Genomic DNA, 48062 nt, shown 5'->3' with positions numbered 1-48062 from the left:
TTTTAAACATAAGGACCCTTCTTTCTGTATAATTTGGTTGTGGTGACTTAATTTTATCAGAAGTGGTCCTTATTTTTTATGAAAAAATGTAAAGCGTGTGAAATTTTACTGACGGTAAAATTTCACACGCTTTTTAATTTAGAGGAGGGTTTTGTCCCAGCCTCATTTTTTCTTTTTGTCCCAGCCTCCTGAACTCCTACTAGTTTTACCCTTCTCCTATGTTAACATACAAGTCCAAACGGCTAGCGATCCACACTACTACAAACCCGCTGCCATCTTATTAGCCTCACTGGTGCTGACACACCTCTTCTAATAAGACTTCAAACGTTCCACTACTTCCATCCCTTATTTTGATTTCCTTAGGTTTCCACTATCCAGGAATAAGAACGACCGGTTTAACAGTCAATTCATCAATCGCCACTATAGTATTTCGACTATAGGGATGTACAGTGAGCTCCTAGCTTTATTTCGCACCATACACTAGCTTACCCTGCCTACATGGATTCGTCTGCCTAACCATAGAAATCTTTTAAAGAACCCCGCCCCGTGTCGCCGGGTACGACTTCACCTGACTTCATCCCTTTTGTGTCATTCAGCACAGCACTGGATGCAGGAGGATTAGGTACTTGTAGACTGACTGTTTTACAAGAACAGGACTTTTACCTATTAATTGGAAATAACATTTAGAAAGAAAACCCCATATTTATTGCTTAATGCAAAACATGGGGTTTTCAGTTCCACTCATTTCACTGAATAACTCAGCTTATAAAGTAACGTTTCGTTTATTTTTATTTAGCAGCAACTGTAAGGTCAATTGTTACAGTTTTTTCTTTACCATATTTAGCAACTTTAAATACTACATTACCTTTAGCATCAGCTGCATCAATGCGCATTCTTCTGAAAAATGAACTTTTCGTATCTTTTTACCATTTCCTTTAACTTCAGCAGTTCGCCGGTTCATATCAACATCTTGTATAGTTAATTGAATAACTTCTGATCTACGACATACTGAAGAGAATAGAAATAACACAAGCGCTCTGTCTCGGAGGCTCAAACATTCTGCGGATATTTTAATTCGAGCATACTCCTGTTCATTAAGGAATTTGGGCAACGACTGCGGAATTTTCGGTCTCCAACGCTTCTTCATAAGCATCGTACTTAAATATTCCTCAGCAAGGCAAAAGTTAAAAAAAGACGACAGAGTAGAAATTACCTGATCTAATGATCTCTCTTTTTTACCGTAGTGGACTTTCAGCACATAGATGTTGAGCATGCAAGCACACATATATAGGATATATTTAACCTATAGAAATAAAAAAACCCTGAAGGAATTTCTCGCTTCAGGGTTTCATTAAATCTTTTCAAATTAAGAAATAGAATTAATAAATATTAAACTATCTCAGAATAAAGAACTACTAAATTAATTTTTTTCAGCAGCGCCATCAACAACAACAGGTGCGTTACCTAATAATTCAGAAGCATCTGTTTTAACTACTACTTTACTTGTAGTTCCAGTTGTTGCACTTGTAAATACTAGACCAGCACCATCAACAGCAGTTAATGTAGCTGCACCATTTAGGTTAGTAGCATTTTCTACAAATGTTTTAACTGCAGCCCAGTTAGCAAATCCTGCTGTAGTGTAGTCTGCGTTAAATGTAACCGTTTTGTCTACACCGTCAATAGTTAATACTAAAGTTTTATTAGTAGTAGAAGCATCGCCAAGTAATGTATTGAATTCTGCGATAGTAGCAAAAGTTTTAGAACCAGTTACATTACCAGAAGTAGCAGCCACATAATCAGAATTTTGCGCAACTACGTTTACGAATTTAACAGCTTTACCAGCTGCATCTACTTCAGCAACTCCAACGTTTTTACCGTTAGCAACAGTGATTTGATCACCAGTTACAACAGTAGTCCAAGCAGTTAAGTCAGCTCCAACTAATGGTGCTGGCACAGCGTTAGCATCTGTAGATACGAAATATTTGTAAGTGTTACCTGGTACACTTGGAGTTGGTAATGTAAATACTGATTTACCGTTGTTAGCTGCACCTGTAACATCATTTAAAGTAACACCAGTAACAGATGTTGTACCAGGTTTTACTAATGCAGAATCACCAGTTGATTTTGTAAGTACATTTTTAGCAGCTGATTTATCAACTACATATTTAGCAGATTCTTTTACAGTTACTTTATAATATGTTTCTACTGTACGAGAATCTGTAAGTGTAATTACAAGTTGATTTCCGTTTACAGCAACATCGTAATGACCAATAGGATTTAATTCCTTATTGTCAGATACACGAGTAATAAGGAAATCAGCATCGATTAAATCTTGGTGTGTAACAGTATCTGCATCCAATTTGATTGCTTCTGAATAATTGATAATAATTTTGTTACCATCTACCCCGTAAACACCTTTATCAGTAATTTCTGGTTTAACAGAATCTAATAAGTTAGTAGTTGTAGAATTTACAGTAATTGAAGCAGTAGCAGTACCTGTTGGTGCAGTGTTTCCAGCATTTGTTTGAAGTTTAGTGAAATCAACAATTAAATTTAAATTAGCAGCAGAAGTTCCAAGAACATCATCTTTGAATTTAAGTGTTACAGTTGAAGTACCGTCAACTTGTACGTCTTTAATTTGCTCTACATTATTAACCTTGTAAGAGAATGCTTCAGCAGAAGCAGAGTTAACACCTGCATTAAACTTAACTTTAATTGTATTTTTATCAACTAATTCAGCTTTCATACCAGCATAATCTTTGTCGATATCAGCTAAAGATAAAGTAGTTGATGTAGCTAAATCAACTAGATTATTTGCAGCAGTTGTTGGGTTTGCAAATTCTTTTAATAAGTTACCTGCCGCATCCTTTACTCCAAGTACTTGTAATTGTGATACATGTGCTTTATTTGTACCGCCACCTGTAAAGTCAATAGTTTTTCCATCAAGTGTTTCAGCAAATGTAATAACTACAGAAGTACCATTTTGCATTACTGAAATATCAGCTAAGTTAGATGATAAAGTTTGTAATTTACCGTCAATTTTAACAAGGTAATTTGAATAATCAACTAAAGTATCAACATTCATCTTCTTGTTGAATGTAAGAACTACACGACGATCTTTTGTATTAACAACTTTTGAGTCGAATTCAGGAGCGTCTTTGTCGCCTTTTACAATTTTCTCACTGTAATCAAGCATTGTGTTTTGAAGCTTAGTAGCATCTTTAATGTTTTTGATTGTAAGTTTATTTTCACCTGTAGAAAGATCTGAATATAGGTTGATAATTACAGTTTTAGAATCGTTCGGGTCTAAATTTGCAGTTTGAACTGAAACAACTTTACCGTCTTTGTTTAATACAGTATAGTTTTTCACTTCTTGAACACTTTTTGAATCAAGTGCTTTAGAGAAAGTTACTTTAATAGTGCGTGCATCTGTTACAGTTGCTTTTCTCACTTCTGGACGAGTTTGATCAATCTCAGGAGTTACAGTAACTTTTGTATCTTTTGCAATTTGGTTATCAGAGAAGTCTTTAACGCCTTCTACATGAATGTCTACTTTTCCTGTTGGAAGAGTTTTATCTTCTTTAAAGAAGAATTTGTATTTGTTATCAGCAATTGCTTCAAACTCATGAGCTTCTTTCTTAGAGTCTCCAGACTTCCAATAAACGTTAGCAGCTTTGATTGTCTCAGCATCAACGTCTTCAGAGAATGTTAAAGTAACAGATTCTAAAGTTGCAGTTGCTTCAGTTACTGTTGGAGCTTCTTTATCTTCTACAACTGTGAAGTCGTGAGTTGAAGATAATGAAACGAATCCAGCATAGTCTTTAACACCAGAAACAGTTAATTTGTGTTCCCCAACTGTAAGTACAGAGCCGAATGGAGTTAAAATCACAGAACGGTCGTTTGCACCTAAAGTAACTTTACCGAAGTATGCTTTACCATCTAATGTGAAATTAGATTGTTTTAAGTCAGTTACTGGCTCACTGAATTCAAGCTTCAATGATTTTGTTCCTAAAGATTTAACTGTTGTAACTTCTGGTAATTTGTTATCAACTGCTGTGAATTCAACGTTTTTCACATCGATTACTTTATCGCCAGCTTTTACATTTGAAATGCTAATTGCGTCAGCTTTGTTGTTTGTAAGAGTTCCTACAACTGTAACTGTAGCAGTTTTCTTGTCATCAGATAATTTTACAGATTTAACTGCTTTACCTGATTTTAAAGAATAGTTAGCTGCATCTTCAGCTGTTTCTTTATCAACAGTACCGTCGAATTCAACTACTACTTCTTTAAGGTTAGTTGCAGATACAGATTTAACTGCAGTAGCTGTAGTTACAACATAAGTAACTTTAGCTTTGTATTCAACATCCTTAATTTTGAAAGTAACTTCTGTTTCTTTGTTAGGCTCTAAAGCTTTTTCTAAAGTAACAGTTTCTTTAGTACCGTCAGATAAAGTAACGTTTAAAGTTTTAGCGTCAACTACTTCGATTTTGTCAACTTTTGGAGTAGCATCTACGTTTTCAACAGTACGTGAGAATACAACTGCGAAGTCTTGGCGAGTAATTGGAGCATTTGGGTTTAAGTTTGTTTTACCATTTGCTTCAGAACCTTTGATAACGCCGTTTGCAACTGCGATTTCTAGGTAAGATTTAGCCCATGGTTTAACAGTAGAAGCGTCAGCGAATTCGCTTAGATCGCCTTCACCCTCTAATCCGAATGCATCTACTAAAATTTTAGCAGCTTCAGAACGAGTTAATTGTTTGTTTGGTGCGAATTCAGTTGCACTTACACCTTCAAAAATTCCGTTTTCTACAGTTGCTGCGATAGCATCGTAGTACCAAGCATCTGCTTTAACGTCTTTGAAGTCTACAGCGCCTTCTGCTTCTAATTCTAAAGCATTAGTGAAGATTGTAGCAGCTTCTGCACGTGAGATAGTTTTAAGTGGGTTGAAGTTGCCGTTAGCATCCCCTTGGATTACACCAGCGTCTACTAAAGATTGTACTGCTTCTTTAGCGTAGCCAGAGATTTTGTTGAAGTCGTTTAATTGTGCAGCAGATGCTACAGGTACGATTGCTGATGCAACTAATGCAGCTGTTGCTGATGCCGCGAAGAACTTACGGCCTTTGTTTTGCTTTGCCATTAATTTATTCCTCCCTAATATTCCTAAAAATTGATATTATTCCGATGAAAACTATAGTATCACCATAATTAGTTGCCTAAATTTATGTATTATAGCTTTCTCGAATAATTCAAAACTAAAGCAAATTTTCTTAGTAAAGTTACTAGAAAAAGAGTAGTAGAATACCATTCTAGTAAGCTTATTCACTTTCTACAATAATATAACATTATCTTTTCCGAAATTCAAGCACTGGGACATAAATTTAGATATAGAAGATTTTTTTACCATGGTACTTACTAGATGGCTACTTTCTTCCAACTAATTTTACCCTCAAATGTATTGGTAACATATAGTTCCATTTCCTATTATACCTGACTCTCCATAATAACCAAGCATTTTCTGGAATGGTTACTAAATTGTCAAAAATTAAAGATTCCCGTAATATTTTAGTTATATTTGTAAAGAAACAGAAACATAGGTAGAGCTTTTTAGCGAATTCCACCTCTTTCCTTCTCTTTTTAAGAGTTTCTTCATTATTAAATGCTAGCTAAATCTATCTGTCCCTATGTTGTAATAATAGATTACCTTTTTTTGTGTTACACTTTTGGTAGTTTGATAGAACAATTATCAGCTATTGAAGGGAGCTTGAAACATGAAACGAAAATTTCCTCTTTACGGGGCAGTGCTTGCAGGAATGCTCTATCTTGCGCCTACTACCGCTTCAGCAGAAGATATTTCAAAGCACTGGGCCTATCATGAAATGAATTATCTTATTACGAACGATTTAATGAAGGGTGACGAGTTTGGCAATTACCGTCCAAACGATGCTGTTACGCGAGCTGAATTCGCAGCATTTCTAGTCAGAACGCTTAACTTGCCAGCTGCTTCTAGTCAAGCAACCTTCTCAGATGTAAAGAAAGGCGACTGGTACTACGGAGTAATCGAGCAAGCGAGCTATCATGGTCTGATTAAAGGTGACGAGCAGGGCAAATTCAACCCGAACGCCCATATTAATCGTCAGGAAATGGCGGCTATGTTAAAAAGAGCTCTCAATTATCAAAACATCCTTACATCTTCCTCCCCTATTAACTTTAGTGACAATGCTCGTATCGCCAAATGGGCCTATGCTGATGTACAAGCTGTCGTATCATCAGGGCTACTTGTAGGGAAGCCAAGTAATCAATTTGCACCGCTTGCACAAACAACTCGTGCGGAAGCAGCGACCGTTCTCTATCGTTTAATTCATTTAGAAGCACCAGAAACTGGTGGAAAGGAATATATAACGACGAATTACTCATCTGACTATTCCTCAGTGGTTAATAAACAAACTGCCAATAATCCAAAGGTTGACGGTGCTGGCATTTTTACTGCTAGCGACGCACTAGTGTCATACTATGTACACCCAAAGAGCGTTATGCAGGAAAGCCCATCTTTTTATCAATTTTTAAAATTATCCACTGTGGTCAATAATCTGAATGCCAAGGAACTAAATGACAAGGTACTTGCTAATAAAGGAAGCTTAGCAGGTATGGCTGATGCCTTTATTAAGGCGGGTGTCGATAATAATGTAAATGCTATCTATCTGGTATCACATGCTTTACATGAAACAGCTAATGGTGCCTCTGCGCTTATGAATGGCATTGAGGTAGGCTTAGATACGGGTGGAAAGTCAGTGATGGTCACTCCTGAAAATCGAGACAGTTTAACCGCTATTAAGAAAACGTATAATGCTTATGGTATTGGTGCTATTGATGCAGATGCTAATAAATTTGGTGCTGAGCGTGCTTATACAAATGGTTGGTTTACCGTGCAGGATGCGATTATCGGTGGGGCTCAATTTGTCAAGGATCAGTATATTAGTAAAGGACAAGATACGTTATATAAAATGCGCTGGAACCCTGATAATCCAACCGTCCATCAATATGCTACACATGTAATGTGGGCAGTTATTCAGGCGAAAAAGATTTATGATATTTATGAATTAGTTGGTGCACATACGACAACGAATTTAGTGTTTGATGTTCCAGCTTATCAGGGTCAGCCTACCGCTCCATCTTTACCAAGCCCTACCAAGCAATATGCTTTAGATTCCTATATAGCTGGGGCAATCGGAAAGGCAACAACTAATCTCAATATGAGAACGTATCCAAATACTGCAGATGCTGCATCCATTATGACGAATTTACCTAAAGATACATCCTTCAAAGTACTTGGAGAAAATGGTGGTTGGTTCAAAATAAGTGTCAATGGACAAGAGGGCTGGGTGTTTGATGATTATGTTCAGCTAGAAAATGGTTTACAGATTGTTAACATGAACATCACGCTCAATGTCCGAAGTGAACCGTCTACGACAGCTGCTATACTAGGTACAGTTAAACCAAACGGCTTTATTATCGGTGCAGTAGATGATAAAGGCGAATTCATAAAAAATGGTGCCTGGTATCAGGTTATCTATAATGGTAAAACCGGCTGGGTGCACGGCGATTATATTGTAAAAAAATGATTTTCTACGATCATCTAAAAAGAGTGCGACATTGTTTCGCACTCTTTTTGTTGTCTTCATGACACGAATATAAAACACTATATAATAGAAGAAACTCAAAGCCCCAGTTATAAGCAACACCTTTTTCTTCTAAAAATTAGTGCATTTTTTAGTTTGATTTTCTTGTATTGTACAATGGGATTATCGTTTTTATAACGATGAATCCCCTTTTATGCAGCCTATATCAATAGGTGAACTATTATCGAAAATTTCCTGTCAATATTGCTTTTATGGTATGATAGATTGCAGTGAAAAAGGAATTACAGAAAGGTTTGAACACTATATGAGGCATGTAACGATTATGGGCGTACCCTTTTTACATATTAGTCAGCAGGGGTTTGTAGATCTCCTCGTTAATCGGATTGAACAGCAAGAAAAAACTTTCGTTGTGACAGCCAATCCTGAAGTTGTCATGCAGGCAAATGAAAATCCTACTGTGAAGGGATATTTAAATCAGGCAACCTACATTTGTGCGGATGGCATCGGTGTGGTTAAGGCAGCTCAAATCCTTGGAGATTCACTTCCAGAGCGTGTGACAGGCTATGATACCATGGTGAAACTGTTGGAGGTTGGTCAACAAAAGCGCTTTAAAATTTATTTATTGGGCGCACAAAAGGAAACAATTGAAAAGACCATTGCCAATATTCATAAGAATTATCCAAATGTTGAAGTTGTTGGCTATCATGATGGCTTCTTTGATTGGAATAACAATCATATTGCCGACGATATCGCAGCCTTACAACCTGATTTGGTGTTTGTTGCTTTAGGAGTACCGAGACAGGAAAAATGGATTACTGAAAATCTGGACAAGTTTTCAAAGGGCGTATTTATTGGTGTAGGTGGCTCCTTCGATGTCATCGCTGGCACCGTGAAGCGTGCACCAGTCATCTGGCAAAAGTTAAATCTTGAGTGGCTTTATCGATTACTTCGCCAGCCAAGTCGATTTATAAGAATGCTTGTTCTTCCACGTTTTGCTTTAAAGGTTTTCTCATTAAAGCTTAGAGGGCAGGGCACAGCAAAATGAGTCAATCAACATTTGTCAAAAGTACACTCGTCTTAACGATTGCGACATTACTTTCTAAGGTAATCGGAAGTATTTTCCGTATCCCCCTTCAAAATATTGCTGGTGACGAAGTACTGGGTATTTTCAGTCTTGTCTATCCTGTCTATATGGTAGCTTTGTATTTATCTGTTGCGGGTATCCCTATTGCTATTTCTAAATTGATTGCGGAGGCCAACTCAAGTAAGGATACTGCCAAAATAAAGAAAATTTATGTGACCGCAAGAATCCTTGCCCTATCCTTTGGCGTCATTAGTTTTACAATCATTTACGGTTTTTCAGCACAGATAGCGAATGCACTTGGTGGACCATCAACAGAAATTGCGTTAATTATTGTGGCACTGACATTACTTGTGGCTCCTTATATGGCCGTCTATCGTGGCTTTTTCCAAGGCTTTGGTGATATGCGACCTACTGCTATCTCTCAAGTAATTGAACAGTTAGTTCGAGTTGCATTAATTCTAATTGTTGCATATTTCCTAGTTGCGATGGATTATTCAAATGACATTGTAGCTGGTGGAATTATGGCCGGTTCTGTCCTTGGGGCACTCGGTTCACTTGTTTATTTACTCTATAAATATTTCCGTTCTTCGGTAAAAGTTACGAGCAAGGAAAAATATTCTAGCAGGGATTTCTCCACATATAGTAAGACTATTTTAAAGATCTCCATTCCAATTGCAATTGGTTCTGTTACAATGGCACTTTTTAACTTTGTGGATTCATTTACAGTCACATATGGCTTGAGAAATGCAGGCGCTGACGCAAGTGAAATTAGCTTCCTTTACGGAATATATGGTCGCGGGCTGACATTAGTTCAAATTACGACTGTATTTGCGTCTTCGATTATTTTACCGCTTGTGCCACTCATTACTACTAAGATTGCCGAACGTAAAATGGATGAAACACGCAGTATTATTGAGCGAACACATCGTATGACTCATCTAATATCATGGCCGGCTGCTATTGGACTGCTAGCCTTAACCTTGCCTTTAAATCTGGCTCTTTTCAAGGACTTAGAGGGAAGCTTAATGTTAGCCATGATTAACCTTAGCTCGGTCTTTACATCTCTGACTCTTCTCGGAACTGGTATTTTACAGGGAATGAATGCTGCTAAGACAGGAGCTCTTATTATTTTAAGTGGCGTTGTTCTGAAGGTGTTTGCGAACATCTTCTTCATTCAAGCATTTGGTCTAGATGGTGCTGCCTATGCAACTTTATTGGTGTACTTTGTGTTATTTATTGTGAATACTGTCTTTATATATCGTATGATTCGCTTTACTGTTCTTGGAAAAGATACGGTGAAAATGATTGTGTCTTCGATCGTAATGGGAGCAGCCGTTGGTTTACCAACGCTTTGGCTTGATTTTACACATGGGTCTCGTATGTGGGCAATGGGCTATCTGACTATTGCCATCATCGTTGGAGGAGCTATATACTTCCTTTTACTTTGGATAATGAAAGCTATTCATAAGCAAGATTTAAAGAAAATCCCTGTTATCGGAAAAAGATTTTCATAAATAAGAGAGGTAGGACACTTATGTCGAAACAGAAATGGCTTTGGGGAATTATTGTTCTTTTACTCGTCGTTTCCTCCACAGGTATTATGATGAGGTGGAATGCGGAGCAATCGAATGATTCTTATGAAATTGTGATTCCCTTTGATGAAATACAAACTGCAGATAAAAATAGTGATTTAACAATGGATGAAATCCTTTCCTCCTTAAAGGAAGCTGGACTGACAACTGTTAGTCTAGAGCCTTTAACGTTAAAGGAAATGGAAAAACAAAATTTAATTACTGTTTATAAAGAAAATGACCTAGCAGCACAATTATTATTTACACCTTATAAAGATGCTGTTGATCGTTCAAAGAGTGGTTACTATATTCGAGTACCTGAAAATGCTGACTACCAAAAACTCATCAAAAATAGCGTAGAGCCTGAGGAAGTTCAAATAGGAGAAGAGGCTTTTTATTTCCTCCCTACTTCTAACCATAACTTTGACTTGAAAACACCAATTGGCTACGATCAACCTGCTATGGATGTCATTAGTAAGCATGGATTAGGCTATGTCTTTAAAGTGGAAAATGCCGATAATGAAGTGGCTAACGATAAATTGGTGAATCAATTACTAGCTTTAAAAGATGGTTCATCAGGTCGCTTGCTTGGTCAAGGTGATGAGGCGATTGGCTTTGGACAAGAAGACGGCCATCAATTAGTAGAAAAATTAAGTGATGCTGGCTATTACTTCTATACAATTGAAAGTAATCCATTGAAGGGCGAAAGTAAAATCGCCCAAAAGACCGATTACAAGATGATTCGCTTGCATAGTATTAACATCAACAGACAAACGAAATTAAAGTTAAATGAAAGTATTGACCGTACAACAAGAGCTGTAAAGGAGCGTAATATCCGCTCTATCTTCTACCATATTAAAACAACTGGTAATGCCAAGGAAAATGTGGAGCAAACAATTGACTACTTAAATGGAGTACATGATGCAATGCCAGATCATTTCCAACCTGGCGAGCCAAAGCTGTTTGATAAGGTAGCTGTACCAGCCTGGGTCACAGCGGCTGTATTATTAGCAGGTATTTTATTTACCTTTATCGTTTCAGAATTAGTCAAATGGATGCCTCTACGCTTTGCGGCAGCTGGATTTATGACAGTACTAGCTATTGCCTACTTTATCCTGAAAAGTACGCTATTCTTACAGGCATTTGCATTAATTATTGCCGTCCTTGCACCTACCTATGCCGTAATTAAATCGGCTCAGGGTTCTACGAAAATGTCTAAAATTCTTGTGCAATACTTGAAGGCAGTAGCGATTAGCCTTACCGGGATTGTTATTGTCATTGGCCTATTAAATGGCAATGCCTTTATGACAGGCTTTGCTACGTTCAAGGGCGTGAAGTTAGTTTATCTGATTCCAATTATGGGCGTCCTCCTGTTTACATTAATTGAGATCAACCGACTAGCTGATCAAAATATTAAAAAATCTTTATCGAATACCGTAACATTGTTAAACAAAGAATTAAAATATTGGCATGTACTTCTACTAATTGTCGTGGCGGGTATCGGTTTATTCTACATTAGCCGAACTGGTAACTCTGGCTCAGTTAGCGATTTAGAATTAGCGTTTAGACAATGGCTAGAAAATACCTTATATGTACGACCAAGAACGAAGGAATTTTTAATTGGTTTCCCATTCTTTGTTTTAGCATTATACGTAATGGGCATTAATCGCAAATGGGGTAGTATCTTACTCGTACCAGGTGTGATCGGATTCTTATCAATCGTTAATACCTTTACACATTTACACATTCCTGTAGCTGTTTCAGTATTGCGTACACTATACAGTGTGTCTCTTGGTTTTGTTATAGGACTTGTCTTTATCCTAATTTTCAAAGTAGGTTATCGTTGGGTTTCTAAGGCAATCGCGAGGTGGTCATAATGCACATTGTTTTATCTGGCTATTATGGTTTCGATAATGTCGGAGATGATGCTATTCTGCTGTCCATTATTCAAGGCTTGAAGAAATGGCAACATGATATAGAAATCACTGTATTGTCGAATAACCCTTCTGCTACAGAGCAAACGTATGGTGTGAAAGCCGTGAATCGTTGGAAAATGAAAGAAATCCACCAATTGCTTAAAACAGCTGATGGACTCATTAGTGGCGGCGGCAGTTTAATGCAGGATCAAACAGGCATGAAAACTATTCCTTACTATGCAGGCGTTATTCAAATTGCAAAATGGCTGAAAAAGCCAGTATTTGTTTACGCCCAAGGTATGGGTCCTATCAACCACACTCTTAGTAAATTTATCGTGCGTAAAACCTTTAACAAGGTCGATCAAATTACCATTAGAGATAAAGCTTCTCAAACTCTTTTAACAGAGATTGGTGTACGCAAAGAGGCTGAAATCGTGCCGGATCCTGTGATGGGACTAAACGGTGGCGACTTTCATTGTGAATGGTTAGAACATGAATCTCTAACAGCCGAAAGCTATATTTCAGTTAGTGTTCGTGACTGGCCATCTACAATAGCGTATAAAGAAAAAATTGCACATAGCCTAGACCAATTAGTGCGTCAGGGTGAGCAAATTGTTTTCTTACCCATGCATGGTGAGCATGATTTAAAAACTTCTCAGGAAGTGGCAGCACTCATGCAGGAAAAAAGCTTAATTGCTCCTTCAGATTTATCCATTGAGGAAAAAATCGCGGTTATTGGACAATCTCAATTATTAATTGGGATGCGATTACATTCCCTAATCTTTTCTGCCATTTACGCTACACCTTTTATCGCCATTTCGTATGATCCAAAAATTGATGCATTTGCTGATATTGTTGATCAGCCAGTTATTGGGCATGTCGAGAAGGATGATTGGAACGGTGTCACATTGTTCGAACGAGCTATCGCCATTCTAGAATCGTATACGACTGTTCAAGAAAATATGCGTCAGGCTGTGCTGCCATTACAGCACGAAGCTACGGCAACGGCTAAATTAGCGATTGAGACTTTTTCTAAATAAACATTAAAAATGATGAATTTCAATATTAATTGAAATTCATCATTTTTTTCCGACTTCTAATAATTTTAAAACGGACTGTGCCTGCTGCATATGCATCGCCAAAACATATTGACTGGCCTGCATTAAAATCTGAGCTTTTACCATATTCATCATCTCTTTTGCAATATCAGCGTCTCGAATCCGTGACTCTGCTGCTTGTAAATTTTCTGCGGTGTTCACATTGGCATTATAGGCATGTTCCAAACGGTTTTGATAGGCACCAAGACGAGAACGTTCATTGGATACGCGTTTTAATGCTTCATCCATAGAAGAGATAGCCTTATCTGCCTCATCCCTCGTAGCAATCGAAGCATCTTTCAAACCTAGTGCTTCTGAACCGACGCCATTGATCAACAGCTCAATGCTCTGCCCTGCATTGGCACCTGCCTGTATTTTAATCCCATTTGTTTCATAATCACCATTCAGTAATGTTTTTGTATTAAATTCAGTATCGGTTGATATACGTTGAATTTCCTTCTTTAGCTCTTGGAACTCAAAATCCAGTTGTTTCCGATCCTCATCCGTTAATGTATCATTGGCTGCCTCCAATGCCAGCTCTCGCATACGCTGAATCATCGCATGTGTCTCATTCAATGCACCCTCTGCTGTCTGCACTAATGAAATGCCATCCTGTATATTCTTTGCCCCCATATTCAATCCGCGAATTTGAGCACGCATTTTTTCAGAAATGGCAAGACCCGCTGGATCATCTGCTGCACTATTAATTCGGTAACCTGTAGAAATTCGTAGCATTGCTTTACTCATAGCACCGTAATGTCGATTCATATTATTCAAAATCGACATCCCCGTAGCCGACCAATTACCTAGCATTTACTCACCACCTTCTGCCACTTATATCGGTCTATCCTCCATCTTTTTAATATTTAGTTCGGGAATAGTTTCCAATATATAAGGATTTATTAACTATTTGGAGAAAAATTATTCCTTCTCCTAAACTTTTGACCTATCCCGGATAATAAAAGCACCCCTTTTTCTAGTAAGAAAAGTGGGTGCTTAATGGGCATACCATCTATTCAATTTTGAAACCTCCAAGTTGATGGTTCTTTTGCTGTAATAGATTAAAAAAGAGTGATTTATTGTTCTCTAATAATGCTTGATCGATTAAGTTATCTAGATTTTTATTTTCAATCTCTGCAATAAGTTGATCAATTTCGCCTACAGTCACAGTAGAAACAAGCGGAAGTTGTTGCTTCGGTGTTGCGCTTTCGAGTATAGGTGCCAGATGATCATGGACGTTCGTAATAAGGAGTAGCTGATAAAGTGGTAATCGAATAAATCGATTGCCCTTTTGGAAAACAAATACCTCAGATAAATTTTCAATTTGCTGTGTCTTCATGTTGATAATCATCTCTTTACCTTCTATGGGAATGAAATGGAAAATCTCATTCTCTTTTAAAATAGAGAAATATTGATAAGCAAATACGAGACGTAATTTGTCTCCAGTAATTTTTGTATAAAACGGCTTCATGTATTGAACTTGCATCATCCTTCATCCCTCCCTATTATCTGATTATTCAGATTTTAACACAAATCAAAAGTCTTGTTAACTACCTTCGAATCAATTTCTTTCTTTCTGATCATTCAGCTTATCATTGCCGCATTTTAATCGTATAATGGAAGGACAGTCTTTTTTCCTTTACTACAATTAATCCATATTAAACATAGCCATATATGAAGAAAGGAGTGAGGTGATGGCATTGTCAATATCGCAATTGGCTAAAGAACATCAAGAATTCGTGTTAACTAAATTAAAAGAAGCTGAACATGATTTACATCCTTCCTCTACGGAAGATGAAGAACTAGTCCGTCGTGCTGTCTTTTCGGTTAGAAATAAGTCCATTATTTTTGACCGTTTTAATGGAGCCAGTTCTATATTATATGCAACTGTCCAGGATGTCAGACCCGCTTCTGTTGAAATTGATTTCGCCAAGGAAGAGCTACGCTGTAGCTGTCCTCAGCAAAAATGGTGTCGACATCAGGTAGGTACTTTACTTGCTCTCTACCAGTACTTTGATTCAGTTCAAAATTGGTCGAGTGCTTGGCGTGCTCAAAAATCTGTCCAGTTAAAATCATTAGCTGATGAACGTAGCCCACAAAGTTGGTCCATGATGGTTGAGGAAGTAATGAAACGATTATTGCCACCAGGTCGCGTTTTAGAAGGCTATGGCCTTTCCGCTATAAGGACTGATGCCTTGGAGCGTCTTCGTCGACATATGCCCTTTGAGCGTGAATGGCAACCTCTTTATAAACTGTATATGGAGTTAGCTATTTTCAATACGATTTGGCGGCATTTAAATGAAACACCTGGTCATTCATTGGATTCACCTTATATGAAATACTTTATTGATCAAAGCAGTCAATCGTTTGAGAGCATACTTACAGAGCTGACTAATCGGTCTCGACTTTTCGCGACTGATCCGTTTTATGATGCTCTCCAAGAGGAAGTACGGACGTTTTTATTAGAACGACATGGACTATTTCCAAATCGACTTCGCCTGTACATGCTACTTTGGGCGGTTCTTTTTTATGAAAAGCCTCGACGTGAGCAGGAATTAGATTATATAAATAATCTTGAAAACCCTTCAGCAGAAATATCCTTAGAATCATTAAGGTTATTATTTTATGTACTCTTACAAAAAGAGGACTTACTGCTTGAAAGCTTGACACATATTAAATTGCAACATATACAGGATCTATTTGAACTCGCTACATTTGCTCAACGTGCTGGCGAATTACATGCGATGGCTATTATTTTACGAGCAATACTGCCAATGACAGAAGCCTTTTTACAGGAAGTCGTACCAGTTGTACAACGCGCTCAGTATGTTCGTCAATTTCAGCTTTTATTTGATGAAATACAGCTTACCGAGGAAGAGGAAGCCATTCTATACAGCGCCTTTGGAGTCTACGGCCTTCAACCATTCTCTTCGTTCTTAATTAAAAAAGGACGTTATCGAGATTGGGCAGCTCTTCATCAATTAAATCCTTCTTCACTATCTTATTTAGAGATGTGTGGATTAAAGGATGTGTTACAAGTTGAACCCGCTACGGTTTTACCTCTATATCATGTATATGCCATGGCGGAAATTGCCCAAAAATCACGCATGAATTATAAACAGGCAGTGCGCATTTGGAAAAGTATGCGTAGTGCCGCAAAACGCGCTGGTAAAATGGCTTATTTTGAAACGTATATACAAACAATTCGTTCAGAATATAAGCGACTCCGTGCGTTACAGGAAGAAATCGAGAAAGGAAACTTAGTATGATGACAATAAATGCCAATGCTCCTTCCCCTTTTTCTAAAACTCAACAGCTTCGTATTGATGTAGCTCGGGAAGGATATTTTACGTTGCGGGGCTTTACTGCAAATGGTACAACAATCGACGTAGAAACATTCAAATCTTCATTGTTCTTTACGTATGAGGCAAATATCTACGGCTTACTAACCAATCAGGCTGATTTAACAATCGAGGTGTCCACTGCTGAGCTTCTTGATATTTTTTCATTAAGTTATCAACATCCCTTTATCAGCTGGGTTGGTGTAAATGAAGATAGTAAAGAATGGCTCGGTAAAGTATTGGCGTTACAAGATTATTGGCAGGAGCCCTCTCTTTGGTCACATGCTGTCATTGCAGAGGATTTTTCTTCACTATCCTTTCCTATAGAGGATATAGATTCTGCATTATTAGAAATGGCAGTGCAGCAAAAACTTTCACAAGTTGGCCTAATACTTTCTGATTTACCAAAGCTATTGCCCTTTTTCTTGCGAGGTGGCTGGCCATTAGATCAAACCCGCCAAGTTGGTGCGATCACAGTCTCTTTACGATTAAGTGAACCAGAAGAAGATTCAGATGTTTGGCTATTAGAAACGGTCCTTAGTACCCCTACTACAAAAAATTACTGGACACCTGCCATTCGTAAGCAGTCCTTACTTATCGAAGATGCTCTACCTACAAAATGGCGAATGTTTGCAACTGAAATTGAGCAGCAACAACAACAAATAGTCGATCTACTATCTAAAGATGCGATCAGTAGCGAAACCTTTATTCGTGTGACACTTGAGGACATGGAGGTACGATCTTTTTTACGTGAGGATCTTGCCAGATTACAGGCACTTGGCTTTGATGTGGTACTTCCTGCATGGCTGAAGGATTTAAAACAATCCAAATTCCGTGTCCGTGTCACAACTAGCAATGCATCCACAAAAAAAGTCGCTGGATTAGATGATATTTTAACGTTCAAGTGGCAATTTTCAATGAATGGACAGACCATTTCACCAGAGCAATTTAAAAAGTTAGTGGAAGAAAAGCGTGAATTTATTCGAATAGGAACAGAATGGTTCCGTGTCGATGCTAACTGGATGCAAGAAATGCGTGCTCTCATGCAGCAGGCAGAAAATGAGAGCTGGACTGTACGAGAATTATTATTCAGAGAATTGCCCGAAGATTTAACTGCGCCTCTTGAAGAAGAGGATGCTGACGATGCGCTTCGGGATGACCCTATCTTTGCATTGGAGATACAACAATCGTTAAAGGCTTATATGGAACAGCTCTTAGATAAAAAGGGTTTACCTGCTGTGCCAATTCCAGAATCATTACAAACAGAATTACGTCCTTATCAAATTGAAGGCTTTGAATGGCTAGTCTTTATGCGTCAGCAAGGTTTCGGTGCGTGCCTAGCCGATGATATGGGTCTTGGTAAAACGGTACAGATGATCTCCTATTTACTTCATATATATGAAGCAGTAGCTGATTATACAAAACCATCCATTATTATTTGCCCAACCTCAGTGCTTGGTAACTGGCAGAAGGAGCTTGCTCGATTCGCTCCTTCACTAATTGTCCATACTCATTACCAAGCTAACCGTGCAAAAGATGATGCTTTCAAAAAAATGATATCGATTGATCAGCCACATGTCATTTTATCAACCTATGGTACTGTGTCACAGGATACTGAATTTTTACAGGATATTGACTGGGCAACTGTTGTATTAGATGAAGCTCAAAATATTAAAAACATGCAGACCTTACAATCAAAAGCCATTCGTAAATTACTGGGCGATCATCACATTGCACTGACTGGCACGCCTGTAGAAAATCGTTTATCTGAGCTTTGGGCTATCTTTGATTTTATTCATAAAGGATATTTAGGTAGCTTTGGTCGCTTTAATGAAGAATTTATATTGCCCATTGAACGAGATGAATCTGAATCCCATAAACAAAAGCTACGCATGAAAATTCAACCGTTCTTATTACGTAGGACTAAACGTGATCCGCATTTGCAGCTGAACTTGCCAGATAAGCTAGAATCAAATGAGTATTGCCCATTAACAGCCGAGCAAGCTTCTCTTTATGAAGGCTATATTTTAGAGACGCTTGATCAGCTAGAAGAGTTAACAGGCTTTCAAAAAAAGGGACGCGTCTTAAAAATGCTCAGTAAATTAAAGCAACTATGTAATCATCCTGCCCTATATTTAAAGGAACCTTTCGAGGATGCCGAAACAATGCTTACACGTTCGGCAAAGCTAGAGCGCATTGTGCAAATGGCGGCTGAAATTGTGGACAATGGTGAGCAATGTCTGATTTTTACACAGTATATCGGAATGGGACAATTGCTACAGCATTGTTTAAGTGAATTATACAATGTAGATGCACCTTTTTTAACCGGTGCCATGCCTAAGCAGCAACGAGACCGCTTAGTAGAGGCGTTTCAGGCAGGAGATTTCCCAATATTTATTCTCTCCTTAAAAGCAGGTGGAACAGGACTTAATTTAACAGCTGCTAATCATGTCTTACATGCAGATCGCTGGTGGAATCCTGCTGTCGAAAATCAAGCAACCGACCGTGCTTATCGCATTGGTCAAACACAATTTGTGCAAGTCCATAAATTTGTAACACTTGGCACAATTGAAGAAAAGATAGATAAAATGCTAGCGCAAAAATCAGCACTATCAGAAGAACTTATTCAATCAAGCCAGTGGTTGACTGAATTAGAGGATCAAGAACTTCGTGACCTCATTTCATTAGATATATATTAATGACAAGCGCCAAGGGTAAAAGTTCTTGGCGCTTTTTCAGTGGAACCATGTTTACTTCTCTTCTCTTCCCTACTTACTTCATAAACATATTCAGTTGTGTGAAAAATTTCATTGCTGTGCGGTCTACAGCAACTTTTCAGTCAGTAAAAGTTAGTCCACATCATTCCTTTCTTTTACAACGGTGCAAGAAGATTAAGGAGAATGGCGGATCAGACAATAATTTTTTCCTGCGCCGTATGTAGCAGCATGCTATGGTAATACAAAGTCTTTTAAGTCTTCCTGTTCATTCGGAGGAGGTGGCGTCACAATAGAAGCTTCGTCACTATCCCTTTGTTTAAGCTGATAAAATCGAACATCTTCGACCACTACCTCTGTCATAAAAATTTTAGTGTTTTCTTCATTTACAAATGACCTTGTTTGAATACGGCCGTTTGCACCAATTAATGAGCCTTTCCCGCAATACTTGACAATATGTTCTGCAAGCCTTCCCCAAACTGTACAGAATATGAAATCTGTGTCTACTTCCCCATGACTGTTTTTGAAATTGCGATTAATGGCAAGTGAAAAATGAGTCTGCACACGATTTCCAGATAAGTAGCGTAATACCGGATCTTTCGTAAACCTTCCGACCAGTCCGACTTGATTCATTCATTCACCTCCTTTGTTTTGGATTGCTCTCATCTTACAAAACCATTCCAATATTAGCAAAATCAGAAAGTGATAATTTGCATCAATTTTTCAGCATAAAATAGGTAAATTACCTGTTTTATTTTTCTTTTATTTCTTATTTTTTCACCAGAATGCTTTAGGCTGTAATGGCAAATGCTATTTCATGAAATCAGCAATTTCGCATTTATTGAAATTAACCAGCAGATGCGTATGCCCAACAACCGTAGCTGTATGTGTTATACTAAAAGAATGACAGACTTAGGAGGAATATACATAATGAAAACATTTAAAATGCTTTCCTTTGACCTTGTCACAAAAGATGGTGTGCAACCATTCCCTTTAGTCGATGGCATTATTATTAATCAGGAAAATAGCCATCAGTCTTGGGTGCTCGAATTGTTTATGGAAAAACAATATCGTTCAACCTTTGATGAGCTCTTAGCGAAGGCTACTATTTTTAATGTACGTGCTGTTATTTCATTTCCCGATAATGAACCCGCTCCTTTCCAGGTAATCGTACATACTGTTCAAGAAATTGGTGACCATGTATCCGTACTTTTAAAAGGTACACTCAAGATAAAACGTTCTAAATATGCTGAACAATTGCTTTCTGAACTATTAGCTGAAGGCGTTTCTTTAGAACATTTACTGGAACGCTTTACAAAAGATATGAAACAGCGCCCAAAATTAAAGAATGACTGACGATGCAATTTATTGCATCGTATTTTTTTTATAAGAAATGTTTGCACAATTGTCGATGAGCGCTTGTAAGCACAAGTCTTTAGTGAACAAGATGACGTAAAATATTATATTTCTATAGTTACTTCGCTTCCCTGACTCATAAAAAAAGAGTGTTTTCCATGTAGGAAACACTCTTTTGATATTATCGGTTGTTCATACCGTCACGATACTTCTCAGTGTCGTTGGCTTTTTCATCCACCATGTTGTCATTACGCTCAACACCGTTTACACCATTCGCATTTGGTACGTTGTCATAGCCATTTGTGCTGTTAATATCAGCATTTGACCCAGGCGTTGTTGCTTCAGGTAATGTTGTATTTTCATTTACAGTACCTCGTTCAACACCATTTGCATTTCGATCGTATGCATCGTCTCGATTATTCGGATCCAATGCATCCTCGACACGATCCACACCATTACGAACGTCAGTCTCTGCATCTCTCACAGGATGATCTTCAACTGCATTATTTCCCCAGTTACATCCTCCAAGGAATACAGTAGCAAGAATAATGGTTAAAAATGACATTTTCCACATAACAAAAAACCTCCTTTCTTGGTACTATGTCATCAAATACATCATGTGTATTTGTGATCTAACATAGATTGCCCGAGAAAGGAGGGAACTATCCGATTTTTGTTCAAACTATTTTTGTTTTTCTTTTAATAACTGTTCAATATATGCTGCTTCTGCTTTACAGTCATAGCTATAGTCTGTGCCTAGCTCTTTTTGCAATGCATCGATTGTTTCAACTTGCTGTGCTGTTGGTTCTTCATTTAAAATTTTGGCAATGACCTCATCAATTTTTTGTGCCATCTCTTCATGAAACTCTGCACTCATCAATATATCGGCTGGAATTTTTTCGATCCATGCTGCATTCTCTTGGAAATAAGTCTGCCAGCTTGCAATGAAGTCTTCCATAGAAAAGCGCTCTTCATCCCAACCAATACTTGCTAAGTATGTTTCAAAAGATGTTGAAATAGAACGAGTAATGCTAATTTTAATACCTGAAGACAATTCCTTATACATCTTAATAATCCTCCTACGTTTGTAAAACCTAAAAATTACATCTATTTCAATTCACAATCGCTTAATCGCCATCGCAATTTAAGAACCTACTAGTCTCAATTTTTTTGACTTGACTTTATCTATTTTATATCTTGTGGTCTTTAAATGCAAATTATGCTTGCTTTGGCTGCTCAGGTCCAATTGCAAATAGAATATCGGCTTCACATACAAGTTCTCCATCTACAGTTGCTATTCCATGTCCTTTACCCATCGAACCACGAAGTTTTACAAACTCTACTTCTAATTTAAGTTGGTCACCAGGTACTACTTGACGTTTGAAACGACAGTTATCAACACCCGTTAAAAATGCCAAACGTCCTTTAAATTCATCTGCATTTAAAAGAGCTACTCCACCTACTTGTGCTAATGCCTCTACAATTAGCACACCTGGCATTACTGGATATCCTGGGAAGTGCCCATTAAAGAAATCCTCATTCATCGATACATTCTTTAAGCCTACTGCACGTTTTCCTTCTTCTAATTCAATAATGCGATCTACAAATAAAAATGGATAGCGGTGTGGTAAAATTGCTTGAATTTGCTCTGCTGTTAACATGTCATATCCCCCTCAAAATAAAGTATGTATACACAAAGTAAGGTAAAGAATAAAATTATTCTTTACCATGCATAATATCAAATATATGTTGCCATGTTTCTTTTTTAAAAATATCCATAGCATTTCCTTCTCCAATAACACTAAAGCCAACCATTGCGCCTAATGTTGCGGCAGCAACAACTAAGATGAGAACAATTACAATGCGTAACCAAATCGGAATCAGTCGGATTTGCACCCATCGAACCTCGCGTTGCTCTCCATTTGAGCGGCGTTCTTTCTTTTCTGGTTGCGTATCGGTTTCTTGTGTCGGCACAGAACGTCGACGTGAATCGTTTGTCATAAATTGTACTCCTCTTCATTCCTTGCTTTTTAGGATGACTTCCTATCGAATACCATTAATAAGACCGAGCATTTGGTCTGCTAATGTAACCGTTCTTGCATTGAATTGATAGGAACGCTGTGTTTGAATTAGTTCTGTCATTTCCTTCGAAAGGTTAACGTTGGACATTTCTAAAGTACCACCTTGCATGCCAATTTGCTGACGATTAGCACCTACTAGCTCTGTTAAAACCTCAGCTTGTGTAAAGCCAAGCTCAGCAAGGTCGTCTGGTAATCCAACATAAGAACCTGAAACATGTTCCATTAGTTGCGGTTTTTGGAATTCAGTAACCGCTAAATCCGTACGAATGATATCGCCATTTGGATAAGATGCTTCTAGTATACCACCATCTCGTACTGAAAATCCTTGCACATTATCTGGTAATGTAATAGCTTGTCCAGCAGCATTTGCCACCGGGTATCCCTCAGCCGTTACGAGCATAACTGTTCCATTATTTAGCGGCGATAAATAAAAGTCACCTTGTCGAGTATACACTGTTTCGGTACCATTTTCACCATTTGGCATTAAAATATTGAAATATTGTTTTGCAGTTGTAAAGGCTAAGTCCAAATCTCGATTAGTCGTTTGCAATGAACCTTGCTTTTGATTGGATTTAATTTGGCCAAGCATTGCGCCTGATCCATAGCGAATACCAACAGGTGTTTGGCGCTCAGCACGATCCTGTTTGTCATTATTAAACTGTTGATAGAGTAACTCATTGAAAGATGCTTCCTTCGCTTTAAAGCCTGTCGTATTACTATTGGCGATGTTATTACTTATCGTATCCAGTTTATTTTGTAATTGGCCCATTGTATTAGTTGCTGTAATCATTGTACGTAGCATTTATAAAAAGCCTCCTGTTCTGTTTCGTCCATTAAATTTTACCGATTTCATTAACAGCTTTTTCCATGCTGCGATCATAAGCTTGTAATACTTTTTGATTGGCTTCAAATGCTCGGTACGCTGTCATTAAATCTGTCATGGCACGACCAGAATCTACGTTTGACCCCTCTAAGAAGTTTTGACGTAGTGTAAAGGAAACACCATTCGCTCCATAGGCTGATGGCAGGTTTACGCCATTTTCTGTCCGAATAAGACCGTTATCTTGTTTCTGTAGCATATTCGGATTGGCAGCATATGATACGCCTACTCGCGCTACTTGCTGATTATTAACGTAAATGGCGCCACTCTCATCGAGGCGAAAATCATCATTAGGTAACTGGATTCGTTGACCAGCATCATTTAACACGTAAAGACCTTGCCCATTTACTAAATAGCCTTGGCCATCCAAAGTAAAATTACCATTACGTGTATAGGCTTCTCCACCATCTGGATGTGCGAGTCTGAAGAATATTGAGCCAGATACACCCTCTTCATTTTGTGGTAAGTTTCCATCAATCAATGCCATATCTGTTGTAAAATCCGTGCTATAGATTTGGCCCTGTATGTAATTTGGTAATGTTTCTTGTAAATATGTCCCCGTATTTAAAGCGCCTACTTGATTCATATATTCGGCACCAGCTTGTTTATTGGCAGGCGCATTTGTTTTTCCGATGCTAGACATCAGCATATCTGGAAATGAACGAATCGTTGATTGGTCTGCCTTAAATCCCGGTGTATTCGCATTAGCTAAATTGTTGGATAGTAATTCCGTTCTTCTTTGTTGCGTGATCATACCGGTTGCAACTGTATAAAAACCTTTAAACAAAGAGATCACCTCATTTTAATTTTATAAGGACGCTGGTACACGATCTATATTTTCGAGCATAATGCCTGTACCAATAGCTACACAATCCATTGGTCTTTCAGCAATGAAGACAGGTACCTTTAATTCTTCAATTAATAGTTGGTCCATACCATGTAAAAGTGCTCCGCCACCAGTAATAATAACGCCGCGGTCGATGATATCAGCCGATAGCTCCGGTGGTGTTTTTTCTAAAACATTTTTTGCAGATTGAACGATCATTGCTACAGATTCGTGTAATGCACGTTCGATTTCTTCAGAATGAATAGAAATTGTACGTGGTAAACCTGTTACCATGTCACGACCTCGGATATCCATTGTATCATTACGACTACCTTTGAAAACTGTTCCGATTGTCATTTTGATGGCTTCTGCTGTGCGTTCACCAATTAGCAATTTATATTCTTTTTTAATATATTGTAAAATATCGTTATCAAACACATCTCCTGCCACTTTAATGGATTCACTTGTGACAATATCACCCATTGAAAGAACAGCAATATCAGTTGTTCCACCGCCGATATCAACTACCATATTCCCGCTTGGTTGGAAGATATCCATGCCTGCACCAATCGCTGCTACTTTTGGCTCTTCCTCTAAATATACTTTTTTACCGCCTGATTTCTCTGCCGCTTCACGAATTGCCTTTTGCTCAACACTTGTAATATTCGTTGGACAACAAATTAAAATACGTGGCTTTGCTAAAAATCCTTTGACATTTAATTTATTGATGAAATGTCTTAACATCGCTTCAGTCACATCAAAATCTGCAATGACTCCATCTCTAAGTGGGCGAATTGCTGTAATATTACCTGGCGTTCTCCCTACCATTTGGCGAGCTTCTTCCCCTACCGCTAATACTTTATTTGTCTTTTTATCAATTGCCACTACAGATGGTTCATTTAGAACAATCCCCTTACCTTTAACGTGGATTAATACGTTCGCAGTACCTAAGTCAATGCCGATATCTTTCGAAAACATTTTATAATTTCTCCTTCCCGCCAGTTCCAACTACATAACGTTCATTTTATCTCTTTATCTAGAATATTTTATCATATTCTATTGGTAATTTCACCCTGAATTTAATGATAAAGACTGTTTTCTTTTCACGTTCTGGACGGCAATAATATAGTATTACTTTACCTTAAACAAACTTATTTTATGCCTGTTCACACAACAAAAAAGAACGAATCAATCTTGACTCGCTCTTTCTTTCCACTTGTTTTTCGTTGCTTCTCCTCCGCGAATATGACGTACGGCCTTATGGTAGGCGAGTATTTCTTTCACTTGGTCAGCTAATCCTTCATGAATTGTTGGTAATCGCTCTGTTAAATCTTTGTGCACCGTACTTTTTGAATAACCAGTCATTTTCGCGAGGACTCGCACAGTCTCACGCGTCTCAATCAGTAATTCACCGAGGCGTATGCAGCGCTTCCGAATGTGCTCATGCACGTTCTTCGTCCTTTCCACACAATTTCACAAAATGCTTTGGCAATCAGATGCACATTTGCGCATTTCTTCACCTTATGTGAGGACCAAGCTATTCAGAACACGTTTTGCATTTTCCTAATAAAATGCTGATTTTTTATGCGTTACTAGCTTTTAGAATTAAAAAGCTAGTAATTTTTTCGGATTAATATATTTTCCGTCTTCAACTACTTCGAAATGCATGTGGACGCCAGCCGCTTGATTCCACTCGTTATCAGTCGCTTTTCCTAAAGCTTGACCTTGAGTAACCTCATCGCCTTCTTTTACAGCGATATCTTTTACAGAGCTATAATGAGTTTGCGTACCATTTGGATGCTCAATGACAATTTTATTGCCTGTAAATGCGTCTAGTTTTACTTCTAGTACTTTACCACTCATAGCAGCTAGTACTTCAAATTCTTCACCATTCATAGCAATAGAGATACCAGAAGACGTTGTAAATGTTTGATTAAATACCATTAGTGCATTTTCTCGAGACTCTTCATTCGCTTCTAGCTCGTAAAACTCTTGTAAGATTTGTACTTTACTAAGGCTCTCTTCTTTGAATGGATACATCATGTTTTCAGTACGTGCATTTGTTTCTACAACAGGACCTGAATCAACTTCCGCTAAACCTGGTAACGGTGCCTCTTCTACTTTAGATACGAGACTATTGTAACCAAATAACAATCCTGCTAGAACTAGTGCACCACCTGTGTAAACTACTGGCCAAAACCATGGTTTCTTTTGTAACTGACCATTTTCCTTTTGATTTGGATTCTGGTTTTGAGAAGCTTTATTATTTTTATCCTCTCTCATTTTCATCACCTCTAGTTGCAGTGTGAACAACTAGAAGTTATTTTAAACATGCATCTATTTTTTTTATTTCAATATCTTGATAATAATAGTGTAAAATTTCAGCAGCAGTTTTCCCTTCATTTGCCATAGCCTCGGCTCCATATTGACTCATGCCTACTCCATGACCATATCCTTTAGTTTTTACATGAACCTTTCTAGTATTACCATTATAAATAATTGAAAAGTCAGTGGATGGTATTCCAAGAAACGTTCGAACCTCTCTCCCTGTCCAAACATTATTCCCTAACTGTAGACGCTCCACACGCCCTGTGTCATTGTAAAATAGCTGTATACGATTAATATCACTAGCTTGCCATTGTATTGGCCATAATTTATTCCATTGTGCTAGCGACCACTCTTGCTCCGCCTCAAATTTTGGGGATGTTTGATCTGAAATACTTGCAACACTTTGCAAATATGGAATGTTATTTCCACTATAGCCATAGGCACTTTCTGTTTGTCCATTACTTGTTGAATGGAACATGGCTGTAATTAAATCATTATTATAAAGAAGAACTTGTCCTTTCGTTTCATTGATGGCTTCGACAATTTTCTTTTCATTTCCCAGGAAATTGCTAGCCCAATTCGCTTTTCTTTGACTCTCATCATAGAAAACTTGCTTTGCTACAGTCGGTGCGATTGCTTTTTTACCGTAATTTGTCGTTTTTAACGCATAAGTACGTGCTGCAATTGCCTGTGCCTTCAATGCCTCCTTTTTAAAAGAAACAGGCATTTCTGCCGCTACTACCCCAGTTATATACGTCTCTAAAGGGATTTTTTCCTTTTGTCCCTCCACTTCTATAAATAGTTCACAAGCTTTTTCATTCGCTGTTGGAGGTGGTTGCACTTCCTCCCGTCTTTCGCTTAATCCTAAAACAGGAAGCACATATAATGCTCCCAATAAACAAAGGACACCTATACTAATCATCCATTTTTTCATAAGAAATAATATGCTTGTTACCATTTAGTTATGAGAAATTAAAAAACCCTCTGCTTCTGAAAGCAAAGGGCTTTAACATCAAATTAGTTTGTAGGTAATTCAACAGAAATGTCTTCAGTTATCACAACTTCTTCATCCGTAATACGTTCAATATTTGCCCCAAGAGAAGCCAATTTACCATGGAAATCAACATAGCCACGATCTAAATGGTGAAGCTTTGTAACACGTGTAATTCCTTCTGATACTAAACCTGCTAAAATCAGTGCAGCCGCAGCTCGTAAATCCGTTGCCATGACTTCAGCTCCCTGAAGCTGTACTGGCCCCTCAATAAACACAGAGCGTCCTTCTATTTTAGCACCCGCATTCATGCGACGGAACTCCTCAACATGCATAAAACGATTTTCAAATACTGTCTCTGTAATGATACTCGTACCTTCTGCTGTCAACATTAAGGCCATCATTTGTGATTGCATATCTGTCGGGAAGCCTGGATGTGGCATTGTTTTAATATCCACAGCTTTTAATGTCTGAGGAACACGTACACGAATACCTTCATCCAATTCTATAATTTCTACGCCCATTTCGCGCATCTTCGCAATCAAAGCCGTCATATGCTCAGGAACTGCGTTTTCGATGACCACATCTCCCTTAGTAATAGCTGCTGCTACCATAAATGTACCAGCCTCAATACGGTCGGGAATAATATGATGCTCTACTCCATATAATGTATCGACTCCTTCGATACGAATAGTATTTGTACCAGCACCAATTACACGACCACCCATACTATTAATGAAGTTAGCAAGGTCAACGATTTCAGGCTCCTTTGCAGCATTTTCAATCACAGTTGTCCCTTCCGCTAGAGATGCTGCTGTCATAATATTTTCAGTTGCCCCAACACTTGGGAAGTCTAAATATACATTTGCTCCTTTTAAACGACCCTCTGTTTTTGCCTCTACATAGCCATGACCAAATGAAATCTTCGCCCCCATTGCTTCGAAACCTTTTAAGTGTAATTCAATTGGGCGAGAACCGATTGCACATCCTCCTGGTAACGCAACACGAGCATAACCATTACGCGCAAGCAATGATCCCATTACTAAAATAGATGCACGCATTTTACTAACAAACTCAAATTGTGCTTCACTAGAAAGTTCTTTTGTTGCATCTATATATACGGCATTATCTTCAGGTATATATGTAACTGCTGCGTTTAAACTTTTAAGTACTTCGTTTATTGTAAAGACGTCTGCTAAGTTAGGGACTTCTTTAATTACATTTTCTCCCTTTGAAGCAAGTAAAGCTGCTGCCAGGATTGGTAACACTGCATTTTTTGCGCCCTCTACACGTACTTTTCCCTGTAGTTTTTGGCCGCCAGTCACTATTATTTTATCCACCCTATGTCCCTCCGAATTCAATCTATTAACCTACCGAATTTTTATTTTAATAAAGAAGTATAATGTCATAATCAGTAAACAAACAACTCTATAGTACAACTTTTTTAACGCCCATTCAAGCGTCCAAATCACTATTTTAAGGCATTATTAGATATTTTGCTATTAATTTATTGTACGCTATCAAATTTTTTTTGTGAATGACCAATAACCAGTTCGCTTCTAATACATACCCAAAGATGTATGAACAAAAAACAACTTTTAGAAGTTTTTTTATACATAGTTCAAAGGGCCACATAAATGTTATTATAAAGTCCTTTGAAGTATGTAGTGTTGAGGTGTAAGATTCGAATTGATATTGTCGAGGCTTTAAAATAAGTATGGAAGCTTTCCAGACCAGTTCGATATTTGTAGAAAGAAATTGGATACAGCAGAACCAATTGTAATACTCAATAAAATATAAATAAGTTGAATCTGAAATACTCTATTCTTCTTGAATAATTTTTCTGTCATCAAAGCCTGTAATGCGTAAAATGTAATAGCTATAAAAAACAAATGCGATAATATGCCTAATAAAGCTTCTTGTCCTATTGCTTCATAAAGCTCCATTTTTCCCCCTCCAACTGTCCTATAATTTAAGCACTTTAAAAAACGGGCAGATGCTATATCTGCCCGTTAAAAATGAATTAGATATTACCCTCATGAACGTTGATACGATTCAACGCACGTTTTAATGCTAGGTCAGCACGTTTGAAATCAATGTTGTCTTGTTTACCTTGAAGACGTCCTTCAGCACGTTTAACGGCTTCTTTTGCACGTTGAACATCAATATTTACAGCAACTTCAGCAGAAGGCGCTAAAATAGAGATCTTTTCTGGACGAACTTCAATGAAACCACCGCTAACAGCAACAATGTCAGTAGAACCGTCTGCTTTTTTCAGCTTCACTGCACCAATTGCAAGTGGAGCAACCATTGGAATATGGCCTGCAAGAACACCGATTTCTCCTGAAGTTGTTTTAGCGATTACCATTGATACTTCAGAATCGTATACCGGGCCGTCGGGAGTGACAATATTGACTAGAACTGTCTTCATATTTTTTCCTCCTCGTCCCTAGTATTAAACCTCTACGCCCATGCTTTTCGCTTTTTCAACTACTTCATCAATTGAACCAACTAGACGGAAAGCATCTTCTGGTAGGTGATCCCATTTGCCATCAAGGATTTCCTTGAATGAACGAACAGTTTCTTTTACAGGTACATAAGAACCTTTTTGACCAGTGAATTGTTCCGCTACGTGGAAGTTTTGTGATAAGAAGAATTGAATACGACGAGCACGTTCTACTGTTTGTTTATCTTCATCAGATAACTCATCCATACCTAAAATTGCAATGATATCTTGTAATTCACGGTAACGTTGGATTGTACGTTGTACACCAGTAGCAATTGCATAGTGCTCAGCGCCTACGATTTCAGGTGATAATGCACGTGAAGTCGAAGCCAATGGGTCAACCGCAGGGTAGATACCCATTTCTGATAATTTACGCTCAAGGTTAGTAGTTGCATCTAAGTGGGCGAAAGTTGTAGCTGGAGCCGGGTCAGTATAGTCATCGGCTGGTACATAGATCGCTTGGATAGAAGTTACAGATCCTTTGTTCGTAGATGTAATACGCTCTTGTAGTTTACCCATTTCTGTAGCAAGTGTTGGTTGGTAACCTACCGCTGAAGGCATACGACCTAATAGGGCAGAAACCTCAGAACCTGCTTGCGTGAAACGGAAGATATTGTCGATGAATAAAAGTACGTCAGCACCTTGCTCATCACGGAAGTACTCTGCCATTGTAAGACCAGTTAAAGCTACACGCATACGTGCACCTGGTGGCTCGTTCATTTGACCGAATACCATCGCTGTTTGCTTGATAACGCCTGAATCGCTCATCTCGAAGAATAAGTCGTTCCCTTCACGAGTACGCTCACCTACACCAGCGAATACAGAGATACCAGAGTGCTCTTGTGCGATGTTATTGATTAATTCTTGGATTAATACTGTTTTACCTACGCCGGCACCACCGAAGAGACCGATTTTACCACCTTTAATGTATGGTGCTAATAAGTCTACTACTTTGATACCTGTTTCAAGAATTTCAACTGTAGTTGAAAGTTCTTCGAATGTTGGTGCTTCGCGGTGAATTGAATCACGACGAGCGTCAGCTGGAATCTCTTCACCTAAGTCGATTACTTCACCTAGTACGTTGAATACACGACCTAAAGTAACTTCACCAACTGGTACTGAGATAGCTTTTCCTGAGTCTGTTACTTCTGCTCCACGTTGTAAGCCATCAGTAGATGACATTGCAATTGTACGAACAGAATCATCACCTAAATGAAGCGCAACTTCTAATGCAAGAATTGTTGGTTCTTCATTAGGACGTTCAATCTTAACTGTTAGTGAGTTATAGATTGCTGGTAATTGGCCATTGTTAAATTTTACGTCAACAACTGGACCCATTACTTGAATAACATGTCCTTTATTCATTACTGTGTATCCTCCTATCGTATTCTTATACGACATTGGGAAGCTGGCCTATTCTAAGGCTGCAGCTCCACCAACGATTTCTGTAATTTCTTGTGTAATCGCCGCTTGACGCGCACGGTTATATTGCAATGAAAGGTCTGAAATAAGATCAGATGCGTTATCAGTTGCATTTTTCATAGCCGTCATACGAGAAGCATGTTCACTTGCTTTTCCATCTAATAATGCGCCATAAACTAAGCTTTCCGCGTATTGTGGAAGTAACACTTCAAGAATTGCTTCACCAGAAGGCTCAAATTCGTAAGAAGCATTGCTGCTAGCAGGTGCAAGATCTGTTAATGGAAGAAGTTTTTTCTCTGTCACTTCGTTAGCAATAGCGCTGACAAAGTGATTATAGTACATATAAAGTTGATCATACGTACCGTCAATGAACATACCAACAGCATTACGAGCGATTTCTTTAATATCAGCAAATGTAGGTTGGTCCGGAAGACCGACAACATCACTGATGACATTATGATCACGTTTCACAAAGTAGTCACGTACAACACGACCGATTGCTAAAATCACGTATTCGTCTTTAGATTTATGACGCTCGTCAATTGTACGTTGTACTTGACGTAGGATACTTGAGTTATAAGCACCTGCAAGACCACGGTCTGAACCAATGACTAAGTAAGCTGTTTTCTTAACAGGACGAGCAGTTAACATTGGGTGTCCACTGTCTTTTGTTCCTGAAGCGATCGCGCCTACTACGTCCTGAATTTTTTCCATGTAAGGAACGTACGCTTTAGCGTTTTGCTCTGCACGACGTAACTTAGAAGAAGAAACCATCTGCATCGCTTTCGTAATTTGTTTCGTACTCTTTGTAGAATTAATACGACCTTTTATTTCGCGTAAGTTTACCACTGGTATTTCACCACCTTTTGTTTTTTAATCAAGTGACTAGCTCGAACTTATTCTGATTTAGCGAAAGTTTTTTTGAACTCCGTTAAAGCTGCTACGTAATCAGCATCAGGAGCAAGCTCTTTTGTAGTACGAACGTGATCTAAAACGTTTGTGTGGTTTGAATCTAACCAGCTTAAGAACTCACTTTCAAAGCGAACGATATCTTGTACTGGAATATCATCTAAGTGACCTTTAGTTAATGCATAAAGGATTGCAACTTGCTTTTCAACTTTAAGTGGTTTGTTTAGGTCTTGTTTAAGAACTTCAACCGTACGTTTACCACGCTCAAGTTTAGCTAGTGTAATTTTATCTAAATCTGAACCAAATTGAGCAAATGATTCAAGCTCACGGAATGCAGCTAAGTCAAGACGTAGTGTACCCGCAACTTTTTTCATCGCTTTAATTTGAGCAGATCCACCTACACGGGATACAGAAAGACCGGCGTTAATCGCTGGACGTACACCTGAGTTGAATAAGTCAGATTGTAAGAATATTTGACCATCAGTAATTGAGATAACGTTAGTTGGGATGTATGCAGAGATATCCCCAGCTTGTGTCTCAACGAATGGAAGTGCTGTAATAGAACCATTTTGATATGTTTCATTTAACTTCGCAGCACGTTCAAGTAAGCGGCTGTGTAAGTAGAAAACGTCACCAGGGTAAGCTTCACGACCTGGAGGACGGCGTAGAAGAAGTGAAAGTTCACGGTAAGCTGATGCTTGTTTAGAAAGATCATCATACACGATTAATACGTGCTTACCTTGTAACATGAATTCTTCTGCCATAGAAACACCAGCAAATGGTGCTAAGAATAGTAATGGAGCTGGTTGAGATGCAGCAGCAGTTACTACGATTGTATAATCTAATGCACCGTGCTTACGGAAAGTTTCAACTACACCACGTACAGTTGATTCTTTTTGACCGATTGCAACATAGATACAAATCATATTTTCGCCATCTTGGTTTAAGATTGTATCGATTGCTACAGATGTTTTACCTACTTGACGGTCACCGATGATTAACTCACGTTGACCACGACCAATTGGTACTAAAGCGTCAATTGCTTTGATACCAGTTTGTAATGGTTCATGTACTGATTTACGAGCCATTACACCGAAAGCAGGACTTTCGATTGGACGAGATTTAGTTGTGTTGATTGGACCTTGTCCATCCACTGGTTGACCAAGTGGGTTTACAACACGGCCAATTAGTTCTTCACCAACTGGTACTTCCATGATACGACCTGTACGACGAACTTCATCGCCTTCTTTGATGTCTGTGTATGGACCTAAGATTACGATACCAACGTTACCTTCTTCTAGGTTTTGAGCCATACCCATAACACCATTAGAGAACTCAAGAAGTTCTCCAGCCATGGCGTTGTCGAGGCCATGAGCAAGAGCGATACCGTCACCAATACGGATAACTGTACCAACTTCGCTTACTTTAAGTTCAGATTCATAATTCTCAATCTGTTGTTTAATCAGACTGCTGATTTCTTCAGCCTTGATGCCCATGTATGTCACCTCTCACATTTCTAAATTATTAACCGATTAATTCACGTTTTAGGCGCTCAAGTTTGTTCGCTACTGAGCTATCGTAAATATGATTACCGATTTGAACACGAATACCACCAAGTAGTGATGGATCAATTTCGTTTGTAATGTTTAATGATTGTTTCCCTACAAGCTTCGCAAATGTTGTAGAAATATTAGCGCTTTCTTCAGCAGAAAGTGCACGAGTAGAGAATACTGTTGCATCTGCAGTACCTTGTGCCTTTGCAGCAAGCTCAGCATATGCATTTGCAATAAGCTTCACTTCGTTTACACGTTTTTTCTCAACTAATAGTTGAACTGTGCGTAAAACCTCTGGAGTTGCACCTGCAAAGATTTCAGCTACCATTTGTTTCTTACGTCCGATAGAGAACTTTGGAGCATTTAAAAGCGTTAATAAATCCGGAGATTCTTTAACAATCTTTGTTAACTCGTTTAAGTCTGCTCCAACTTCAGCAAGAATATTTTTTTGTTGCGCTAATTCAAAAAGCGCTTGAGCGTAACGTTTTGCTACAGCTGAATTACTCATCGAGCTTCCCCTGCCTTCGCAATCGTCTCTTCAATTAGAGCACGGTTGTCTGCCTCAGAAATCTCTTTGCTAAGGACTTTAGATGCTGCAAGTACAGATAATGAAACGACTTCATCACGTACAGCTGCAATAGCTTTTTCTTTTTCAGACTCAATTTCACGTAAAGCCGATTCTTTCAAGCGGTTTGCTTCATTACGAGCTGCAGTAAGAATTTCATCTTTTTGTAGTTCGCCTTGCTTCTTAGCGCCTTCAACAATCGATTGTGCTTCCGTACGAGCTTCTTTAAGAAGGCTCTTTTGTTCTTCTAAAAATTGGTGCGAATCTTTACGCGCTTTTTCAGCTGCTTCGATCTCACTCGCTACTAACTCTTCACGTTGTTGCATGATGCCCATAAGTGGACCCCAAGCGACTTTCTTAAGTAAGAACATTAATACTAAAAAGATAACTAATGTTGCGATGATGTCTCCGCTGTTGAACTGACCAGCGCCAGCACCTAGTACAAGATTATCTAAAAACACGATTGTTTCACTCCCTTCAAGAGCTTTAACTTCAACATAATTTATGGACTTAAAAAACTACCTATTTTAAAAAGCTATATTTACACATAGCTTTTATCCGTTCCAAAATGAAGGGCGAAGTTTCATCTGGAGAATCCTGCTTCGCCACTAGTAAAATTCAGTGTACAACTGAATTATTTGTTCATTACGATGAATGCTACTACTACTGCGATGATCGGTAGGGCTTCAACTAATGCAACCCCGATGAACATTGTAGTTTGAAGAACGCCACGAGCTTCTGGTTGACGAGCAATACCTTCTACTGTTTTTGATACGATAAGACCGTTACCGATACCTGCACCAAGTGCACCTAAACCGATTGCGATTGCTGCTGCTAATAAACCTAATGAACCTGTCATTTGAAAATTTCCTCCTTGGAATTGTTTGTTTTTTTGTGGTTCAAGCATATGATATATGCTTTATATTAATGGTCATCGCTCACTTTATGAGCCATGTAAACCATTGTTAACATTGTGAAGATAAAGGCTTGGATAAAGCCGATGAAAATTGAGAAACCTTGCCATGCCATCATTGGAACGATTGCCCCGATGAATCCCACAGCACCTGATGATGCTAAACCGGCTAATAAGCCAAGTAAAATCTCACCCGCGTAAATGTTACCGTAAAGACGTAAACCTAACGTTAATGTATTTGCAAATTCCTCTACTATTTTAAGTGGGAACATGAAAGACATTGGTTTAAAGAATGTACCAGCATAATGGCCAGTACCCTTCATTTTTACACCATAGAAATGCGATAAAACTAAAATCATCGTTGCCAACGTCATCGTTACAGTTGGGTCAGCTGTTGGTGATTTCCACCAAAGTTCATGACCATAAGCGATTGAGAATGGAAGACCTAATAAGTTAGATACTGCGATAAACATAATTAGCGTAATACCCAGAATGTGGAATCGACCACCAGTTTTCCAGTCCATATTGCTTTTGATGATATTCTTAACGAAGTCCATAATCCATTCCATGAAGTTTTGCATACCAGTTGGTTTTAGTTTTAAGCTTCTAGTTGAAATAAAGGCAATTAAAAATACGATAATTGCAGCAACTAGTAACATCAGAACTGTCGATTTATTAAAAGTTAAAAAACCGACTTCTAGTAACGGAGCTTCATGATTCATTGTTATTTTTCACCTCTCTTTCTAATTTAAAGCACATTAGCGGTTCCTTACATGTGACACAATTCTCTCGACAAAGAGAAAAACGTACGGAATCATTAGCCCTATGACCGTGCTAATTAAGTGAAAATAGTTTGGCAACGAAATGGCTATTGCGACTGCCGCAACACCTGATCCAAAGCGCAGTGCTGTACCAAGTGAGCCTATTTTCTTCCCTTCACTAATGGACCTGTCAAACTTCTCCATACGGCGAACTAGAATCCAAAAATTATACGTACCAAAGAATGCACCGACTGCGATGCCCGCAAATACAGTTTGAAAGGAAGTGAATCCCCAGCCTAATGCGCAGAGTGCAAGCAAAAAAAATAACGCCCTCTTCTGCACAGCAAAAATGTGATGCAAATCTAGCATTGGTTGTAATCTCCTGAATCAAATTTTCGAGTATTGAAAGCGTTTGCTGACCACCATGTGAAATCAGAAAAGAGCAGTGAAAGGCACTACTCACAGCGGAATAGTAATGGGAGAGTCATTTCAATTACAGGTGTAAATACCCAAAAAATAACTTACACCCCTTACCAACTCGGTAAAAACCGAAACGCACAAAACGTTGCAAATCGACAGTTTTATTTTGAACTGTCAATTTAGTAGAAAGTTGATATAACAAGTGTTTCAACGTCCTAATTATGACTGAAACCCTTATCATTCTTACCCTTTGTAAGCATACAATAGGTGATATTTGAAGTCAATTGGTAATAGAGAAAAACTTCACAACCTATATACTCTTGTCAAATTGTTGACAAATTTGTGTATGAAATTTCATAGTTTCAAATGTTCTTATTTTCTTGGCTCATAGAAAAAGCTAATTTACGACATAATTATGCTCATAAATTAGCTTACCCAATTCAACAGGTACATTAGACTTATTTTTCAATTAAATTATAGTACATTAATTAGTTTTTTGTAAAAAACCTAGCAATGCCTCTACAATTCGTTTAGATGCATGTCCATCACCATATGGATTTGACGCTTGTGCCATTGCCTCATAAGCCTTTTTATCTGTTAACAATTCTTTAGCTAAGGCATAAATTGTATCTTCTTCAGTTCCTGCTAGCTTTAATGTTCCAGCTGCAATTCCTTCAGGGCGCTCTGTTGTGTCTCTAAGGACAAGAACTGGCTTCCCTAAAGATGGTGCCTCTTCTTGGACGCCACCAGAATCCGTTAAAATCATGTAAGAGCTCGCCGCAAAGTTATGGAAGTCAAATACTTCGAGTGGCTCTATTAAATGTACTCGTGCATTGTCACCTAAAATTTCATTCGCGATTTCTCTTACAGCAGGATTCATATGGACTGGATATACCACTTGAACATCATCATGCTCAGCTAAAATTCTAGTGATTGCTTTGAACATATGACGCATGGGCTCACCAAGATTTTCGCGACGATGTGCCGTCAATAAAATCATGCGATCTTCGCCAATTTTGTCTAATACAGGATGCGTGTAATGCTCGCTAACAGTTGTAGCTAATGCATCAATAGCCGTATTACCTGTTACAAATATTGTATCAGCGTTTTTATTTTCATCTAAAAGATTCTTTTTAGATACTTCTGTTGGTGCGAAATGTAAATCAGCCATTACACCTGTTAACTGGCGATTCATTTCCTCAGGGTATGGTGAATACTTGTTCCAAGTTCGCAGTCCTGCTTCAACATGCCCAATTGCGATTTGGTTATAAAACGCTGCCAAGCTTGCAATGAAAGTCGTTGCTGTATCACCGTGTACCAAAACGATATCCGGTTGCGCTTTTTTCATTACTTGATCTAAACCTTGCAATGCGTTTGTCGTCACATCAATTAATGTTTGACGATCTTTCATTATATTTAAATCATAGTTTGGTGTTATTTCAAATGTCTCTAGTACTTGATCTAGCATTTGGCGATGTTGTGCTGTTACTGTTACAATAGATTCTATTTGCTCAGGATACTTTTGTAACTCCAAAACAAGAGGAGCCATTTTAATTGCTTCTGGTCTTGTCCCAAAAATCGTCATTACTTTCCATTTTTTCATCAAAACGATCTGCACCGTCCTTTTTGTTATTGTATGAAAAGGACACCACATCTGTTGAAGTTCAACATGAGGGGTACTTACCTTGACATACTATGAAACGCCCTTCAAATTTGAAGGACGCTTTCACAAATTATTAGTTTCCTAAATGAGGAAATTCATAACAACATTTTTATTTTGTGCCGAATAGGCGGTCTCCGGCATCACCTAGACCAGGTACAATATAGCCATGATCGTTTAACTTTTCATCCAAAGCAGCAATGTAAATATCTACGTCTGAATGTTCTTCTTGAATAGCTTTGACACCCTCTGGTGCAGCGATTAAGCACATGAATTTAATGTTTTTAGCTCCACGTTTTTTCAATGAGTTAATAGCTTCCACTGCTGAACCACCAGTTGCTAACATTGGATCTACAATAATGAAATCACGTTCTTCCACATCTGCTGGAAGTTTTGCGTAATATTCAACTGGTTTTAAAGTTTCAGGGTCGCGATAAAGACCAATATGGCCAACTTTTGCTGCAGGGATAAGCTTTAGCACGCCATCTACCATACCAATTCCTGCACGTAGAATCGGTACAATCGCTAGCTTTTTACCAGAAAGTACTTTTGTTTTCGCAATCGTTACAGGTGTTTCAATTTCAATTTCTTCCACCGGCATATCACGTGTAATTTCAAAAGCCATAAGTGTTGCTACTTCGTCTACTAGCTCACGAAATTCTTTTGTACCTGTATTCTTGTCGCGAATATAAGTTAATTTGTGTTGGATTAGTGGATGATCAAATACATAGACTTTGCTCAAAGGGATTCTCTCCTAACCGTTCGGATTTCATTTTTATCTCAACTAGTATAACAGAAAAAAGGAGCCGCCTCAAAAATAAATTTAAGGCAACTCCTTTTATTATATTTTCTTTGGACAAAGTGAGTTATTGATCAAGAATTAAATCTAACTCTTCTATTGCCATTGGTTTAAAATAGAAAAATCCTTGTCCAACGGTACAACCTAATGCACGGAGTATTTCAACCTGTTCTTCTGTTTCAATTCCCTCAGCCACAGAAATCATTCCTAAGTTTAATGCCAATTGTATAATCGAGCGTACAATAGCAAGCGTTGCTGGATCCTCTAACGCATTAATAAAGCTTCGATCAATCTTTAATTCAGTGAATGGTAATTGTTGCAGATAGCTCAATGAAGAAAATCCTGTTCCGAAATCATCCACGGATGTATTGAAACCATAGCTTTTTAATTCTTGAATAATTTTATAGGCAGATTGAAAATCTACTAACCCTATATTTTCTGTTACTTCCAATATAATATTACTTGGTTCTATACCATACTTCCGAACGAGCTTTAGCGTATCTGGAACAAAATGCGTATAGTAAAAGTGATCAGGTGAAATATTGACTGCTATTTTCACTAATTTCTTTCCTAACTTTTGCCGCTCTGCCAGCCATGAAAGCACAGTTTCTAAAACTAAAACGTCAATTTCTCTAACCTTTCCTGCACTTTCCGCTACTGGAATAAAGATTGCTGGTGACACAAAGCCTAGCTTTGGGGATATCCAGCGCGCAAGAGCCTCTATACTTTGAATCTCTCCATTCCGCAAATCTACTTTTGGCTGTAAATGAACTGTAATTTCTTTATTTTTGATTGCCTGTGACAAATGATTTAAAACAGTCATTTGCTGTACAAGAACGTCATTTTTTTCTGTCGTAAAAATTTCAGTATGTGTACCTGGTTTATCGGTAGCAAAGGAGAGCGCATTATCAGCAAACCGGATTGCATCATTAATCTTTATGTCATCATTAAAAGAAGCAATACCTGTTTTTAATGTGATGTAGATTTGTTTTCCTCCTATTATAAATGGCTGCCGAATTGTCTCTTTGATACGGCTTTCATATTTATTTAAATTTTCATCGAAAGTCATGGTGGATAAAATTAGACTCGAGCTAGTAAATCTAGCAATATATTCGCGATCCGCTGGTTTGTCTTGCTCTAGCCGTTTGGCGAGCTGCCTTAATAATTCATCGCCAAATTCTCGCCCATACAATTCAACCACTTGATGAAATTCGCTTGGCTTTACAATTTTGATATAACCATTTTGTCCACGTTCAACCTCTTTTTCGAGGAAATTCACAAAGCTATGACGATTAGGTAAACCTGTTGTAATGTCAGTATAGGCTAGATCCCATATTTTTCTTTGTGCTCTTGCATACGTAAACGCTAAGGCAACAAGCGCACCAATTTTACGAAACATACTTTTAAAATAGGAGGAGTCATTCTGTGCTTGCTCATAATATATTGAAAAGAGCCCTATGACTTGTCGCTGTTGATTGCGTATAGGTATATATAATCCATACGGTTTGTGAGATGAGGCAGCAAACTGTTTATGTTCATCTGGAATATGTACCTCATCCAAGTTTTCAATGAAAATAGAAGTTTCTGATTGCATAACCTTCGTAAAAAAATCATTATTTTCACAGCATCTCGGTACATCTTTTTTTCGACAATTATCTGTAAAAGCCTGTAATAGATTGCTCTCTGTTTTAATGAGAACCATGCTTGAAGTATTGGGCATAAAAAACTCATCAATTCCATGACAAATAATATGCATCTTTTGCTCAAAAGAGCTATCTCTCTCTATCGCCTTATACATATCATTTTCTAAACGCATTAAGAAATCTTCTGTATGATCATACGTAACATCCTTCATAAGGACCAACACATATTGCGTAATATTTGCATCATTCCGAAATGGGAGTGCTTGTATTTCTGCCCAGAATAGGGGTTTATTGATACCTTTGTGATGTAGCTTCGCTTGCACCATGATACCGTTATGTATATTTTCTTTGATCATTTTAATGGTTGTCATTTTCTCATCTGATAGCCATGCAAAGTAATTAGTTTTTAGGATTTGTGACCTCGAAGCATTTGTAAGGTTACAAAAGGATTCATTACACTCTACTATAATATGATGATTTGTTGCATCAAAAATTACATAGCTTTCCTTAGAATTATCCCCTAATTTAAGAATACTATTTAATAAAACATCATTATCTACATCTAACGATTTAGTGACCATCCAACCCCTCCGTCTCTATCACTTCATCCCATTTCCATTGTACATAATATTTAATTAAATTTTCACTTTTATTAAAAAAAACTTCTTTTCTTGGACACTATCTGTCCTCAGCCTACTATAATATATCGTTTTCTACTGATTATATGTAAATTTATTCAAAATAAAGAGGATTATTCTACTTAATTTTAAATAAAAAACTGTGTTTAAAGTGAAATTTTCACTCTAAACACAGTCTATACATGCGATTAAGCGTATAATGGATGTTTATCTGTTAATGCTTTGACGCGATCTTTTGCATCCGCTTGAACCGCTTCATCTTCAGGGTTTTTAAGAACAGCTGCAATAATTGCACCTACTTCTTTCATATCTTCCTCTTTAAAGCCACGAGATGTAACAGCTGGTGTACCGATACGAATACCTGAAGTAACGAATGGAGACTCCGTATCGTAAGGGATTGTATTTTTGTTAGTTGTAATGCCCACTTCGTCTAATGCATGCTCTGCTACTTTACCTGTTAGACCAAGAGATTTAACGTTTAATAGTAATAAGTGGTTGTCTGTACCACCAGATACAATTTCAACGCCCTCTTCAATTAGAACTTCAGCTAAAGCTTTTGCATTTAATTTTATTTGTTTTGCATAGTCTTTAAATTCTGGTTGTAACACTTCGCCAAATGCAACAGCTTTAGCAGCAATGACATGCATTAATGGTCCACCCTGAATTCCTGGGAATACAGATTTGTTTAATTTTTGCTCCCATTCTTTTGAAGCAAGAATTAATCCACCACGTGGTCCACGTAATGTTTTATGTGTAGTTGATGTAACAAAGTCTGCATACGGAACTGGAGATTGATGCTCGCCAACAGCTACAAGACCAGCAATATGTGCCATATCCACCATGAAGTATGCACCTACTTCATCTGCGATTTCACGGAATTTAGAAAAGTCGATTTCACGTGGGTATGCAGAAGCACCCGCAACAATAAGTTTTGGCTTATGCTCTAATGCTTTTTGACGTACATCTTCGTAATCGATAACTTGTGTGTCTTTTGTTACACCATATTCCACAAAATTATAAAGAATACCCGAGAAATTTACAGGAGATCCATGCGTTAAATGACCACCATGTGAAAGGTTCATACCAAGAACCGTGTCACCTGGTTCTAAAATTGTGTGGTATACAGCCATATTCGCTTGCGCACCAGAGTGTGGTTGCACGTTTGCGTATTCCGCTCCGAAGATTTCTTTCACACGATCACGTGCAATATCTTCAACAACGTCTACATGTTCACAGCCACCATAGTAGCGTTTACCTGGATAACCTTCTGCGTATTTATTTGTCAGTACAGAACCTTGAGCTTCCATAACTGCTTCAGAAACAAAGTTTTCAGATGCAATCAATTCGATATTTGCTTGTTGACGTGTTTTTTCTGCAAGAATTCCTTCTAATACTGCCTTGTCTTGTACTGCTAATTTTTCATATGCCATGTTAGAAAAAGCCTCCTAGTATCCTCTATTATTTATATACAGCACGTTCCCCGCCAATTAGCTTTGGACGTGTTGTTGCAATCGTCACCACTGCTTCTCCCACCATTTTCACTGATGTGCGAACTGGGACAGCTACTGCTTTCAAATGCATACCAATTAATGTTTGGCCAATATCAATACCTGCATGTGCCTGAATGGTTTCAACAACCACAGGGTTAGCAAAACGCGTATAGGCGTATGCGGACATAGAGCCACCCGCAGTACGTACTGGAACTACCGCCACTGGATCGTAGCCAAAGCGTTCAGCTGTTGATGCCTCCATTGTAATAGCACGATTAATATGCTCACAGCCTTGAAACGCTAAATGTAGCTGGTGTTTCATTGCAAATTCTTGTAACGGCTCGAAAATCGCTTCCCCTATCTCCAATGCGCCTGCTGTGCCAATTTTCTGACCAATCACTTCAGATGTAGAGCATCCTACGACAAAAATAGTATGAGGTCGTAATGCTACCTGCTCTTCAAATTCACTGAGTAACTGAGTCAAATGCGTTCGTATTTGTTTTACAACCATTAAGCTCAGCTCCTTCATCTATATCCATTAAAATCATGCCATATATGACATCCTTGATGAATGCCATATATGGAATAACAATCATTTATTGCTCAAGTTCAGTAATTTTTTCGATGCGTCGTGTATGACGACCACCTTCAAACTCTGTTTCTAGCCACGTTTGGACAATTTCACGTGCAAGACCTGGGCCAATAACACGTTCACCCATAGCTAAAACATTAGAGTCATTATGGCATCGCGTTGCCTTCGCACTAAATACATCATGTACTAGCGCACAACGAATACCGTTCACCTTATTTGCAGCAATTGACATACCAATTCCCGTGCCACAAATTAAAATGCCTTTATCAAATTCTCCGTTCGCTACACCATCAGAAACTGGCTTTGCGTAATCCGGGTAGTCTACTGAATCCGCAGATTGTGGACCAAAATCTTCGTAGCTAATATGAAGCTCATCTAGTAGCTGCATGATCTCACGACGTAGGTTGTTGCCTCCGTGATCAGAAGAAATTGCTATTCTCACTGGGTTCCCTCTTTTCGAATTATAGTCAACCTTAGTGTACCACTTCTTTCTGAAGAATAACACGATTTTTCTTGTATTTTTATGCTGATTTCTCCTAAAAGACGAACATTTATTGTCACCAAGCTAAAAATCATTCACTTTTAAGTTGTTTTTTTTGTGGATAGTGTGAATATCATGTTAATAAATTCGTATAACGGTCTTTTGTTGTAATATTCTATCTACTAAAGTTTTTTTCACATTTTATATACAGTGGACAAACTATATCACTATTTCTTCCAAAAATAAAAAAACTGTCTATAAATCCGATTTTTCATCGCATTTATAAACAGCCTTTCAGGACTAAGCCTGTCGATCAAATTGTTGAATCACTTTATGCAAAGCTTCTGATTGCTTTTTTAAACTTTGTGCTAGGTGCTCTACCTGTTCAATAGCATAGGCTTGCTCTTCAGCCGCACTACGAACTTCTTGTGCACCCGCTGATGTTTCTTCTGCTATTGCAGCCACTTCTTGTGATTGACGTGCAGTTGTCTCAATATTATGCATCTGCTGTTCAATTAGTGAAGATATCTCTACAATCGCTGTTGCCATTTCATGTACATTAGATGACATTCCTTCTACAGCTGTCGTTGTTTCAGATACTCGATCTGCTTCCTTCGTTGCAAAGGCTACCTGTTCATTCATTTGTTTAACTACGACCTCAACATTTTGCTGCATAGACTGGATTAGAGCAGTAATCCCTTGGACAGCTTTTGCACTTTCATCTGCTAAACCACGAACTTCCTCCGCAACTACAGCGAAGCCTTTTCCATGTTCTCCTGCACGAGCTGCTTCAATAGATGCATTTAAAGCTAGTAAATTTGTTTGTGCCGCAATATCACCAACTAAGCCTATAATGCGCTCAACTTGACCCGCATTTTCTTCTAAAGCATGAATGCTTTTTAAGGCCTCATTGTTACCCGTAGCTATTTGCTGAATACTATTTACTAATGTTTCAATTGCATTTGTTGTTGTCGATAAATTATGTAATATCTCTGTAGATTGTGATGCAGATGCTTCGGCTCTACTATTTACTTCTGTTGCAAGAGCTCGTACATCCTCAATCGCCTCAGCGGTATCTTGTACAGCTGTCGCAGATGCTTCCGCTCCTGCCGAAATATGCTTAACGGTTGACGCAATACCTTCTGCTTTTCGAGTAGCGACTCCCGCTTCATCTGAGAGCTGAATGATCGATTGATTGGTCTGTTGGAAATTTTGATCGATACTTTCGACCATTTGACGTAAATTTAGCACCATTTGTTGGAATGCCTCTGCAACCGAACGAATCTCATCGTTTGTTTTAGGCATTTGAACATCCTGTCCAATTTTCCCCTCTGCTACTAGAGTTGCGGAATGCTCAAGTTGTTGTAAAGGTTTAATTAAAATTACGCTAAAAATGGCAGCCAATATGCCTGACCATGTGATTCCTAATGCATAAGTCACCACTTGAAACACTTTCCCATTAATACTCGGGAAGAAGGTCGGTTGTAAATATTCAATAAATATAAAACTGATACTGTAAGTAATTAATGCTAGCACGCTCACAAATAACACCAATTTAAGTCGTAAACCAAATTGTTTTTTCATAGGGCTCCTCAATTCTATTATAGTTTTTGTATTAATTGATCAACCAATTCATGTAATTCCGTAAATGTTGCTTCGTATATTGCTCTATTACCACCGTAAGGATCGACTACATTCTCCAGGCCGCCTTCATTCGTATACTCTTTCAAAGTAAATACTTTATGATCTGTTCCTGGGAAACTTGATATAACAGTGTCTTTGTGAGCGGTAGTCATCGTTAGGACTAAATCTGCCCAGTCCATTTCTACCATGGATAATTGTGTTGCAAAATGCTGATGAGACATTCCGGCATTATTTAACACTTGTTGCGCATGTGCTGACATTTGGGCATTAGGCATAGCATAAATACCTGCAGAACGTACTTCTAAATTGTCTATTTGTTTATGTTTTAATATGACTTCTGCCATTGGACTGCGACAAGTATTGCCTGTACAAACAAATAATATTTTCACACTTATCACTCTCCATTTTTATATGAATTATTGCTGAATTGCTAGGATACTCATGATTATAAAAATAATGCCAGCAACGATTTGAATTTTATTCCCAAAAAAGACTTGGCTCCTCCGTGCAATGACTAATGACCCATAGGCGCAAATCAAGGCACTCAAGCCTGCACTCATAATAAAAATTGTTTTTTCTAAGTTTAGCATACCAAAAGAAACACTAACTGAAAAGGTATCTAGGCTTGCAGTCACGGCTAAAAGTACGGGGGAAATTGTAACTTTTTCGTCCCGATGAGAGAATAATAGTAAATGCACGCCAATGCAAAATAACAAAATACTCGATATCCATTGTCCCCATTCTAATAGAAAACGAACTAAATAGTTTCCTAATTCAAATCCCAATAAAGGAAAAATCATATGCAACGCAGCCGTCCATACTGATAAAAATAAGCGATATCTAACATTCGGCAGCAATACATATAGACCAATAACATCAACAGACGTTAATATACCTGCAAGAATTCCCTGCAAGAATGCACTCCTTCTCTCCCTAATATTTTATCATTTTATGCTCGAAAATACATTATTATCATATTTGTCCACATAAGATTTTCCTTTTTATAAATATGATTCATGCACATAAAAAAGGACAAAAGACATGTGAATTTTCAATGTCTTTTGTCACTTAACTTTATTTATAATGAATACCATTTGCCCCCAGAGGCCTTTTCAAGTCTATTCATAATAGCTGCCCCTACGCCTTCCGTCGAAGTGGTCGTAGCTAAAATAACGGTAGCTGTTGTTTTATCACATGCTCTAAGTGCATGGTATAACGAAGCACCCATTTCTTCTTTACTTCCCTCTTCACCTACTGAAAAGTAAAAATCAGCTTTACTATGTTGGAAATTTTCAGGTGCAAGAAGTGCTACGCTATGTCCTTGCTGCTGTAATTGTTGAACAGCTTCACTTACTTCCCCATCATGACAATTGATTAAGTATACCGGTGCATTTGGTGCATAATGTGTATATTTCATGCCCGGAGCCTTCGGAGTCTCTTCTAGTTTCTGCTCTATTTTGGTTGGTTGAATAACCGGACCAATGTTAGCTTCAAGCATCTCCTTCGTAATGCCACCTGGACGTAAGATTACTGGAGGCTCATGTGTCACATCTAATACAGTGGACTCTAGCCCAATTCCTGTGGAACCTCCATCTAAAATATAAGGTATGTACCCTCCCAAATCATCTAAAACATGGATAGCTTCTGTTGGACTCGGCTTACCACTACGATTAGCACTTGGCGCAGCAAGCGGTTTTTGAAGCTGCTGTAATAAGGCAAGTGCTACTGGATGGTCTGGCATCCGAATACCGACAGTCGATAATCCAGCCGTTACACTTTGAGCCAGCACATTTGGTTTAGCAGGCATCACCAGCGTTAACGGTCCTGGCCAAAATAAATCCATGCATTGCTTGGCAATGTCAGAAATATGTTCTATATAGTTCGTTACTTCCTCTTTTGTACCAACATGAACAATTAAAGGGTTATCTGAAGGGCGGCCCTTCGCTTCAAATATCTTCTTCACAGCCACATCATTTGTGGCAACAGCTCCTAGCCCATAAACCGTTTCTGTCGGAAATGCTACTACCTCCCCCGCATTTAAGATATCCACAGCTTGTGTATAATTAATTTGACTATTCACATTACTGTCCACAACCTTGCAAACGGTTTCCATGATTAAAACCTACCTTCAGTTATTGATTCTTACTGAATTATCCACATAATGTTTATAACTTCTTAAAAAATGTGTATAAGTTATCTGAATTTGTGAACAATTCATGCAAAAAGCCCTTTCACCCATTCCCA

45 protein-coding genes (1 of these 45 only partly in view) are annotated in these 48062 nt (G+C 38.2%); 8 read left to right on the top strand and 37 right to left on the bottom strand.

Annotation, left to right across the window (positions count from 1 at the left end; genetic code table 11):
- Positions 1-856: 856 nt before the first annotated feature.
- Positions 857-1147 carry a phage lytic cycle repressor MrpR family protein gene (locus AC07YC_RS19350; protein WP_494920173.1) on the bottom strand — a complete coding sequence of 97 codons (291 nt, stop codon included), beginning with the start codon at positions 1145-1147 and terminating at the stop codon, positions 857-859.
- 273 nt (positions 1148-1420) lie between these two features.
- Entirely contained in the window at positions 1421-5137 is a 3717-nt protein-coding gene (locus AC07YC_RS19345; RefSeq protein ID WP_494920171.1) for an S-layer homology domain-containing protein, read from the bottom strand.
- 631 nt (positions 5138-5768) lie between these two features.
- Between AC07YC_RS19345 and AC07YC_RS19340 the strand changes: the two genes are divergently transcribed.
- From AC07YC_RS19340 to csaB, 5 genes are all read left to right on the top strand, one after another.
- Positions 5769-7619 carry an S-layer homology domain-containing protein gene (locus AC07YC_RS19340; RefSeq protein WP_494920170.1) on the top strand — a complete coding sequence of 617 codons (1851 nt, stop codon included), beginning with the start codon at positions 5769-5771 and terminating at the stop codon, positions 7617-7619.
- 322 nt (positions 7620-7941) lie between these two features.
- A complete protein-coding gene (locus AC07YC_RS19335; RefSeq protein WP_036127576.1) occupies positions 7942-8682 on the top strand; it encodes a WecB/TagA/CpsF family glycosyltransferase in 741 nt (246 codons plus the stop codon).
- Positions 8679-10235: a putative polysaccharide biosynthesis protein gene (locus AC07YC_RS19330; RefSeq protein ID WP_336636996.1), complete on the top strand. Its 1557-nt coding sequence runs from the start codon at positions 8679-8681 to the stop codon at positions 10233-10235. The genes AC07YC_RS19335 and AC07YC_RS19330 overlap by 4 nt, the downstream gene beginning before the upstream one ends.
- 20 nt (positions 10236-10255) lie before the next feature.
- On the top strand, positions 10256-12169 hold the full coding sequence (locus tag AC07YC_RS19325; RefSeq protein WP_494920169.1) for a DUF5693 family protein: 1914 nt from the start codon (positions 10256-10258) through the stop codon (positions 12167-12169).
- A complete protein-coding gene (gene csaB / locus AC07YC_RS19320; RefSeq protein ID WP_494920168.1) occupies positions 12169-13248 on the top strand; it encodes a polysaccharide pyruvyl transferase CsaB in 1080 nt (359 codons plus the stop codon). The genes AC07YC_RS19325 and csaB overlap by 1 nt, the downstream gene beginning before the upstream one ends.
- Before the next feature lie 39 nt (positions 13249-13287).
- Here csaB and AC07YC_RS19315 read toward each other — a convergent pair whose 3' ends face one another.
- Together AC07YC_RS19315 and AC07YC_RS19310 are read right to left on the bottom strand one after the other, a co-directional pair.
- On the bottom strand, positions 13288-14118 hold the full coding sequence (locus tag AC07YC_RS19315; RefSeq protein ID WP_494920167.1) for a flagellin N-terminal helical domain-containing protein: 831 nt from the start codon (positions 14116-14118) through the stop codon (positions 13288-13290).
- Positions 14119-14317: 199 nt separating this feature from the next.
- A complete protein-coding gene (locus AC07YC_RS19310; protein WP_249661200.1) occupies positions 14318-14794 on the bottom strand; it encodes a transcriptional regulator in 477 nt (158 codons plus the stop codon).
- Positions 14795-15020: 226 nt separating this feature from the next.
- Here AC07YC_RS19310 and AC07YC_RS19305 point away from each other — a divergent pair, with 226 nt between their 5' ends.
- Both AC07YC_RS19305 and AC07YC_RS19300 read left to right on the top strand, forming a co-directional pair.
- Positions 15021-16574, top strand: coding sequence for a hypothetical protein (locus AC07YC_RS19305; RefSeq protein WP_494920166.1), 1554 nt, complete (start codon positions 15021-15023; stop codon positions 16572-16574).
- Complete coding sequence (locus tag AC07YC_RS19300; RefSeq protein ID WP_494920165.1) at positions 16571-19345, top strand: DEAD/DEAH box helicase; 2775 nt, start codon at positions 16571-16573, stop codon at positions 19343-19345. The genes AC07YC_RS19305 and AC07YC_RS19300 overlap by 4 nt, the downstream gene beginning before the upstream one ends.
- Before the next feature lie 249 nt (positions 19346-19594).
- On the opposite strand, the gene AC07YC_RS19295 is transcribed toward AC07YC_RS19300, so the two are convergent.
- On the bottom strand, positions 19595-19993 hold the full coding sequence (locus AC07YC_RS19295) for a single-stranded DNA-binding protein (RefSeq protein WP_008181361.1): 399 nt from the start codon (positions 19991-19993) through the stop codon (positions 19595-19597).
- 297 nt (positions 19994-20290) lie between these two features.
- On the opposite strand from AC07YC_RS19295, the gene AC07YC_RS19290 reads away from it, so the two are divergent.
- Positions 20291-20716, top strand: a complete 426-nt coding sequence (locus AC07YC_RS19290; protein ID WP_494920164.1) for a YwpF family protein — start codon at positions 20291-20293, stop codon at positions 20714-20716.
- A 181-nt stretch (positions 20717-20897) separates the two neighbouring features.
- On the opposite strand, the gene AC07YC_RS19285 is transcribed toward AC07YC_RS19290, so the two are convergent.
- From AC07YC_RS19285 to AC07YC_RS19130, 32 genes are all read right to left on the bottom strand, one after another.
- On the bottom strand, positions 20898-21290 hold the full coding sequence (locus tag AC07YC_RS19285) for a hypothetical protein (RefSeq protein WP_336636990.1): 393 nt from the start codon (positions 21288-21290) through the stop codon (positions 20898-20900).
- Positions 21291-21398: 108 nt separating this feature from the next.
- On the bottom strand, positions 21399-21782 hold the full coding sequence (locus AC07YC_RS19280; RefSeq protein ID WP_336636989.1) for a hypothetical protein: 384 nt from the start codon (positions 21780-21782) through the stop codon (positions 21399-21401).
- A 151-nt stretch (positions 21783-21933) separates the two neighbouring features.
- Positions 21934-22377 carry a 3-hydroxyacyl-ACP dehydratase FabZ gene (gene fabZ / locus AC07YC_RS19275; RefSeq protein WP_336636988.1) on the bottom strand — a complete coding sequence of 148 codons (444 nt, stop codon included), beginning with the start codon at positions 22375-22377 and terminating at the stop codon, positions 21934-21936.
- Between the two features lie 55 nt (positions 22378-22432).
- Entirely contained in the window at positions 22433-22717 is a 285-nt protein-coding gene (locus AC07YC_RS19270) for a DNA-directed RNA polymerase subunit beta (protein WP_012292776.1), read from the bottom strand.
- Between the two features lie 42 nt (positions 22718-22759).
- Positions 22760-23599 carry a flagellar hook-basal body protein gene (locus AC07YC_RS19265; protein ID WP_494920163.1) on the bottom strand — a complete coding sequence of 280 codons (840 nt, stop codon included), beginning with the start codon at positions 23597-23599 and terminating at the stop codon, positions 22760-22762.
- Between the two features lie 31 nt (positions 23600-23630).
- On the bottom strand, positions 23631-24464 hold the full coding sequence (locus AC07YC_RS19260; protein ID WP_494920162.1) for a flagellar hook-basal body protein: 834 nt from the start codon (positions 24462-24464) through the stop codon (positions 23631-23633).
- A 21-nt stretch (positions 24465-24485) separates the two neighbouring features.
- On the bottom strand, positions 24486-25481 hold the full coding sequence (locus AC07YC_RS19255; protein ID WP_008180529.1) for a rod shape-determining protein: 996 nt from the start codon (positions 25479-25481) through the stop codon (positions 24486-24488).
- Positions 25482-25691: 210 nt separating this feature from the next.
- Positions 25692-25952, bottom strand: a complete 261-nt coding sequence (locus tag AC07YC_RS19250; RefSeq protein ID WP_025114760.1) for a sporulation transcriptional regulator SpoIIID — start codon at positions 25950-25952, stop codon at positions 25692-25694.
- 156 nt (positions 25953-26108) lie between these two features.
- Positions 26109-26786, bottom strand: coding sequence for a peptidoglycan DD-metalloendopeptidase family protein (locus AC07YC_RS19245; RefSeq protein WP_336636987.1), 678 nt, complete (start codon positions 26784-26786; stop codon positions 26109-26111).
- Positions 26787-26823: 37 nt separating this feature from the next.
- Entirely contained in the window at positions 26824-27765 is a 942-nt protein-coding gene (gene spoIID, locus AC07YC_RS19240; RefSeq protein WP_494920161.1) for a stage II sporulation protein D, read from the bottom strand.
- An 83-nt stretch (positions 27766-27848) separates the two neighbouring features.
- The gene (gene murA, locus AC07YC_RS19235; RefSeq protein WP_336636985.1) at positions 27849-29162 is read right to left on the bottom strand and encodes a UDP-N-acetylglucosamine 1-carboxyvinyltransferase; all 1314 of its coding nucleotides are present in this window, start codon (positions 29160-29162) and stop codon (positions 27849-27851) included.
- Positions 29163-29528: 366 nt separating this feature from the next.
- The gene (locus AC07YC_RS19230) at positions 29529-29768 is read right to left on the bottom strand and encodes a DUF1146 family protein (protein ID WP_336636984.1); all 240 of its coding nucleotides are present in this window, start codon (positions 29766-29768) and stop codon (positions 29529-29531) included.
- Between the two features lie 77 nt (positions 29769-29845).
- The gene (locus AC07YC_RS19225; protein ID WP_025114765.1) at positions 29846-30253 is read right to left on the bottom strand and encodes a F0F1 ATP synthase subunit epsilon; all 408 of its coding nucleotides are present in this window, start codon (positions 30251-30253) and stop codon (positions 29846-29848) included.
- A 24-nt stretch (positions 30254-30277) separates the two neighbouring features.
- Positions 30278-31693 (bottom strand): F0F1 ATP synthase subunit beta, encoded by a 1416-nt coding sequence (gene atpD / locus AC07YC_RS19220; RefSeq protein ID WP_008180540.1) that lies wholly within the window; start codon positions 31691-31693, stop codon positions 30278-30280.
- Between the two features lie 48 nt (positions 31694-31741).
- Positions 31742-32599, bottom strand: a complete 858-nt coding sequence (gene atpG, locus AC07YC_RS19215) for an ATP synthase F1 subunit gamma (RefSeq protein ID WP_008180542.1) — start codon at positions 32597-32599, stop codon at positions 31742-31744.
- Positions 32600-32646: 47 nt separating this feature from the next.
- Entirely contained in the window at positions 32647-34155 is a 1509-nt protein-coding gene (atpA, locus tag AC07YC_RS19210) for a F0F1 ATP synthase subunit alpha (protein WP_008180544.1), read from the bottom strand.
- A gap of 28 nt (positions 34156-34183) precedes the next feature.
- Positions 34184-34720, bottom strand: coding sequence for a F0F1 ATP synthase subunit delta (locus AC07YC_RS19205; protein ID WP_008180546.1), 537 nt, complete (start codon positions 34718-34720; stop codon positions 34184-34186).
- A complete protein-coding gene (atpF, locus tag AC07YC_RS19200) occupies positions 34717-35238 on the bottom strand; it encodes a F0F1 ATP synthase subunit B (RefSeq protein WP_008180548.1) in 522 nt (173 codons plus the stop codon). Before atpF ends, AC07YC_RS19205 begins: the two co-directional genes overlap by 4 nt.
- Before the next feature lie 173 nt (positions 35239-35411).
- Positions 35412-35636 (bottom strand): F0F1 ATP synthase subunit C, encoded by a 225-nt coding sequence (gene atpE, locus AC07YC_RS19195; protein WP_004269474.1) that lies wholly within the window; start codon positions 35634-35636, stop codon positions 35412-35414.
- 65 nt (positions 35637-35701) lie between these two features.
- Positions 35702-36412 carry a F0F1 ATP synthase subunit A gene (gene atpB / locus AC07YC_RS19190; protein ID WP_036123061.1) on the bottom strand — a complete coding sequence of 237 codons (711 nt, stop codon included), beginning with the start codon at positions 36410-36412 and terminating at the stop codon, positions 35702-35704.
- 36 nt (positions 36413-36448) lie between these two features.
- Positions 36449-36820, bottom strand: a complete 372-nt coding sequence (locus tag AC07YC_RS19185) for an ATP synthase subunit I (RefSeq protein ID WP_008180553.1) — start codon at positions 36818-36820, stop codon at positions 36449-36451.
- 535 nt (positions 36821-37355) lie between these two features.
- The gene (wecB, locus tag AC07YC_RS19180) at positions 37356-38477 is read right to left on the bottom strand and encodes a non-hydrolyzing UDP-N-acetylglucosamine 2-epimerase (RefSeq protein WP_336636983.1); all 1122 of its coding nucleotides are present in this window, start codon (positions 38475-38477) and stop codon (positions 37356-37358) included.
- A 166-nt stretch (positions 38478-38643) separates the two neighbouring features.
- Positions 38644-39273, bottom strand: coding sequence for a uracil phosphoribosyltransferase (gene upp / locus AC07YC_RS19175; protein ID WP_008180557.1), 630 nt, complete (start codon positions 39271-39273; stop codon positions 38644-38646).
- Positions 39274-39397: 124 nt separating this feature from the next.
- Entirely contained in the window at positions 39398-41554 is a 2157-nt protein-coding gene (locus AC07YC_RS19170; protein WP_494920160.1) for a putative bifunctional diguanylate cyclase/phosphodiesterase, read from the bottom strand.
- A gap of 245 nt (positions 41555-41799) precedes the next feature.
- Positions 41800-43041, bottom strand: a complete 1242-nt coding sequence (glyA, locus tag AC07YC_RS19165; RefSeq protein ID WP_336636981.1) for a serine hydroxymethyltransferase — start codon at positions 43039-43041, stop codon at positions 41800-41802.
- 28 nt (positions 43042-43069) lie between these two features.
- A complete protein-coding gene (locus tag AC07YC_RS19160) occupies positions 43070-43612 on the bottom strand; it encodes a TIGR01440 family protein (RefSeq protein WP_336636980.1) in 543 nt (180 codons plus the stop codon).
- Between the two features lie 85 nt (positions 43613-43697).
- The gene (rpiB, locus tag AC07YC_RS19155; RefSeq protein ID WP_036145253.1) at positions 43698-44135 is read right to left on the bottom strand and encodes a ribose 5-phosphate isomerase B; all 438 of its coding nucleotides are present in this window, start codon (positions 44133-44135) and stop codon (positions 43698-43700) included.
- Between the two features lie 339 nt (positions 44136-44474).
- Positions 44475-45758: a methyl-accepting chemotaxis protein gene (locus tag AC07YC_RS19150; RefSeq protein ID WP_036123044.1), complete on the bottom strand. Its 1284-nt coding sequence runs from the start codon at positions 45756-45758 to the stop codon at positions 44475-44477.
- A 17-nt stretch (positions 45759-45775) separates the two neighbouring features.
- Positions 45776-46207, bottom strand: coding sequence for a low molecular weight protein arginine phosphatase (locus AC07YC_RS19145; RefSeq protein ID WP_494920159.1), 432 nt, complete (start codon positions 46205-46207; stop codon positions 45776-45778).
- 27 nt (positions 46208-46234) lie between these two features.
- Positions 46235-46732: a manganese efflux pump MntP gene (locus AC07YC_RS19140; RefSeq protein WP_336636978.1), complete on the bottom strand. Its 498-nt coding sequence runs from the start codon at positions 46730-46732 to the stop codon at positions 46235-46237.
- Positions 46733-46896: 164 nt separating this feature from the next.
- On the bottom strand, positions 46897-47931 hold the full coding sequence (locus AC07YC_RS19135; RefSeq protein ID WP_336636977.1) for an L-threonylcarbamoyladenylate synthase: 1035 nt from the start codon (positions 47929-47931) through the stop codon (positions 46897-46899).
- 101 nt (positions 47932-48032) lie between these two features.
- A protein-coding gene (locus AC07YC_RS19130) for a stage II sporulation protein R (protein WP_494920158.1) crosses the window boundary here: on the bottom strand, positions 48033-48062 show its 3' portion. 561 nt of this gene lie beyond the right edge of the window; 30 of the gene's 591 nt are visible here — the last part of the coding sequence; its start codon lies beyond the right edge, outside the window; the stop codon is at positions 48033-48035.

Source organism: Lysinibacillus sp. GW247-5R2A (assembly GCF_059424475.1).
Note: the sequence above shows the minus strand (reverse complement) of the source record. Positions and strands in the feature narration are given on the sequence as shown.

Coding starts and splice junctions, on each gene's coding strand:
- spoIID (WP_494920161.1), bottom strand. CDS start 27,765: ATGAAAAAATGGATGATTAGTATAGGTGTCCTTTGTTTATTGGGAGCA.
- AC07YC_RS19205 (WP_008180546.1), bottom strand. CDS start 34,720: ATGAGTAATTCAGCTGTAGCAAAACGTTACGCTCAAGCGCTTTTTGAA.
- fabZ (WP_336636988.1), bottom strand. CDS start 22,377: ATGTTAACAGCAGAGCAAATTCAAGCAATTTTACCACACCGCTATCCA.
- AC07YC_RS19310 (WP_249661200.1), bottom strand. CDS start 14,794: ATGATGCAAGTTCAATACATGAAGCCGTTTTATACAAAAATTACTGGA.
- atpD (WP_008180540.1), bottom strand. CDS start 31,693: ATGAATAAAGGACATGTTATTCAAGTAATGGGTCCAGTTGTTGACGTA.
- AC07YC_RS19340 (WP_494920170.1), top strand. CDS start 5,769: ATGAAACGAAAATTTCCTCTTTACGGGGCAGTGCTTGCAGGAATGCTC.
- AC07YC_RS19285 (WP_336636990.1), bottom strand. CDS start 21,290: ATGTGGAAAATGTCATTTTTAACCATTATTCTTGCTACTGTATTCCTT.
- AC07YC_RS19230 (WP_336636984.1), bottom strand. CDS start 29,768: ATGGAGCTTTATGAAGCAATAGGACAAGAAGCTTTATTAGGCATATTA.
- atpB (WP_036123061.1), bottom strand. CDS start 36,412: ATGAATCATGAAGCTCCGTTACTAGAAGTCGGTTTTTTAACTTTTAAT.
- atpA (WP_008180544.1), bottom strand. CDS start 34,155: ATGGGCATCAAGGCTGAAGAAATCAGCAGTCTGATTAAACAACAGATT.
- AC07YC_RS19330 (WP_336636996.1), top strand. CDS start 8,679: ATGAGTCAATCAACATTTGTCAAAAGTACACTCGTCTTAACGATTGCG.
- AC07YC_RS19185 (WP_008180553.1), bottom strand. CDS start 36,820: ATGCTAGATTTGCATCACATTTTTGCTGTGCAGAAGAGGGCGTTATTT.
- AC07YC_RS19265 (WP_494920163.1), bottom strand. CDS start 23,599: ATGCTACGTACAATGATTACAGCAACTAATACAATGGGCCAATTACAA.
- AC07YC_RS19290 (WP_494920164.1), top strand. CDS start 20,291: ATGAAAACATTTAAAATGCTTTCCTTTGACCTTGTCACAAAAGATGGT.
- AC07YC_RS19160 (WP_336636980.1), bottom strand. CDS start 43,612: ATGGTTGTAAAACAAATACGAACGCATTTGACTCAGTTACTCAGTGAA.
- AC07YC_RS19150 (WP_036123044.1), bottom strand. CDS start 45,758: ATGAAAAAACAATTTGGTTTACGACTTAAATTGGTGTTATTTGTGAGC.
- AC07YC_RS19245 (WP_336636987.1), bottom strand. CDS start 26,786: ATGAGAGAGGATAAAAATAATAAAGCTTCTCAAAACCAGAATCCAAAT.
- AC07YC_RS19335 (WP_036127576.1), top strand. CDS start 7,942: ATGAGGCATGTAACGATTATGGGCGTACCCTTTTTACATATTAGTCAG.
- AC07YC_RS19255 (WP_008180529.1), bottom strand. CDS start 25,481: ATGTTTTCGAAAGATATCGGCATTGACTTAGGTACTGCGAACGTATTA.
- AC07YC_RS19225 (WP_025114765.1), bottom strand. CDS start 30,253: ATGAAGACAGTTCTAGTCAATATTGTCACTCCCGACGGCCCGGTATAC.
- AC07YC_RS19135 (WP_336636977.1), bottom strand. CDS start 47,931: ATGGAAACCGTTTGCAAGGTTGTGGACAGTAATGTGAATAGTCAAATT.
- csaB (WP_494920168.1), top strand. CDS start 12,169: ATGCACATTGTTTTATCTGGCTATTATGGTTTCGATAATGTCGGAGAT.
- AC07YC_RS19280 (WP_336636989.1), bottom strand. CDS start 21,782: ATGTATAAGGAATTGTCTTCAGGTATTAAAATTAGCATTACTCGTTCT.
- AC07YC_RS19270 (WP_012292776.1), bottom strand. CDS start 22,717: ATGACAAACGATTCACGTCGACGTTCTGTGCCGACACAAGAAACCGAT.
- AC07YC_RS19170 (WP_494920160.1), bottom strand. CDS start 41,554: ATGGTCACTAAATCGTTAGATGTAGATAATGATGTTTTATTAAATAGT.
- AC07YC_RS19325 (WP_494920169.1), top strand. CDS start 10,256: ATGTCGAAACAGAAATGGCTTTGGGGAATTATTGTTCTTTTACTCGTC.
- atpE (WP_004269474.1), bottom strand. CDS start 35,636: ATGACAGGTTCATTAGGTTTATTAGCAGCAGCAATCGCAATCGGTTTA.
- AC07YC_RS19315 (WP_494920167.1), bottom strand. CDS start 14,118: ATGCTAGGTAATTGGTCGGCTACGGGGATGTCGATTTTGAATAATATG.
- AC07YC_RS19295 (WP_008181361.1), bottom strand. CDS start 19,993: ATGAATCAAGTCGGACTGGTCGGAAGGTTTACGAAAGATCCGGTATTA.
- AC07YC_RS19345 (WP_494920171.1), bottom strand. CDS start 5,137: ATGGCAAAGCAAAACAAAGGCCGTAAGTTCTTCGCGGCATCAGCAACA.
- glyA (WP_336636981.1), bottom strand. CDS start 43,041: ATGGCATATGAAAAATTAGCAGTACAAGACAAGGCAGTATTAGAAGGA.
- AC07YC_RS19350 (WP_494920173.1), bottom strand. CDS start 1,147: ATGAAGAAGCGTTGGAGACCGAAAATTCCGCAGTCGTTGCCCAAATTC.
- AC07YC_RS19300 (WP_494920165.1), top strand. CDS start 16,571: ATGATGACAATAAATGCCAATGCTCCTTCCCCTTTTTCTAAAACTCAA.